39 protein-coding genes (2 of these 39 cut by a window edge) are annotated in these 57,671 nt (G+C 72.7%); 4 read left to right on the plus strand and 35 right to left on the minus strand.

What is annotated here, in order from left to right; all coding sequences use genetic code 11:
• Together ACFVGW_RS24880 and ACFVGW_RS24885 are read right to left on the minus strand one after the other, a co-directional pair.
• Nucleotides 1–1,602, minus strand: partial view of a bifunctional salicylyl-CoA 5-hydroxylase/oxidoreductase gene (locus ACFVGW_RS24880; protein WP_385853524.1) — the 5' portion only. It extends 804 nt beyond the left edge of the window; the window shows 1,602 of its 2,406 coding nt (coding positions 1–1,602); it begins with the start codon at nucleotides 1,600–1,602; its stop codon lies beyond the left edge, outside the window.
• Between the two features lie 2 nt (nucleotides 1,603–1,604).
• The gene (locus ACFVGW_RS24885; protein WP_383227675.1) at nucleotides 1,605–2,432 is read right to left on the minus strand and encodes an enoyl-CoA hydratase family protein; all 828 of its coding nucleotides are present in this window, start codon (nucleotides 2,430–2,432) and stop codon (nucleotides 1,605–1,607) included.
• A gap of 262 nt (nucleotides 2,433–2,694) precedes the next feature.
• On the opposite strand from ACFVGW_RS24885, the gene ACFVGW_RS24890 reads away from it, so the two are divergent.
• Complete coding sequence (locus ACFVGW_RS24890; RefSeq protein ID WP_385853525.1) at nucleotides 2,695–3,135, plus strand: ATP-binding protein; 441 nt, start codon at nucleotides 2,695–2,697, stop codon at nucleotides 3,133–3,135.
• Between the two features lie 54 nt (nucleotides 3,136–3,189).
• On the opposite strand, the gene ACFVGW_RS24895 is transcribed toward ACFVGW_RS24890, so the two are convergent.
• The 17 genes from ACFVGW_RS24895 to ACFVGW_RS24975 form a co-directional block, all read right to left on the minus strand.
• Nucleotides 3,190–4,671: an amino acid permease gene (locus tag ACFVGW_RS24895; RefSeq protein WP_385853526.1), complete on the minus strand. Its 1,482-nt coding sequence runs from the start codon at nucleotides 4,669–4,671 to the stop codon at nucleotides 3,190–3,192.
• Between the two features lie 138 nt (nucleotides 4,672–4,809).
• A complete protein-coding gene (gene argF, locus ACFVGW_RS24900) occupies nucleotides 4,810–5,817 on the minus strand; it encodes an ornithine carbamoyltransferase (protein WP_385853527.1) in 1,008 nt (335 codons plus the stop codon).
• 113 nt (nucleotides 5,818–5,930) lie between these two features.
• A complete protein-coding gene (locus tag ACFVGW_RS24905; RefSeq protein WP_383227684.1) occupies nucleotides 5,931–7,163 on the minus strand; it encodes an arginine deiminase in 1,233 nt (410 codons plus the stop codon).
• Nucleotides 7,164–7,223: 60 nt separating this feature from the next.
• Nucleotides 7,224–9,626, minus strand: coding sequence for a hypothetical protein (locus tag ACFVGW_RS24910; RefSeq protein WP_385853528.1), 2,403 nt, complete (start codon nucleotides 9,624–9,626; stop codon nucleotides 7,224–7,226).
• Nucleotides 9,626–11,827 (minus strand): hypothetical protein, encoded by a 2,202-nt coding sequence (locus tag ACFVGW_RS24915; protein ID WP_385853529.1) that lies wholly within the window; start codon nucleotides 11,825–11,827, stop codon nucleotides 9,626–9,628. Before ACFVGW_RS24915 ends, ACFVGW_RS24910 begins: the two co-directional genes overlap by 1 nt.
• A complete protein-coding gene (locus ACFVGW_RS24920) occupies nucleotides 11,824–14,289 on the minus strand; it encodes a hypothetical protein (protein ID WP_385853530.1) in 2,466 nt (821 codons plus the stop codon). Before ACFVGW_RS24920 ends, ACFVGW_RS24915 begins: the two co-directional genes overlap by 4 nt.
• A complete protein-coding gene (locus ACFVGW_RS24925; protein WP_385853531.1) occupies nucleotides 14,286–17,642 on the minus strand; it encodes a tubulin-like doman-containing protein in 3,357 nt (1,118 codons plus the stop codon). Before ACFVGW_RS24925 ends, ACFVGW_RS24920 begins: the two co-directional genes overlap by 4 nt.
• Before the next feature lie 37 nt (nucleotides 17,643–17,679).
• Complete coding sequence (locus ACFVGW_RS24930) at nucleotides 17,680–20,217, minus strand: VWA domain-containing protein (protein WP_385853532.1); 2,538 nt, start codon at nucleotides 20,215–20,217, stop codon at nucleotides 17,680–17,682.
• A gap of 6 nt (nucleotides 20,218–20,223) precedes the next feature.
• Nucleotides 20,224–20,799 (minus strand): Pycsar system effector family protein, encoded by a 576-nt coding sequence (locus ACFVGW_RS24935; protein ID WP_385853533.1) that lies wholly within the window; start codon nucleotides 20,797–20,799, stop codon nucleotides 20,224–20,226.
• Nucleotides 20,796–22,223: a hypothetical protein gene (locus tag ACFVGW_RS24940; protein ID WP_385853534.1), complete on the minus strand. Its 1,428-nt coding sequence runs from the start codon at nucleotides 22,221–22,223 to the stop codon at nucleotides 20,796–20,798. Before ACFVGW_RS24940 ends, ACFVGW_RS24935 begins: the two co-directional genes overlap by 4 nt.
• Nucleotides 22,220–24,613, minus strand: coding sequence for a hypothetical protein (locus tag ACFVGW_RS24945; RefSeq protein ID WP_385853535.1), 2,394 nt, complete (start codon nucleotides 24,611–24,613; stop codon nucleotides 22,220–22,222). The genes ACFVGW_RS24940 and ACFVGW_RS24945 overlap by 4 nt, the downstream gene beginning before the upstream one ends.
• On the minus strand, nucleotides 24,610–25,395 hold the full coding sequence (locus ACFVGW_RS24950; protein WP_385853536.1) for a hypothetical protein: 786 nt from the start codon (nucleotides 25,393–25,395) through the stop codon (nucleotides 24,610–24,612). Before ACFVGW_RS24950 ends, ACFVGW_RS24945 begins: the two co-directional genes overlap by 4 nt.
• 70 nt (nucleotides 25,396–25,465) lie before the next feature.
• Nucleotides 25,466–26,188, minus strand: coding sequence for a Crp/Fnr family transcriptional regulator (locus tag ACFVGW_RS24955; RefSeq protein ID WP_385853537.1), 723 nt, complete (start codon nucleotides 26,186–26,188; stop codon nucleotides 25,466–25,468).
• Between the two features lie 251 nt (nucleotides 26,189–26,439).
• Nucleotides 26,440–29,031, minus strand: a complete 2,592-nt coding sequence (locus ACFVGW_RS24960) for a polynucleotide kinase-phosphatase (protein ID WP_385853538.1) — start codon at nucleotides 29,029–29,031, stop codon at nucleotides 26,440–26,442.
• A complete protein-coding gene (locus ACFVGW_RS24965; protein ID WP_385853539.1) occupies nucleotides 29,028–30,551 on the minus strand; it encodes a 3' terminal RNA ribose 2'-O-methyltransferase Hen1 in 1,524 nt (507 codons plus the stop codon). The genes ACFVGW_RS24960 and ACFVGW_RS24965 overlap by 4 nt, the downstream gene beginning before the upstream one ends.
• A gap of 122 nt (nucleotides 30,552–30,673) precedes the next feature.
• A complete protein-coding gene (gene mmuM / locus ACFVGW_RS24970) occupies nucleotides 30,674–31,600 on the minus strand; it encodes a homocysteine S-methyltransferase (RefSeq protein WP_385853540.1) in 927 nt (308 codons plus the stop codon).
• Nucleotides 31,601–31,613: 13 nt separating this feature from the next.
• The gene (locus ACFVGW_RS24975; protein ID WP_383227716.1) at nucleotides 31,614–32,537 is read right to left on the minus strand and encodes an LLM class F420-dependent oxidoreductase; all 924 of its coding nucleotides are present in this window, start codon (nucleotides 32,535–32,537) and stop codon (nucleotides 31,614–31,616) included.
• A 247-nt stretch (nucleotides 32,538–32,784) separates the two neighbouring features.
• Here ACFVGW_RS24975 and ACFVGW_RS24980 point away from each other — a divergent pair, with 247 nt between their 5' ends.
• Entirely contained in the window at nucleotides 32,785–33,009 is a 225-nt protein-coding gene (locus ACFVGW_RS24980; protein ID WP_385853541.1) for a hypothetical protein, read from the plus strand.
• A 56-nt stretch (nucleotides 33,010–33,065) separates the two neighbouring features.
• Here the strand turns inward: ACFVGW_RS24980 and ACFVGW_RS24985 are convergent, their stop codons facing one another.
• The 5 genes from ACFVGW_RS24985 to ACFVGW_RS25005 form a co-directional block, all read right to left on the minus strand.
• Complete coding sequence (locus ACFVGW_RS24985; RefSeq protein WP_383227720.1) at nucleotides 33,066–33,560, minus strand: DUF6099 family protein; 495 nt, start codon at nucleotides 33,558–33,560, stop codon at nucleotides 33,066–33,068.
• 164 nt (nucleotides 33,561–33,724) lie between these two features.
• Nucleotides 33,725–34,066, minus strand: a complete 342-nt coding sequence (locus tag ACFVGW_RS24990) for a nucleotide pyrophosphohydrolase (protein ID WP_385853542.1) — start codon at nucleotides 34,064–34,066, stop codon at nucleotides 33,725–33,727.
• Complete coding sequence (locus tag ACFVGW_RS24995) at nucleotides 34,059–35,522, minus strand: ATP-binding protein (RefSeq protein WP_385853543.1); 1,464 nt, start codon at nucleotides 35,520–35,522, stop codon at nucleotides 34,059–34,061. Before ACFVGW_RS24995 ends, ACFVGW_RS24990 begins: the two co-directional genes overlap by 8 nt.
• A gap of 55 nt (nucleotides 35,523–35,577) precedes the next feature.
• Complete coding sequence (locus ACFVGW_RS25000; RefSeq protein WP_383227728.1) at nucleotides 35,578–36,003, minus strand: cell division protein SepF; 426 nt, start codon at nucleotides 36,001–36,003, stop codon at nucleotides 35,578–35,580.
• 65 nt (nucleotides 36,004–36,068) lie between these two features.
• Nucleotides 36,069–36,524, minus strand: a complete 456-nt coding sequence (locus ACFVGW_RS25005; RefSeq protein WP_352190708.1) for an Lrp/AsnC family transcriptional regulator — start codon at nucleotides 36,522–36,524, stop codon at nucleotides 36,069–36,071.
• Between the two features lie 116 nt (nucleotides 36,525–36,640).
• Here ACFVGW_RS25005 and ACFVGW_RS25010 point away from each other — a divergent pair, with 116 nt between their 5' ends.
• Both ACFVGW_RS25010 and aspA read left to right on the plus strand, forming a co-directional pair.
• Nucleotides 36,641–37,702, plus strand: coding sequence for an asparaginase (locus tag ACFVGW_RS25010; RefSeq protein WP_383227730.1), 1,062 nt, complete (start codon nucleotides 36,641–36,643; stop codon nucleotides 37,700–37,702).
• Between the two features lie 78 nt (nucleotides 37,703–37,780).
• The gene (gene aspA, locus ACFVGW_RS25015) at nucleotides 37,781–39,193 is read left to right on the plus strand and encodes an aspartate ammonia-lyase (RefSeq protein WP_383288677.1); all 1,413 of its coding nucleotides are present in this window, start codon (nucleotides 37,781–37,783) and stop codon (nucleotides 39,191–39,193) included.
• A gap of 47 nt (nucleotides 39,194–39,240) precedes the next feature.
• Here the strand turns inward: aspA and ACFVGW_RS25020 are convergent, their stop codons facing one another.
• From ACFVGW_RS25020 to ACFVGW_RS25070, 11 genes are all read right to left on the minus strand, one after another.
• Nucleotides 39,241–40,719, minus strand: coding sequence for a toll/interleukin-1 receptor domain-containing protein (locus ACFVGW_RS25020; protein ID WP_385853544.1), 1,479 nt, complete (start codon nucleotides 40,717–40,719; stop codon nucleotides 39,241–39,243).
• A gap of 147 nt (nucleotides 40,720–40,866) precedes the next feature.
• On the minus strand, nucleotides 40,867–42,471 hold the full coding sequence (locus tag ACFVGW_RS25025) for a glycoside hydrolase family 13 protein (RefSeq protein ID WP_385853545.1): 1,605 nt from the start codon (nucleotides 42,469–42,471) through the stop codon (nucleotides 40,867–40,869).
• 118 nt (nucleotides 42,472–42,589) lie between these two features.
• The gene (locus ACFVGW_RS25030; protein WP_385853546.1) at nucleotides 42,590–43,465 is read right to left on the minus strand and encodes a carbohydrate ABC transporter permease; all 876 of its coding nucleotides are present in this window, start codon (nucleotides 43,463–43,465) and stop codon (nucleotides 42,590–42,592) included.
• Nucleotides 43,466–43,482: 17 nt separating this feature from the next.
• Entirely contained in the window at nucleotides 43,483–44,442 is a 960-nt protein-coding gene (locus ACFVGW_RS25035) for a carbohydrate ABC transporter permease (RefSeq protein WP_385853547.1), read from the minus strand.
• A gap of 88 nt (nucleotides 44,443–44,530) precedes the next feature.
• Nucleotides 44,531–45,946: an extracellular solute-binding protein gene (locus tag ACFVGW_RS25040; protein ID WP_385853548.1), complete on the minus strand. Its 1,416-nt coding sequence runs from the start codon at nucleotides 45,944–45,946 to the stop codon at nucleotides 44,531–44,533.
• A gap of 312 nt (nucleotides 45,947–46,258) precedes the next feature.
• Entirely contained in the window at nucleotides 46,259–50,545 is a 4,287-nt protein-coding gene (locus ACFVGW_RS25045; RefSeq protein WP_385853549.1) for a discoidin domain-containing protein, read from the minus strand.
• Nucleotides 50,546–50,733: 188 nt separating this feature from the next.
• Entirely contained in the window at nucleotides 50,734–54,099 is a 3,366-nt protein-coding gene (locus ACFVGW_RS25050; RefSeq protein ID WP_385853550.1) for a CARDB domain-containing protein, read from the minus strand.
• A 297-nt stretch (nucleotides 54,100–54,396) separates the two neighbouring features.
• Nucleotides 54,397–55,407 (minus strand): LacI family DNA-binding transcriptional regulator, encoded by a 1,011-nt coding sequence (locus tag ACFVGW_RS25055; RefSeq protein ID WP_352192795.1) that lies wholly within the window; start codon nucleotides 55,405–55,407, stop codon nucleotides 54,397–54,399.
• Nucleotides 55,408–55,486: 79 nt separating this feature from the next.
• The gene (locus ACFVGW_RS25060; protein WP_383228809.1) at nucleotides 55,487–56,509 is read right to left on the minus strand and encodes a pyridoxal-phosphate dependent enzyme; all 1,023 of its coding nucleotides are present in this window, start codon (nucleotides 56,507–56,509) and stop codon (nucleotides 55,487–55,489) included.
• A complete protein-coding gene (locus tag ACFVGW_RS25065; RefSeq protein ID WP_385853551.1) occupies nucleotides 56,430–57,458 on the minus strand; it encodes a GHMP kinase in 1,029 nt (342 codons plus the stop codon). Before ACFVGW_RS25065 ends, ACFVGW_RS25060 begins: the two co-directional genes overlap by 80 nt.
• A protein-coding gene (locus ACFVGW_RS25070) for a Rossmann-like domain-containing protein (RefSeq protein ID WP_385853552.1) crosses the window boundary here: on the minus strand, nucleotides 57,455–57,671 show its 3' end. The gene runs 620 nt beyond the window's last position; only the last 217 of its 837 coding nucleotides appear in the window; its start codon lies beyond the right edge, outside the window — the gene reads right to left on this strand; its stop codon occupies nucleotides 57,455–57,457. Before ACFVGW_RS25070 ends, ACFVGW_RS25065 begins: the two co-directional genes overlap by 4 nt.

Below are 57,671 nucleotides of genomic sequence, written 5' to 3' on the forward strand. Positions count from 1 at the left end.
GCCCTTGCGGCCGGAGTGGCCGAGCTGGACGCCGATCGCCGTGCCGGGTGCCTGGGCGTGCGTGAAGGCGGTGATCCGGCTCCAGGCACCGGCCTGCTCGTCCGTCCAGAGGCCGGTGCAGCCGGGGGTGATCCGGCCCTCGGGGCTGACGCAGACCATCTCGGTCATGACGAGGCCGGCGCCGCCGAGCGCCCGCGCGCCGAGGTGGACGAGGTGGTAGTCGCCGGGGAGGCCGTCCTCGGCGACGTACAGGTCCATCGGCGAGACCACGACCCGGTTGCGCAGGGTGAGTCCGCGCAGCCGGAAGGGCGTGAACATCGGCGGGGTGTCGGGCGGGCAGCCGAAGTCCCGTTCCACGGCGTCGGTGAACCTCGGATCGCGCAGCCGGAGGTTGTCGTGGGTGACGCGGCGGCTGCGGGTGAGGAGGTTGAACGCGAACTGCCGGGGCGGCTGGTGCAGATAGCCGTCCAGCTCCTCGAACCAGCGCAGACTGGCCGCCGCCGCGCGCTGGGTGGACTCGACGACGGGCCTGCGCTCGGTCTCGTACGCGGCCAGCGCCTCCGCCAGCGTCGGCTGCTCCTCGACGCAGGCGGCGAGCGCGAGGGCGTCCTCGACGGCGAGCTTGGTGCCGGAGCCGATGGAGAAGTGCGCGGTGTGGGCGGCGTCGCCGAGGAGGACCGTGGCGCCGTGGGACCAGCGCTCGTTGACCACCGTACGGAAGGCCGTCCAGGTGGAGCGGTTGGAGCGCAGGGTCCGGCCGCCGAGCACCTCCGCGAAGATCTTGGCGCAGCGGGCGGTGGACTCGTCCTCGTCCATCTCGTCGAATCCGGCGGCCCGCCAGACCTCTTCGCGCATCTCGACGATGACGGTGGAGGCGTCGGCGGAGAAGGGGTAGCCGTGGAGCTGCATCACGCCGTGCTCGGTCTCGGCGACCTCGAAGCGGAAGGCGTCGAGGGCGAAGTCGGCGGCGAGCCAGATGTAGCGGCAGCGGTGGGTGGTGATCCGGGGGCGGAAGACGTCGGCGTGCGCCTCCCGGGTGGCGCTGTGGACGCCGTCGGCGGCGATGACGAGGTCGTGGGTGGCGGCCAGTTCTGCGGCGGGCGGTGCCTCGGTACGGAAGCGGAGCCGTACGCCGAGGTCCGCGCAGCGCGCGTGCAGGATCTCCAGGAGCCGGCGGCGGCCGAGCGCGGCGAAGCCGTGGCCGGAGGAGGTGAGGAGCCGGCCCCGGTGGCCGATGTGGATGTCGTCCCACCGGACGAACTCGTCCTGGAGGGCGCGGTACACGGCGGGGTCGGCGTGCTCGATGCCGCCGAGGGTCTCGTCGGAGAGGACGACGCCGAAGCCGAAGGTGTCGTCGGGGGCGTTGCGCTCCCAGACGGTGACCTCGCGGGCGGGGTCGAGCCGCTTGAGCAGGGCGGCGGCGTAGAGCCCGCCGGGCCCGCCGCCGACGACGGCGACCCGCAGGCTGCCCGCTGCACCGGCGCCCCGCCCCGGGCGGACCGGGGCCGGCACCCTGGAGGTCGCGGAGGCTTCGGACGCCCCGGAGGCCCCGGAGGCTTCGGAAGCCTCGGGTGCCTGCGGGGCCGGCCTCTGGTCGGACATGGTCAGTGCCCCGTCCACTTGGGAGCGCGCTTCTCCGTGAACGCGGCGTGGAACTCCGCGTAGTCCTCGCCGTTCATGAGCAGCGCCTGGGTGGCGGCGTCCAGCTCGACGGAGGCCGCGAGCGGCATGTCCAGCTCGGCGGTGAGCAGGGCCTTGGTCTGGGCGTGGGCGAGGGCCGGTCCGTCGGCCAGGCGGCGGGCGAGCTCGGCGGCGCGGGCGGGGGCGCCGCCCTCGTCGGTGAGCTCGCTGAGCAGGCCGATGCGTTCGGCCTCCGTGGCGCGTACCGGTTCGCCGAGCATGAGGAGCCGGGTCGCGTGGCCGAGGCCGACGACCCGGGGCAGCAGATAGGCCGCGCCCATGTCGCCGCCGGAGAGCCCGACGCGGGTGAAGAGGAAGGCGAACCGGGCGCTCGGATCGGCGATCCGGAAGTCGGCGGCGAGGGCCAGGACCGCGCCCGCACCGGCCGCGACGCCGTGGACGGCGGCGATCACGGGAAAGGGACACTCGCGGATCGCCCGGACGACCTGTCCGGTCATCCGGTTGAAGTCGAGCAGCTGGGCGGTGTCCATGGCGAGCGTCGCGCCGATGATCTCGTCGACGTCGCCGCCGGAGCAGAAGCCGCGCCCCTCGCCTCCGAGGACGAGGGCGCGGACGGCTCGCTCGCGGGAGAGTTCGGCGAGCAGGTCGCGCAGGTCGGCGTAGGCGCCGAAGGTGAGCGCGTTGAGTTTCTCGGGTCTGTCGAGGGTGACGGTGGCGACGCCGTCGTCGACGGTCAGTCGCAGATGCCGCCAGCGCTCGGTACGGGGTGCGGAGCCGGTAAAGGGGCTCATACGGGACGCCCTCCCTTCCTCCTCCTGGAGCGTATCACCGTGTTGTGACTGTCGTCACGAGTGCGCGATAGGACAGCGGCAGGGCAAGGGGCGGTGGTCCCGCCGCCGAAGGTCCCGGCGGGCTGGTGACCCTGGCCCTGCGGATGAGGGAGGGGGTGCCCATGGAGTCCGTGCGGGGGCTTCGTAAGGTGGAAAGCAGGATGTCTCGGGACGCGCACTCCCCCGCCCCTTCCCTCCAGCCCTCCGCGAACGGAACGCCGCCATGCTCGAAGCCACCGCCCTCACCTCGTGGCGCATCGAGCTTCCCCACACCACGGCCGCCGTGCCGATGGCCCGTGCGCTGGTCCGGACGGCGCTCACGGACGTCGAGGCGCCGGCCGACGGCGACACCGCAGAGCTGCTGACGGCGGAACTCGTCGCCAACGCGGTGGAGCACACGGCGGGCGAGGGTCCGATCGAGCTGGTCGTCGAGGTGCTGCCGGGCGGCTGTCAGGTCGAGGTGCACGACGGGCGGCCCGCCGGCCCCGGCGAGCTGATCGGCCCGGAGCGGGACGAGGCACCCGACCCCTGGCAGGAGCACGGCCGCGGTCTGTTCCTCATCCGCACGCTCAGCAGCGACTGCGGCCACCGCCCCACCGCGCAGGGCAAGGCGGTCTGGTTCACCCTCCCGGCGCTCCCGACCCAGCGACGACCGAGACCGTAGCGCCGAGCCGTGCCGGGACCGCTCCCTGATCCGGCCTGATCCGAAAGGCAGACCCTAGGCCCGGACGGTGTCGGGCGCGGGCGTGGCGGGCGTGGCCGTCGCGGTGTCGTCGGTCGCGGGCGGGGCGGTGGGGGTGGGCTGGGCCAGGCGGGAGTGGTGGCGGCCGTAGAGCGTGTAGACCAGCGCGCCGACGGCCAGGAAGGCCGCGAACTGGATCCATGTCGTCCAGCCCGTGCCCCAGATCAGGTACAGGCAGAAGCCGACGCCGAGCACCGGGCTGACGGGGTAGAGCGGCACCCGGAAGGAGCGGGACAGCTCCGGGTTCCGGCGGCGCAGCGCGATCACCGCGATGTTGACGACGGCCATGACCGCGAGCGTGCCGATGGTCGTCAGGCCGACCACCACGTCGAGCGAGGAGAACGCGGCCGGGACCGCGAAGACGGCGGCCACGATCCAGGTGTTGGCGACGGGGGTCGCGCTCTTCGGGGAGACCCGCTCGAAGACCCGGGGGACGAGTCCGTCACGGGACATGGACATCAGGACCCGGGTCTGCCCGTACATCACCGCGAGGACGACGGACGCGATCGCGACGACCGCGCCGAAGGCGATGATCCCGCCGCCGATCGCCGACCCGGTGACCTGGTCGACGACGAGCGAGAGCGCGGCCGGCCGGCCGGCGACGTCGTCGGCGCCCAGCGCGCCGATCGCCGAGAGCGCCACCGCACCGTAGAGCACCGTGACGACGCCGAGGCAGACGAGGATCGCGATCGGGATGTTGCGACGGGGGTTCTTGACCTCCTCGCCTGCGGTCGTGATCGCGTCGAAGCCGATGTACGAGAAGAACGCCAGCGACGCCCCCGCGGTGATCCCGGCGGCGCCGTGCGCCGCGAACGGCGCGAGGTTGCCGTCCTTGAAGGCGGTGAAGCCGACCGCGAGGAAGACGATCAGGATCCCGATCTTGAGAACGGCCATCGCGGCCGTCGCCCGGGCGCTCTCCCGGACACCGCGCACCAGCAGGACGGCGGCCAGCGCGATGACGACGACCGCGGGCAGGTTGATCACGCCGCCGTCGCCGGGTCCGGCGGAGACCACGTCCGGCAGCCGCAGGCCGACGAGGCTGTCGAGCAGCTCGTTCAGGTACTGGCTCCAGCCGACCGCGACCGCGGAGACCGAGACGCCGTACTCCAGGAGCAGGCACCAGCCCACCAGGAAGGCCACCCGCTCGCCGAGGCTCGCGTACGCGAAGGAGTAGGAGGAGCCGGAGACCGGGATCGCACCGCCCAGCTCGGCGAAGGAGAAGGCGGTGAACACGCAGGTGATCGCGGCCAGGACGAAGGAGACGACGACGGCCGGGCCCGCCTCCGCGACGCTGTCGGAGAGGCCGACGAAGATGCCGGTGCCGACGATGGCGCCGATGCCGAAGCACACGAGCTGGAAGAGGCCCATGGTGCGCTTGAGGCCGTGGCCTTCGAGGTCCGCGCCGGATTCGGCGATGAGCTGCTGGGGGGATTTGATCCGCGGCGCGGACGGGGACATGCGGAGGTTCTCATCTCTGGTCGAGCAGGGCGCACCGGGTGCGGACGCGCGAGTGGGGTCCGAGCGAGCGAGCTCGAACCCCACCATTCGATCCGATGGTAACCACGGGAGCGCATATACCCCCAATCGGACGTATCGCTATTCGACGCCGGCCATGGTGGCGACAAGGACCGCCTTGATGGTGTGCATGCGGTTCTCCGCCTCGTCGAAGACGACGGAGTGCTCGGACTCGAAGACCTCGTCGGAGACCTCCAGCTCGGTCAGACCGTGCCGGGCGTGGATGTCCCGGCCGACGGCCGTGCCGAGGTCGTGGAAGGCCGGCAGGCAGTGCAGGAACTTGACGCCCGCCTTGCCCGTCGCGCGCAGGACGTCCATGGTCACGGAGTACGGCGCGAGGTCGGCGATCCGTTCGTCCCAGACCTCCTTGGGCTCGCCCATGGAGACCCAGACGTCGGTGGCGACGAAGTCCGCGCCCCGGACGCCTTCGGCGACGTCCTCGGTGAGGGTGATCGTCGCGCCGCTCTTCTCCGCGAGCGCGCGGGCCGAGGCGACGATCCCCGCGCCCGGCCAGTACGCCTCGGGCGCCACGATCCGCACGTCCATGCCGAGGAGGGCGCCGGTGACCAGGTAGGAGTTGCCCATGTTGAAGCGGGCGTCGCCGAGGTAGGCGAACGTGACCGCGTCCAGGGGCTTGTCCGTGTGCTCGGTCATGGTGAGGACGTCGGCGAGCATCTGGGTGGGGTGCCAGTCGTCCGTCAGGCCGTTGAACACGGGCACGCCCGCGTGGGTGGCGAAGTCCTCGACCTTGGAGTGGCTGTCTCCCCGGTACTCGATGGCGTCGAACATCCGGCCGAGAACGCGGGCCGTGTCCTTGACCGACTCCTTGTGACCGATCTGCGAGCCGGCGGGGTCGAGGTAGGTGGTGGAGGCGCCCTGATCGGCCGCGGCGACCTCGAAGGCGCAGCGCGTCCGGGTCGACGTCTTCTCGAAGATCAGGGCGATGTTCCTGCCCCGGAGCCGCTGGACCTCGGCGCCCGCCTTCTTGGCCGCCTTCAGCTCGGCGGCCAGGTCGATCAGGCCGCGGAACTCGTCGGCGGTGAAGTCCAGCTCCTTGAGGAAGTGGCGGCCGATGAGATCGGTGGCCATGGGGCGCTCCTGGATACGGTCGGGGACGGCGAACATGTCAGCGACTGGAAGTGTATACGTATATCAGTATGGCTATACAGTGACGCCGCACACTCGTCTACCCGACCCGTTCCTCAGACGGCGTCGCGCTCCACCGGGCAGCTCATACAGCGCGGGCCGCCCCTCCCCCGCCCCAGCTCGCTGCCCGGGATCTCGATCACCTCGATGCCCTGCTTGCGCAGATGGGTGTTGGTGGTCGCGTTCCTCTCGTACGCCACGACCACACCGGGCTCGACGGCGAGGACGTTGCAGCCGTCGTCCCACTGCTCGCGCTCCGCCGCGTGGACGTCCTGCGTGGCGGTGAGGACGCGGATGTCCTGGAGGCCGAGCGCGGCGGCGATCGCGCTGTGCATGTGCTCGGGCGGATGGTCGGTGACCCGCAGCGACTGGCCCTCGTCGCCCGGTTCGATCGTGTACGAGCGGAGCATGCCGAGCCCCGCGTACTGGGTGAAGGTGTCGTGGTCGACCATCGTCATCACCGTGTCGAGGTGCATGAACGCGCGTCGCTTCGGCATGTCGAGGGCGATGATCGTCCGGGCCGAGCCGGCCGCGAACATCCCCCGGGCCAGCATCTCCACCGCCTGCGGGGTGGTCCGCTCGCTCATCCCGATCAGGACGGCCCCGTTGCCGATGACCAGGACGTCCCCGCCCTCGATGGTGGAGGGGTAGTCGGCCTGGCCCTCGGACCAGAGGTGGAACTCTCCCGCCTCGGAGCCGGTGAAGAGCGGGTGGTGCTTGTAGATCGCCTCGAAGTGGACCGTCTCGCGCTGGCGGGCGGGCCAGCGCATCGCGTTGATGGAGACGCCGTCGTAGATCCAGGCGGAGGTGTCCCGCGTGAAGATGTGGTTCGGCAGCGGCCTGAGGACGAAGTCGTCCAGGTCCATGACGTGGAACCGGACCGAGGTGGGCTCGCGGTGCGCCGCCAGGAACTCACGCTTCGTCATGCCGCCGACGAGCGCCTCGACGAGCGCGGTGGCGTCCAGGGAGTCGAAGGCGGCGCGCAGGTGGTCGGCGGCTAGGGGACCGTACTCCTTCTCGTCGAAGACCCGGTCGAGGACGAGCTTGCGGGCGGCGGGCAGTTCGAGGGTCTCGCGCAGGAGGTCCCCGAAGAGATGGACCTCGACGTCCCGGTCCCGCAGAACGTCCGCGAAGCCGTCGTGCTCCTGGCGGGCGCGGCGGACCCAGAGCACGTCGTCGAAGAGGAGAGCGTCCTTGTTGGAGGGTGTCAGCCGCTTCAGCTCCAGATCGGGCCGGTGCAGTATGACGCGGCGGAGCCGCCCGGTCTCGGAATCGACATGGAATCCCATGCGTCCATCCTGACGGAGCCGGGCGGCTCGTGCGTGGTTCTCCCCTCACGTCACGTCAGGTCACGTCACGGAGTACGCGACGATGACGGCGAGGAGGGTGACGATCACGGCGACGAGGGTCAGGGCGACGAGCCGGGCGTCACTGCCGGAGGCCTCGCGCGGGGGCGTCGGAGAGGGGTGCGCCGGGGCCGTGTGCGACGGAGCGGAGTACGGCGGAGCGGGGCGTACGGGAGCGGGGGGTACGGGAGCGGGGTGCGGCGGCGGGGGTACCGGAGCCGGGGCCGCGGGGGCCGCCGCGTGCGGCGGGGTCGTCGCCGGGGCCGCAAGGGGTGACGGTGGAGGGGGCGGCGGGAGCGGGGCCGTGTCGGCCTCGTGGAGGAGCGCCTGCCAGACCTCCTCGGGAAGCCCCGGGCGCTCGCCCTCCACGATCTGGCGGTACGCGCCGCGGGCGGCAGGCACGTCGCTCGTCCGCAGCCCCGAGAGCAGCGCCACGAGAACGCCGGCCGCGGGCCGGTCGCCCTCGTCGAGGAGGGGACGCACGGCCCAGCGGTGGAGGGCGGCCGCGTTGGCCGCGCGCTCGGCCTCGGTGGGTCCGCCGGGCTGGGCGGAGCCCGGGGCCGTCACGAACAGCTCGCCTGCGAGGACGAGATCGCGGAACTCGCGGCGCAGGGGCGGGGGCCAGGTGGGGAGACGACGCGCGACCTCGTGCATGAGGAGGGTGGTGACCGGGTACGGGGAGCGCCCCCGGAGCGCGGCGAGCAGCTCGGCGTCACCGGCGGCCCGTATGCGTACCGCGTCCACCGTCCCGTCGGTGACCCACCGGACGAGCCCGGTCTCGACGGGCCTGCCGCGCCGCCGCCACGACCTGACCGCCCGCCACCAGCCCTGCCCGCCCTTGGGCCCCCGCCACGCGGGCGGCACGACAGCCAGGGGCACGGCCACGGGCGTGGCCACGGGCGCGGGCCCCGGACCGACGGCGGGCCCGGGTGCCTCGCGGGGCGGGGTGGACGGCCTTTCGGGAACCTCTCGGGGCGAGGCGTGGGCGGGCGCGGGCGCGTCGCGGTAAAGGCTCGGAGCCTCGCGGGGCGGTTCGGGGGCGGGCGGCTCGCGGTACAGGCCGGGAGTGCCGGGAGTGCCGGGAGTGCCGGGAATCTCCCGGGGCGGATCCTCCGGAGGTACCGGCGGCCTTTCCTGGGTGTCGGTTTCGCGGTACAGGCTCCGGGCCTCCCGGGGCGGATCCTCGCGGGGCGTCGGGGTGTCGCGGTACAGGCTGCCGGTCCCCGTGGCCGGGTGGTACGGGTCGGCAGGGTCCTGGGGGGCCCGGTGGTCCCGGTGGTCCCGGTGGTCCCGGGCATCCCGAAGGTCCCGGGCATCCCGAAGGTCCCGGGCATCCCGGTGGTCCCGGGCATCCCGCTCCAGGGGCCCGACCGGCGTCTCGGGGGGTTCCCGGTACGCGTCGGGGGCGGGGCGGTCCTCAGGGGCGGCGGGGCGGGGGGTCCAGGTGTCGCCGTGGACGGGGGCCGCCGCGGCGGAAGCCGGCTCCCACGTGCCCGTGTCCGCGCGCCGGGCGCGGGTGGTCGCCGCCGCGCCGTCGAGGCGTTTCAGGGCCCGTTCGGCCCGCTCCATGAGCGGGAGGTCACCCGCGCCGGGGACCTCGCGGAGGGCCGTCGCCACCGGGTTCTCCGGGCCGCCGCGCACGTGATGGTGGACCAGCCGCGCCGCGAGCTCCTCCGCCCGGTCGCCGACCCGCTCCAGCGGGTCCACGCGGCGCCGTTCCGTGTTCCTGCTCGCCGCCCCCGACCACTGGCCGACGAACACGAAGCGCAGCGAGGTCAGTTCCGCCGTGTCGTGGCTCGCGAAGGTCCAGCGGCGCGGGCGCGGGACGGTGCCGAACATCCCGTGCAGCCCCCGCAGCACCGCGCAGGCCGTGTCGCCCCGCTCGTCCAGGAGCGTGAACCTCGCCTGCGGATGGCGCAGCAACTCCGCGACCGCTCCGGTGAGTTCCGGCTCCACCCTCGGCAGGGCCAGGTCGAGCGCCCGCTGCCCGGTCCCGGCCGAGGCGGCGAGCACCTCCCTCGGTACGACGGGCAGTGCGCCGCGCACCAGCCCCGACGGCAGCTCCGCCCCGTCCCACTCCCACGCGTGCAGCCCGAGGCAGAACGCCGGGTCGAGCAGCTCCGAAGACCCCACGAGCGCGTGGCACACGACCGACTCGCGCCTGCCGGCCTCCCGCAACGGCGCACGGCGGATCAGTACGACGCCCGCGAGCTGCTCCACGCGCAGGAGCGCGGGCCACGTCTCCTCACCGTTCGCCCGCAGCAGCGTCCCGTAGATCCGGAAGAGCGCCTCCACCTCGCCCCGCGGCCCCGACCACGCCACGGGGCCGAAGCCGGTGCTGCCCACCTCGTTCTCGCTGTCCCATCGGAAGACGATCTGGTCCGCCTCGTCCTTCGACCGTGCCATCAGCCTCTCCCCTCGCTCGGATCCGCCTCGGGAAGCAGCCCGCACATGGCGAAGACGGACAGCAGTGGTGCGAGAACCCGGCGGGACCGGGCCCCGTGCGGGAACCGGTCTCCCCTCGCCTGCCCGCCGGTCGCCGCGACGAAGTGCAGCGTGCAGCGGGCGCAGTCGTCGAAGGGCTTGAGCCAGGCGCGGCTCGCGTGGTGGGCCAGGAAGGCGTAGGCGTCCCGGCTCTCGGCCCGCAGGGCCTCCCGGTCGACCCTCGGGGGCATCGCGCGCCCCAGCCAGCGGTCGACGGCGGGTTCGAAGCGGACCAGGTCGGACTTGTTGACGGCGATCGCCGCGGGGGCGCCGACGAGTCCGCTGCCCAGCCGCTCCATCCGGTTGAGCACGGTCGTGAAGGCCTCGTCGCCCAGGTCGCGGCGGGGCAGGCCGTCCTGCTCGCGGACGGCGTCGAGCGACGGCATGCGCAGCGCCCGCAGCGGGTCGAGGACGAAGACGAAGGCGTCGACGCCGGTCAGGAAGCGTGTCACCTCCCCGTCCTGGGCGAGGTCCTCGCCCGCGAGGTCGAAGAAGACGACGGGCCGGGGTGTCGCACCCCGCACGGAGACCAGCAGCCCGTCGGCGAACCGGGCGAAGGTCTGCTGGACGGTGCGGCCCAGCTGCCGCCCCTGCTGCAGGCTCTGCACCCGTTCCCGCAGGTAGGTGCGGTGGGCGTCGGGGTTGAGCGGCAGGCACTTCAGGCCGTACGGCTCCAGGCCGCCGAGCTCGACCTCGCCGAGTATGGCCGCCAGCAGGTGGGTCTTGCCCACGGACGAGCTGCCGACGAAGGCGATGGAGAGCGGGTCGCCGTTGGTGAGGTAGGGGACGGGGAGTTCGTGCGCCTCGTCCCCCGGGCCGGCGTGCGGGCACAGGTGGTACGCCTTGCGCAGGATCTCCCGCACGTGTGCGGGCCGGTGTTCGGCGCCGAGGTCGAGCGGGATCCGGTTGCCCTTGGCGTCGATGGTGACGAGCAGACTCTCGTCGTACTCCACGGGCAGCAGGCAGTGCGGACACATCCGCGCGCGGGACGGCGGCGTCGCGGGAGGCGCGGCAGGGACGGGAGCCGGCGCCGGTGCGGGGGGCGGCGCGTTCCGGTCGGCCCCCTCCGCGACACCGAGGCCGGCGCGGATCCGTGCCCGCAGCGAGGGCTTCGGCGGCACCAGGTCGTAGGGGTTGCGCGGGCCCTCCCGTACGGGCGCATCCTGCGTCCCGGCGCCCGCCGCGTCCGGCGCCGTCGCCCCGGCGGCCGCCGACGCCTCCCGTTTGCGGGCCAGTTGGGCGTCGAACTCGGCGCGGCCCCGGCTGAGCGGATCGGCGGCTCCGACGGCGGTGGCGAGCGGATCGGGGACGTGCAGCAGCCGTAGCAGCTCGGCGGGCGACGGCCGGGAGGCCGCATCGGGCGCGAAGAGCCCGCTGTGTTCGAGCGCCGCGAGCCGGCGGTAGTCGCCGAGGTCCTCGGGCGGCCCGTCACCCCGGTCGGGCCGACCGGAGAGGAGGAAGTATCCGATGCGGCCCACCGACCAGAGGTCGTCACGGGTGTCGGCGGTTCCGCGGCCCGCGCGCTGTTCGGGCGAGGCCCACGGCGCGGTGCCGAAGACCGCGCGCGCCTCCCCGTCGCGCAGCGCCGCGTACGGCTCGCCCAGCCGCACATGGGTGCCGTCCCATCGCACGGTGTCGGGGGCGATCGCCCTGTGTACCAGTTCGAGTTCGCTCAGGAGGCGTACGGCGAGGGTGAGTTGGGCGACGACCCGTTGCTGTTCGTCGCCCCCGAGGCGTCCGGCGCACTCGGCGAGCGGGGCGCCGACGGGCAGCCGGTAGAGCACGAACGGCTCCGCGCACCCCAGGTCGAAGCCGACGACCCGGGTGAAGACCTCCCCGAACTTCTCGGAGCCGTAGCGCCGTTCGATCGCGACGGCGGCCGCGACCTCCCGTTCGAGCATGTCGTACGCGTGCGGGTCCGCCTGCGCCGAGGTAGGCAGGCGGAACTGCAGGACCGGCCATCCGGCGCTCAGGGTGACCTCGCGGGCGAGGACCCCGGGGCGCCCGGGCGGTCTGCGGTCCTCGCCGTAGCGGACGGCGAAGCGGATCGACTCCTCCAGATGGGTGGTGAACTCCAACTCCTCGTAGGGGCCGGGATGTCGTGTCGCCTGCGTGTCGGTCATGGCGCCCCCGCCTCCTCGGCCCTGACGATGCGCACCACGTCCGGGCGCAGCGGTACGAGCCGCAGCACACCGGCGTGGCGTCCCCCGCCCGTCCACTCCACGTCCTCGGCGGTGCCCCGCCAGATGTCGTCGCCCGTCGCGCCGCGGCGCATCGACTCGGGTACGAAGCGGACCTGGCGGACGGAGGAGGGGTCGTGCGAGAGCAGCCGCAGGTGCTCGGGTCCGCACATCGGCACCGCGAGGTCGGGGTCGTCGTCGGCGATCAGCCGGGCGACCGCGTCCGGCGCGACGCCCGTGAGCCGTGCCGCGTCGGGGCGCTCGCGCCGGGTCGCTCCGCCGGGTGGCGGGGAGGCCGCGACGTCCCGCTCCAGGCGGACGCGGGTCTCGTCGAGCAGCTCGGTCAGCCGCTCGTCGAGCGGCAGCCGGCCGGCGTTGGCCGGATCGCGTTCGATCCCCGCCCAACAGCCGTCGAGAATACGGACGGTGCCCTCGACGAGGTCGGCGACGAGGGTGTCCACGAGCGCGGGACCGCCGTCGCCGTGCCGGCGTTCCAGCCAGGCGGGCGACGACGACGCCAGGCCCGACCGTGGCGGAGGGACGGGGGCGGAGGAGGCGGGTTTCCGCGCCCAGGGGTCGGGATCGTCCGGTCCGCCGGAGAGACCGGGACCGTCGGAGACACCGGGACCGTCGGAGAGGGCCGGGCCGTCGGACCAGAGGTCGTCGCCCGCGCTGTCGTCCCAGTCCTGCCAGCTCCAGGCAGCTTCCCCGCTCGGCACGGGTCCCGTGCGTTCGGGTCCGGAGTCGTACGCGTGCTCCCGGGCCGTTCCGTACGCGTATGTGTCGGCCGTCGTGGCCAGGCTCCGCAGCAGCCGTGCGACGGCCCCGGCACCGTCCGAGCAGTGGTGGCGCACGTCGGCGAAGAGCCAGTCGTGCACGGCGGTCCGGATCACGAGCTGGTGGATCTCCCTCAGTACCGTTCCGGCGCGCTCCGGGTCCGCCCGGGCCCACCAGTCGTCCACGGCCCGCGTCCAGTCCCTCAGGGCGAGTGTGAGGACGACGGCCACGGCCACCGTCACGGCTGCCGCGCCCGCCCAGAGCGGGAGGCCCAGCGCCTGGCCCACGGCCGCTCCGGCCGCGCCGCCGACGAGGCCGCCGGCGAGCCGGGGCGCGGTGCCCGTGTTCCCGCCTCCGTCGAGCCGGCCGTCGGGCGAGCGGTTGGGCCTGCGCCGCTGCATGAGATGGGCGAGGACGGCGGCCAGCACACCGACGGCGGGACCGAGGGCCCAGCCGAGCAGCGGCCAGAGGCCGGCGAGGAAGGCGAGGGCCCCGGTCGTCGCGGCGGCCGCGGGACGCGAGCCGCCGGCCGTGAAGAAGTGCTGCGCGGCGAGGCGGTTCACCTCGTCCGTGGAGCAGATCTCGTCGAGCCGGACGAGCCGGGCGGCGCTGCCCGCCGGAGCGGTACGCGTCGAGAGCGCGGCCAGCCGCGCGGCGACCGAGCGGAGCGGAAGCCCTCGGCCGATCAGCTCGTAGGTGTGGTCGCGCAGGGCCGGGACGATCCCCGCGCGCGAGATCTCCCGTGGCATCTCGGGCAGTTCGACGCCCCGGTCGCGCAGATGGCCCCGGTGCTCGGCGGTGAGCCGGGAGCCGCCCGCTGCGGTGAACGCGTCGGCGACGGCGGTACGGAACCGGCGCAGGCAGTCGGCCAGCCGCTCGATGTCGCCCGGCAGGTCGGGCGACCGGCCGGAGGCCGCGAGGAACCCGGCCGGGCCGCGCACCCGGGTGTAGCCCTCGACGGCGTCGTCCAGCGCCTCCTCGCAGGTGAGCAGCAGGCCCCCGGCCCGTCCGTGGGCGGGGAGCCACACATGATCGGCGAGCGAGGGCGGGACGGACTCGTCCAGGAGCGCGGCGAGTTCGGCGGGCGCGCCCTTCGCGGCGGGCGCCTGGGCGGGGACGTCCGGTCCGGCCAGCCCCTCCACCGCCTGCCGCCAGGAGCGCGCGCGTGCCTCGTCGGTCAGGTCGTGCTCCAGGACCCGGGCGGCGGGGACGGCCACGCCGTGCACGACGCCCGCGAGCGCTTCGAGCACGGCCTTGAACACCTCGGGCCCGGAGAGGACGTCCACGAGCGGGCGCAGCGCGGCGTCGTCCGGGTCGTCGAGCACCCAGAGCACCCCGGCGTTGCGCGGGCGCAGGGTGAGCGAGCGGCGCAGGCTGCGCTGCCCCGGGGTGCCGACGGCCAGGCAGACGATCCGCGCAGGGCCGTGGGACGAGAGGCGTTCGTGGAGGAGCTGGTGGGCGACGAGCTGGTCGGCGTCGTCGACGACGAGGAAGCGGCGGTCGCCCATGGGCTGCGGAACGTCCAGGGCGGCGCGGACGACGCCGTCGGGGTCGTGCAGCGGTGCCCTCAGGTCGAGGCACACGGCGTTGCCGGGTACCGGATGCTCAGGGGTCGCGCGGGGGCTCACTCCTCCTCACCGTCCAGGTCCCAGGGGTAACGGACGTCCTCGGGCGCCTGCGCGGGCGCAGGCTTGTACGCCGTCCCGGCCCCGGGCTCGGGGTGGTGCACCGGCTCGGGCTCGGGGTGGTACGCCGGCTCGGGCTCGGGGTGGTACGCCGCCGGGAACACGGGCTCCGGCGGCTCCGCGTGCTGCGCCTGCGCCGGCCGCACCGCCTGCTCCGCCGCCTGCGCCCGGCCCTGGACGTACCGGTCGAAGAGGGCCTGCAGGCTGGGCCGTACGGGATGACCCGCCCCCGAGAACCGCCGCTTCATGGCGGCCGGGAACGTCTCCGTCCAGAAGTGCCGCAGCGGCATCAGCCACTCCGCGTCCCTCTCCTCGTACTCGTCGCCCAGCCGGTCGAGCAGCACCAGCTGGTGCGGGACGACCTTCTCGATGAGGTGGACGAAGAGCGGCGACGGTTCCGACGGGACGTGACCGAGCCCCCGGGGCAGGGACTTCATGAGCCGCTCGCAGAACACCTCGATGATCTCGCCCTCGTCGAGCAGCGCCCACTGCTCGTACGCGCGCAGCAGCCCGGCCCAGCTGGAGAGCGCTCCGTCGAAGCCCTCCAGGCGCAGGGACATGGTCGCGGACTCGCCCTCCTGGAGCCGGATCCGGACCAGCTCCGGGGAGTCGGCGGGTCCCTGGATCCTGATGTGGCCGTTCCACATCGCGTTCAGCAGCCGGTGCAGGATCCGCTGCCGGTCCTCCTCGGTGGAGACCAGCCAGTCGTCCCGGTAGCCGAGCCGCTGCCGCCAGTGCAGGAAGTCGTCCTCGCCCGCCGACTCCCGTGCCTCGGCCCAGAGCTTGAGGACACCGCGGACCTCGGAGATGTCGGTCAGGTTCATCCCGCTGCGGAAGAGGACGACGGTGATGGAGTCGGTGTCCACGGCCCGGTACTCCTGCGTCGCGCCCGGCGGCAGGTTGAGCGCCTCGGAGAGGTAGTCGGCCGCGCGGGAGTCGGACTCGCTCGCCGGATGGACGATGAGGATCTTCAGGGGGCCGCCGCCGTCCGGGCTGAAGCCCACGGGGAGCAGCCCGGCGAGCCCGGAGCGGAACTGCTCCAGCCAGCGGACGTCGATCTTCGACTCGGCCGCCTCGTCCCCGGAGGCGGCGCGCAGCAGCAGCTCCATCGAGGGCAGCAGCGGACGCGTGTACCGGTCCTCGTTGGCCTCGCCGAAGAGCCGCTTCACGCGCTGCTCGACGACCTGCTTGATCTCCTTGACCGGGGCGCCGGGCGAGCGGCGGACGGCGTCCAGGGCGGAGCGCCAGTCCTCGGGCCGGACCAGCCTGCCCAGGAGTGTGGCGGCGTCGACGTTCTCGGGCAGCCGCTCGCTCTGCGCGAGCCGGTCGAGGACGTCGTCGTAGAAGGCCCGCAGGCTGTTCTGCGGCGGCAGGAGGTAGGCGACGCCGGTGCGGTCGTCGCGGTAGAGCTCGCGCCTGCGGTCGGCGAAGAGCCGGCCCTCGTCCTGCTCGTGGGCGCGCAGCGCCTTGGTCAGTTCGCCGAGGTCGTGGACGATCCGGTGCAGCGGGTCCCGCCACTGCGGCTCGCCCTCCTGCCAGCCGTTGTGCCACAGCTTCCGGGACCGCCAGCGGTACCAGTCGTCCTGGTCGTGGAGCGCGTCCTGGACGTCGGGATCGCCCCACCGGGCCGGTACGAGCCCGGCGGCGCTGCGCTTGATGTGCGGAATGACGGGCGCCGTGGCCTGGATGTGGCCGGGCCGTTCGGGTTCGTCCCGCCGGTTGTCGAGCATGCCGGTGAACCCCTCCCTCGCCACCCGGTCGGGGTGGCCGGGCAGCCCGTTCAGGACGGCCTCCAGCTGGAAGGGGCCCACCTTGTCGAGCAGTTCACGTGCTCCGGCGCCGGGTTTGAACTCCTCCACCAGGCGCGGGACTTCGCGCTCCAGATTGCCCGCGAGCCGTTCGAGCGAGTCCTCCATGTCGCCGAGCCGGTCGTTGAGCGCCTTGGTGATGGCCCGGCCGCCCCGCGGGACCTCCTCCGGCACGGGCACGTCGAGGCCCTCGCGGGTCCACAGGCGGCCGACGCCGGAGCGGTTGAAGAGCTCCCGTACGAGATCGGGGGCTTCGGTGGCGGGCCTGCGGGCCTTCTCGGTCATGCCGCGGACGGCCTGCGCGAGGAGGCGGGCGGCGACGATCTCGGCGAGGTCGTCGATCGGCACGGTGAGGGACGCGGCGAGGCTGGTGGACATGCCGCGGTAGCCGATGCCGGTACGGGCCGGGGTGGAGCGTTCCACGCTCTTGTTGACGAAGCTCGCGGCGAAGGACTGGTAGTCGTCGTCGCCCCGGCTGTTCCCGCCGGTGTCCTCACCGAGTTCGGTGCCGATCAGGGACATCACCATGGCGGTGATGGAGCGGCGCAGGTCCTCGGGGCGGATGACGGCCGGCTTGGAGAAGAGGAACGCGGTCTGCACGGTGGAGGACCGCAGCGCGACGACTCCCTCGCCCGGGTAGTGGACGCTGATCCGGCCCCGCTGCTGCACGTCGCCGAGTTCGTCGAGGGCGTTGGGCACGTTCTGGTCGTCGACGAGCCGTGAGAGGTCCACCAGAGCGCGGGCCGCGTTCAGTTCGGCCTCGCGGCCGCCGCCCGCCTCGGGCGGGAACGCGGAGGGCATGACGACCAGCGGGTAGATCTTCACCCCGCGCACCTTGGCGTTGCGGAACTCGTGCCCGATGAGGTGGAGGAAGTCGTAGAAGATCCCCGCCCCGGTGCCGCCCGCGACCGAGAAGGCGACGAAGACGTCACAGCCCCGGATCCGGCCGCCGCCGACCCGCTGGAGGTCGCCCGCGGAGGTCCCGATCGCGCTGATGGCCTCCCGCAGTTGGCGCAGGACCGGTTCGAGGCCGGAGCGCATGGTCGCGAAGAGCGCGGCACGGCCGACCGTCGGCAGCTGGCCCGCTCCGTCGTGCAGCGGGGCGACCCGGGGCTGGCGGGCCTGGGGCGGCAGCCACGACCGGGTCTCCTCGTGCAGGGCGATCCGCAGCATGCGGGTCACGTCGGGCGAGGAGTCGAACTCGGCCGGCAGCAGGTCGCGGACCATCCTGGACGTACGGGCGAAGGCCTGGCTCTCGGCCCCCTTGGCGCGGAACTGCGGCTGGCGCAGCAGATCGCCTTCGCTGAAGTCGGCGTAGACGAACTGGAGGCACTCGGGGAGCTGGAACGGCAGCCTCTTGCCCCCGTCGACGAGGTCGGTGCCGTCCGGGCCGCACAGCTCTCTGCGCAGACTCCGCTCCAGTTCGCTGCCGATGCGTCCGCCGGTGCCGCCGAGGCCGACGAAGAGCATGGGCTGGTAGATCTTCATGTTCTCTCCCTTGGAGACCCGTCGTGCGTGGGCCGGTTCAGAAGTTCGGGTCCCATTGGCTGCTGGGTGCGGGCTGCTCGGCGCGGCCTTCGTCGGCGCCTGCGGTACGACTCCGGTCACGCGCCCGGTCCTGTTCGCGGGCTCGGTCCCGGTCCCGGTCTCCGGCTCGGTCCCGGTCTCCGTTCCGGTCCCGGTCCCGGCCGCGCTCGCCGGGGGCGGCGGAGCCGCGGCGGAAGCGGTCGCGCCATCCGCCACCGCCGTTACCGCCGCCACCGCGTGGGCGGCTCGGGCCCGCGGGCCGGCCCGTGCCGTCCGTCCGTCCGGTTCCGTCCGTCCGTCCCGTGCCGCGCCCCGTGCCGTCGGTACGGCCCGGGCGCCGCCCGCCGCCGCCGACGGCGACGAACTCGAAGGCGTCGAGCCCGGCCGGCACTCCCGGGCGCAGGCCGAACTCCCTTCCCCCGTGCGGACGCAGCAGCATCTCGCCGCTTCCCGTCCGGCGCAGGCGGTGGGCCGAGGTGGCGCTGCGGGCCCGGCGCAGCGCCGGGGCCGCCCCGCGCGCCTCCTCGATCGTGAAGAGGTACTCGCCACCCGGGCTCTGGCCCCTGCGGACGGTGACCGAGCTGAGGAGGGTGCCGTCACGGAGGAGTTCGAGCCGGACGCCGGTGAGGTCCTTGAGGCGCCCCGCCGCCGCGCGCCGGACGGCGATGACCGTCCCCGCCAGCAGGAGGAGGGCCGCTCCTGTCACGACCGCCCACCACCACAGGTCCCACCAGGTGGGCGGCGCCTCCACCCGTACGTCGAGGAAGGCGGTGTCGAGGGTGCGGTCGGCGTCCCCGGTGTCCAGGACCGCGAGGCGGCCGCCCAGTTCGCCGACGGGCGTGCCGGCTCCGACCGCGACCGTGAAGTCGAACCGGCTGCTCCGGCCGGCCTCGGCGGTGACAGCCGTCCGGGAGAGCGTGAGTTCCGATCCGGCCGCCTGGTCCGCCAGAGCGAGGCGCAGGCTGTGCGGGACGCTGTCGTTGTTGGTGACGTTCAGGGTGGCCCGCACGGTGTCTCCCGGGTGGACCGTCACCCGGTCGACGGTGATCCCGGCGGTGACCGCCGACGTGCCCTCGGCCGTACGGGCGTGCAGCGGGCGGCGGTCGGAGGTGACCCCGGGCGCCGCCATGTCCGTGACCAGCTCCAGGTCGCCGGTGGCGGTGGCGGGGACGGTCGCCCTGCCCGTGAACCGCACGTCGCCCGCGCGGGCGTCCGGCGCGCGCCCGTCGTCGGTGAGGGCGACGGTGACCGGGCTGAACCCGGCGCCGCTGAGCACGGCCGAGACCTTCACTCCCTCCAACTGCCCGGGGTCGGAGATGACGACCCCGCGCCGGGTCTGCATCCGCACGGCCACGACGACCTCCTCGCCGGCGCGCGGCGAGGCGGGGTCGAGGACGACCTCGGAGCGCAGCCGGCCCTGCCAGATCGCGCGGACGGCGACCTCGCGGTCCCGGTGGCCCTCCGGCGCCTCGATGTGGACGCGCCAGGGACCGGGCATCGGGTTCTTGACGCGCAGCGCCTCCACCGGGCCGTCCTGGCCGCTGACCTCGAAGGTGGAGCCGTCGAACTCGCCCTGTGTGGGGACCTTGCGGCCGCTCGGGTCGTAGTACGTCACCCGTACCTTCGGGTCGTGCTTGCCGACCGTGAGCGAGCCGTCGGTGGCGATCGGCGGGATGGTGACGGAGAGGTCGGCCGGCGGCTTGCCGACCGTGCCGTGGGCGATCCGGGCGCAGCGTGCGGCCGCGAACGTCTCCTGGAGCGCCTTGTCGATGCCGGCCGCGGTGTCGACCACCCGCATCCGGGGGACGGCGCCGGGCACGTCGGCGCAGCTGCCGCGGTAGCCGCCCTCGGCCATGGCCGTGAGCGCGTCCCGGTCGATCTCGCCGCCGAAGCCCAGGGGCCAGATCTGGACGGACGCGGCCCTGGCGCGCGCGAGTTCGTCGGCGAGCCGCTTCTCGCCGTTGCTCTGCCGGCTCGCCTTGTCGGAGCCGTACTCGGGGCTGTCGCCCACGTCGAGCTTTCCGTCGGTGAGGAGGAAGACGACCTTGGGCGTGTTCGTACGGCCGTCCTCCGTGAGCCGGGAGACGGCCTGGCGGATCGCCGCCGGGAAGTCGGTGCCGGGGCCCATGCGGGCGGGGTCCCGGCGGGTCAGCTGCGGGACGCAGTCGCTGAGGCGCTGGCGGCCCGCCGCGTCGGCGACGGTCAGCGGGCACACCTCGTGCACCGGGGACTGGCCCGCCTCCTCCGAGCTACCGAAACCGATCACGGCGGCCCGGGAGCGCTCGGATATCTCACCCTGGCTGAGCAGGGCGGCCGCCTCGGTCTCCAGGGCCAGGTCCTTGTCGGCCAGGCTCTTGGACTGGTCGACGACGACGGCGAAGTCGATGGGGTCGGGGCCGTCGGCCGGTGCGGCCGCCGAGGCCGTGGGGCTCCACGGCGCCGCCGCGTGGGGGCCGAGGGCGCCGCCGAGCGGGCCGGGGAGCGCGAGCAGCGCCCCGGCGAGGAGCAGAACGCCCCCGGTGTGTCTCCACTGCATTGTCTCTCACCACAGTCCGCTGAAGAGGGCCGGCAGGGCGCCGAGCGCGAGCGCGCAGACGCCGAGCCGCAGCCATCGGTATTTCGCGGCGAGCACGACACCGTGCACGCTCGCCTGTTCGAGGAGCCAGTCGGTGGCGTCACCGCGTGACGCCGTGAGCCGGTCGCGGAGCGCTTCGGGGCTCGTCCCCGCCGTCAGTTCGCGCAGCAGGGTGCGGTCGGCCCCGACGCGGGTGCGCGGGAGGACCACGGAGACGAGCATCAGGACCCCGGCCGTCCACAGCGTTCCGGCCACCAGCAGCAGGGCGAGACCCGCGCCGGAGGAGGGCAGCGGACCGCTGTCGCGGGAGAACACCACCGCCAGGAAGGCGAGGGCGCCGGAGAGCAGGATCGCCGCCTTGGTGTCGGCCCTGCCGATGTCCTCCCGGACGGTGGTCAGGAGCCGCTCGGCCATGAACCGGAGGTCGTCCGTGCCGGGGACGGGCGCGGCCTCGGGAGCGGAGGCCGGGGTCGGGGTCGGGGTCGGGGTGGGGGTGGGGACGGGGGTCGGGGTGGGGGTGGGGATCGGGGGCGGTGCGGTCATTCGGTGTCCCAGTCGTCGAAGTCGGAGCTGGGGCGGCGGGAGGATCCGCGATCAGGGCCGCCTCGGCCCCGGTCGTCGCGGTCGTCGAACCGCCGGTCGTCCGCGTCCCGGTCGTCGAAGTCCCGGTGGCGGCGGCGGGCGCGGTCGTCGCGGTCGCGTTCCGAGGACGACTGGACGCGGGTCGGTTCGTACACCGGCCGGTCCTCCTCCTCGCGGTCCTCGCGCTCCGAGTCCTCCCAGGGCGGTTCGCTCCGGGACTCCGGCGCGTCGTCGTGCCAGGGCGGCAGGACGGGCTCGGGGCGGGCACTGTCCAGGGCCGCCCTTCCGCGCGCGGGGCCGGGCGGGTTGAGGACGTGGCCGGCGACACCGTCGAGGACCGTCCCCGTGCTCTCCCGCAGGAACTCCAGTACCTGGTACATCGGTTCGCCGATGTCGTGCCGTTCCAGGACACCGGTGTCGAGGAGCCGGTTGAACACGGCGAGGAAGTCGGCCTGGCCCTCGCGCTTCTCCTGCTGCAGCTCGCGTCTGATGTCCCACTGCTTGTCGGGGTTCATCGCCATGTGGTGCGCGATCTGCGCCAGGTCGCCGCGCCGGAACAGCTCTTCGAGGTCGCGGGCCCGCTCGGCGACGAGCCGGCGCTCACCCAGCTCCTTGACGCGCCGCTGCTCGATCTCCCGCTCGTCGACCTGCATGGACACGCTGACCCTGTCCCGCTTGCCGATCTCCTCCTTGATGGTGTCGTCCAGGTCGATGAAGACGAGGACCCTGGTGCGCAGTCCGAGGTCCCCGCCGAGGCTGAAGCGCCCGGAGCTCAGCTCGTCGCGTACCGCCTCGTCGGCGCGCTGGGCGTCGGTGAGCCGGAACCGGCGGGACACCGCGCGCAGCCCGTCCAGAAGGTCGTCGCGGAGCAGCTCGGCGACGTCCCAGACCTGCTGGGACACGACGAGATGCGGGTCCGCGACCTCCCACAGGACCCGCGCGGCGGCCTTGAAGAAGACGCCGTCGCCGGAGGCGGGCAGGCTCAGCTCGAACTCGGTGACGTGACGGCCGGTCCTGACCTCGAAGACGGTGTACGGCGAGCCCAGCATGGGCTTGTCGGTGTCCTCGGTGCGGTCGGGCCACATGACGCGGTGACCGCCGTTGCGATAGAGCAGCACGGCCGCGACCCCGCCGCTGGTCCGCTTGTACGGGGGAGGGACCTCCCGGATCAGCGGGCCCGCGCTCTTCTCGCGCTCCCCCTGAACGCCCCTCGCCGTACCTCCGCTCGCCGGACCGCCCCTCGCCCGACCACCCTTCGCCGGATCGTCCTTTCCCCGGTCGGCCCTGTCCCGACCGCTCGTGCCGTCGTCGCGCTTCCCCGCGTCGCGCTTCCCCTGGTCACGCCCCGCGCCGAGGCCGCCGTTCTGGTTCCGGGGGTCGTTCATCGGTCCGCTCCTTCTGCCACGGCGTCCCACATCCGGCCCGCGGCGCGCCTGTCCATCGGCCGGTCACGGTCGCCGACCAGTTCCTTCAGCAGTCCGCGCAGCCGGTCGCGGTCCCTGCGGCCGACCCCGAGCAGCGGCAGCAGCCGGCACACGTGGTCGAGCGCCTCCTCGTCCTTCGCCGCTCGGCGCAGCAGGCTCCCCAGGCCTTCGAGGGCCGCCTCTCCCGAGCGCGCGGTGCTGAGCGTGTGGCGCAGCAGCGCGGCGAGGTGGGGCGCGAGGCCGGGCCGGGTGGCGAGGAGGGCGACGAGCAGCGGCCGGGCGGCGTGCGGTTCGAGCTCGGGCACCTCCCGCAGTCCCCAGAGGTGGGTGGTGCGGAACGTCAGGGTGTTGAGCATGGAGACGAGCACCAGGTTGGCCAGATTGATCCGGCCGTCCCGGAGCCACTCGGTCATCCGTCGGGTGACCGTCTCCGGCTCCCCCGAGGCGAGCAGCCGGACGACACTGAACGAGGCCGTGCCGATGACGTCCACGTCGGTGGCCTCGCGGCCGCGCACGACGCGGGCGAGGGCGTCGAGCGAGCCCTTGACGGTCCCGGCCGCCAGCACGTAGCCGTGGGTGAGCAGGACGGTGTCGCGCAGTTCTTCCGCGTCGTCGTTCGCCCAGTCCTTCAGCACGGCGACGACCGCCGGCTGCACCCGCGGGTTGCGGGCGGCCTCGGCGAGCGCGGTGGCGGCGGCCATCCGCGGTACGGGCGTGTCCATCGCCGCCAGCGGGGCGATCAGCTCGCCGAACCCGTAGATCCAGTCCCAGGAGCAGAGCACGCCCGCGGCGATGGAGGCCCGGACCCACACTTCGGGGCGGGGGTCGTGGCAGAGGGTGCGGAGCCAGCGGGAGACCGGGCCGCGCACGTTGTGGTAGCCGTGCCAGATCTCGGCGAGTACGGCCGTGGCCAGCGCGTCGCCCTGGAAGCGGATGGCCCGGACGGGGACCTTGGCGGGTCCGAGGTCGAGCTCGCCGTCCTCCAGGACGGAGCGGGCGAGGACCGGGCGGGCGTCGCCGTGGGTGCCGAACAGGCGGCGCCCTGCGGGCTGTTCGGGGTCGAGGGTGGTGCTGAGCTCCCAGGTGAGGAGTTCGGCGGCCTCGGCCGCGATGCTGTACGCCGAGCCGTCGAAGACGGCGACGGCGATCCGGAACGCCGTCGCGTTGAGCGCGGGCAGCGCCTCGGGCAGGGTGCCGGGGCGGTCCGCGCCGGCGAACCACGAGCGCGCCTGGGCGCGGACGAACGCCGAGCAGTCCTCCAGAAGTTCCTCGTCGGTGAGTTCCTCCTTCTGCCGCCGGGCCAGGTGGTCGGCGAGCCGGGCGGCCTCGCGGGGGCGCAGTGCGTCGAGGCCGAGGGCCTTGGTCACGTCGGCGCGGCGGGCGAGCGCCCGCGCCCCGTCGAGGGCTCCTTCGGGCTCGCCCCGCAGCAGGGTCCGCAGATGGCGGTGGAGGACCTCGTCGGAGGGCGGCGGCGGGCAGTACATCCCGTACCGTCCGCGCAGCAGCCGGTCGGCGAGGTCGCCGCTCTCGACGAGGACGACCCCGTACGCCTCCTGGCCGCGCAGCTGTTCGCTGAAGCGGTCGAGGTGCAGTTCGGAGAGGCGTACGCGGGTGCGGCCGGCTCGGCGGGCCCGGTCGCGGTTCTCGTCGTGGCCCCGGTGCGGCTCGTGCTCCGCCGGGCCGTCGTCGGGAGGCAGTTCCAGGAGGTGGCCGCAGCCCCGCTCCAGGGCGTCGGTGTCGATCTCGTCGACGCGGTGGCGGGGGTCGAGCCGGTTGACCCGGTGGCCGGTGAGTTCCGAGAGGAGGGCGAGGGCGGTGGCCTTGCGGCCGCTGCCGGGTTCGCCGCAGAGGACGAGGAGGCGGGTGCCGCGCAGGAGAGCCTTCATCCGCGCGTAGCCGGGGACTTCGCGGTACACCTCGTCCAGGTGCAGGAGGGTCTCCTGCGGTACCGCGCCCTGGACCAGGTCGGGACGGGTGCCCGCCCAGAACTGGGTGATCCACTGGTTGCCCTCGAAGATCTGGCCGTCGCCGCCGATCTCGTAGGTACGGCTCGCCGGCTGTCGGGCGAGGGTGCGCAGGGCGGCGCGGGCGGTGCCGGCCCCGCCGGTGCCGCCGGGACCGTCGACCGGGCTGCGTCCCGCCCGCTCGAAGGGGTTGGCCTCGGGCTGCTGTTCGCCCGCCCCGTCGCCCCGGTCGGATCCCGGCCTGTCCGAACCGGCCCGGTCGGAACCGGCCCGGTCGGATCCCGCCCTGTCGGAGCCGGCCCGGTCCCCGTCCGGCCTGTCGCCGGCACCGCCGGCCGACGGTCCTTCGTCCCGTGCGTCCTCGTGCGCCGCGTCGTCGTCGCTCATGCCTCCCCCTCGTCGCGGGAGGCGGAGCGGTCGTTGCGGATGCCGGTGAAACCACCGTGGATCGTGTTGCCCTCGAAGACGTTGACGTCACGGCCCGCGTGGTAGCGCCGGCTCTCGATGGGCGGTGGGCCGTCCCCCCGCGCCGGCCCACCGCCCGTCCGTGGATCCCCCGCGCCGGGGCCGGACAGCGGCGGCTCCGGCCTGCGGGGGATGTGGAACCAGGCCGTCTCGTCGGTCTCCTTGGAGCGCACCCGGGCCTGCCGGTAGTGCGCCGGTTCGACGTAACGGCCGCCCTCGACGACCACGTTGGCGTAGAGCCAGTCCGAGACGACGACGAGCAGGTCGGCGTCGGGCGCGTCGGTCATGATCTGCTTGGCCGTGGGGCTGTCGCAGAGCCGGCAGGCGAGGTCGACCGCCCGTCCGACCAGTCCGTGGCCGTCCTCCAGGACCAGGCCCGCGTTGATGCCGACCCGCATCCGCAGCCGGTCGCGGCGCCCGGCGTTGTGCTCGCGCAGACTCTCGTACAGGGTGTCGATCCAGCGTCCGACGACGAACGTCGGCGGTACGTCGGGGCGGAGCGCCCCGAGGATGCCGTCGCCCCGGTCCTCCTGGTGGACGGCGCCGGGCTCGACGCCGATGGCGGCGTACGCCTCGCCGAACGCCCCGTACATGGCGGAGCGCATCAGCTTCTTCGCGTCCATGCCCAAGGTGCCGGATCCGACGGCGTCGCCGAAGACGACCAGCCGGTGGATCGCACCCGCGCTCGCTCCCGCACTGCTCACTGGGACTCCCTGTGTGTGCCGTGGTGACGGGTCAAGCCTGGCCGCGCGCGGCGGCCGGCGATGTAGTCGTTTACACACCCGGCGGAGGTTTCTCCGCCGATTTCGTGTGGGGTGACCGGCCCTGCGCCAGGAGGAGCAGGACGGGCATGTCGATGACGACGACCCGGCGGTTCGCGGTACGGACGACGTCCTGTTCGCGCAGCAGCCGGAGCGCCTTGGCGACCGCCTCCCGGGTGGCTCCTATGGCCGCCGCAAGGTCGTGCTGCGGCAGCGGGAGTTCGAGTACGGTCCCGGCGTCGGCGCGCCGGCCCGCCCGCTCGGCCAGTTCGACGAGGCGGGCGGCGAGTCGTTGGAGCACCGTCTCGGAGGCGAGGGAGCGGCGCTCGACGTCGGAGCTGCGCAGCCGGGCCGAGAGCTGGCGCATGATCAGGGCGGTGGCGTGCGGGTGGGTGGCGAGGAAGTGCCGGAAGCGGTCGCCGGAGACGGCCACGGCCTCGACGCGGCCCAGCGCCGTGACGGTGGCGCTGCGGGGCCGCATGTCGACGGCGGCGAGATCGCCGACGACCTCGCCGGCGCCGCGCAGGGCGAGGATGAGGCGGGTGCCGCGCTCGGTCTCCACGGATACGACGGACCAGCCCGCCGTCAGCGCGAGGACGTACGCGGAGGTGTCCCGCTCCCGGATCATCACGTCGCCGGGTTCGTAGGCGCGGGGTGTCCCCTCGGCGAGGAGCGTCCGGCGGTCCCGGTCGGGCAGGGCGTGGAGGAACGAGCGGTCCTGGCCGAAAAGGCCCATCGTCGCTCACCCCCGCCCTTCGCCCGCGCGGCCGCCCTCGCGGCCGTGCAGGCCACGGGGCGAACCGAGCCCGCCCGCGCTCTCGCGTGTGTTTGGCCCCACCTCAAGTGACGTACGCAGTAACTGTGTTGACGCTGCGTCACGTCGTGGGGTGAAGAACGCTAGGGGCTGACGAAGAGGCCCGTCAACGAGCATGAGGGGCGCAGGGGAGCGTAACAATCCAGCCCCCTGCGCCCCCCGTGGTGCCACGGTCAGAGGCGTGGATCCACCGGCTCGGACTCCAGTGCGAGCACGGCGAACACGGCTTCGTGCACCCGCCAGAGCGGCTCGCCGTCGGCCAGCCGGTCCAGCGCTTCCAGGCCGAGCGCGTACTCGCGGAGAGCGAGCGAACGCTTGTGCCCGAGGAAGCGGTTCCGCAGACGCTCCAGGTTCTCCGGACGGGTGTACTCGGGTCCGTAGATGATCCGCAGGTACTCACGTCCGCGGACCTTCACGCCCGGCTGGACGAGCCGGCCGGCCGCACCGCGTACGAGCGCGGAGAGCGGCTTGACCACCATGCCCTCGCCACCCGCCTCCGTCATCTCCAGCCACCAGTCGACACCGGCCCGTACCGAGGTCTCGTCTCCCGTGTCCACCACGAGCCGTCGGGTGCGCTGCAGCAGACCGGTCGGGTCGGCATCGGTCATCCGGTCGAGCCAGCCGAGCTGCTCGTCGTGCGGCACGGCCGCGAGCGAGCGCCCCCGTACGGCGAGGATCTGGAACGGTGCGAAGCGCACGCCCTCAAGACCCTGCGTCGGCCAGCAGTACCGGCGGTACGCCTCGGTGAACGCCTCGGCGTCGGCGGCCCGTTCGCGCTGACCGGCGAGGAGCGCGTCCACGCCGCTCACGCCCCGCGCCGCCGCCTGCTCCAGTGCGCCGAGCGCGCCGGGGAAGACGGCGCGGGAGGCCGCCCCGACCGCCGCGTACTGCGAGCGCAGCAGCCCGGCCGACTTCAGCGACCACGGCATCAGCTCGCCGTCGAGCAGCAGCCAGTCCCCCGCGCCGGATCCGCCGTTCGCGGCGGCGAGCTCGTCCCAGAGCCCGGCGGCGGTGATCGCCGTACGGAGCCGCTCCAGGACCTGCTCGGTGACCTCGGGGTCGTCGAAGAAGGGCCGTCCGGTGCGGGTGTGCAGGGCGCCGGTCACTCCGGTGACCCCGAACCGCTCGCGCGCCGTCTCCTCGTCCCGGCAGACCAGGGCGACGGCCCGCGAGCCCATGTGCTTCTCCTCGCACACGACGCGCTCGACACCGTCCGCCCGGTACTGGGCGAAGGCCTCCGCCGGGTGCTCCAGGTAGCCGTCCTCCTTCGAGGTCGCGGTCGGCGCCATGGTCGGCGGCAGGTAGGCGAGCAGCCGCGGGTCGACCGCGAAACGGCTCATGACCTCCAGGGCCGCCGCCGCGTTCTCCTCCCGTACGGAGACGTTGCCCATCTGCCGGGTCTCCACGATCCGGCGTCCGTGCACGTCGGCGAGGTCGAGCGGGCGCCCCTCGTGCCCGCCGGGCGCCTCCGTGACGAGCGGCCTCGCCGGCTCGTACCAGACCTTCTCCGCCGGTACGTCGACGAGTTCCCGCTCCGGCCAGCGCAGCGCGGTCATCTTCCCGCCGAAGACGGCGCCGGTGTCCAGGCAGATCGTGTTGTTGACCCACGAGGTGTTCGGGACGGGCGTGTGACCGTAGACGACGGCGGCCCGGCCGCGGTAGTCCTCCGCCCACGGGTAGCGCACCGGGAGGCCGAACTCGTCGGTCTCTCCGGTCGTGTCCCCGTACAGGGCGTGCGAGCGCACCCGGCCGGAGGTCCGGCCGTGGTACTTCTCCGGCAGACCGGCGTGACAGACGACGAGCCTGCCCTCGTCGAGGACGTAGTGGCTGACGAGCCCGTCGATGAACGCGCCGACCTCGGCCCTGAACTCCTCGCTCTCCCGTCCCAGCTGCTCGATGGTCTCGGCGAGGCCGTGGGTCTCCTGGACCTTGCGGCCCTTGAGCCAGCGGCCCAGCTTGTTCTCGTGGTTCCCGGGCACGCAGAGCGCGTCCCCGGCCGCGACCATCCCCATCACCCGGCGCAGGACGCCGGGGCTGTCGGGCCCGCGGTCGACGAGGTCACCGACGAAGACGGCCGTACGCCCCTCGGGGTGGTGGCCGTCGACGTATCCGAGCCTGCCGAGCAGGGTCTCCAGCTCGGAGTGGCAGCCGTGGATGTCGCCGATGATGTCGAAGGGGCCGGTGAGGTGACGCAGGTCGTTGAACCGCTTCTCCAGGGCGACCTCGGCCGCCTCCACCTCCTCGACGCTGCGCAGGACGTGCACCTTGCGGAAGCCCTCACGCTCCAGTCCGCGCAGCGAGCGCCGCAGCTCACGGCGGTGGCGCTGGACGACGTGGCGCGGCATGTCCGCACGGTCGGGGCGGGCCGCGTTCCGTGCCTGGCAGACCTCCTCGGGGAGATCGAGGACGATCGCGATCGGCAGGACGTCGTACTGCCGGGCCAGCTGCACCAGCTGACGCCGGGCCTCCTGCTGGACGTTGGTGGCGTCGACGACGGTCAGCCGGCCCGCCTCCAGACGCTTGCCCGCGATGTAGTGCAGGACGTCGAAGGCGTCCCGGCTGGCGCTCTGGTCGTTCTCGTCGTCGGCGACCAGACCGCGGCAGAAGTCGGAGGAGATGACCTCGGTGGGCTTGAAGTGGCGGTGCGCGAAGGTGGACTTGCCGGACCCGCTCGCACCGATCAGGACCACGAGGGACAGGTCGGTGACGGGCAGCCTGCGTCCGCCCGCCGTGGCGGTCCCGGTGACGGTGGTCTCGGTGGTCATGCCTGCTCCTCCTTCGGGGTCGCGGTCTGCTGGGTGAAGACGGCCATCTGCGTGGGCGGGCCGACCTCCGGGTCGTCCGGGCCGACGGGCGTGAACCCGACGCCGTATCCGTACTGTTCGGCGACGCGCGCGGCCCACGCGCGGAACTCCTCGCGGGTCCACTCGAAGCGGTGGTCGCCGTGCCGGACGTGCCCGGCCGGGAGGGACTCCCAGCGGACGTTGTACTCGACGTTCGGGGTGGTCACGAGGACCGTCCGGGGGCGCGCCGAGCCGAACACGGCGTATTCGAGCGCGGGCAGCCGCGGGAGGTCGACGTGCTCGATGACCTCGCTCAGGACCGCCGCGTCGTACCCGGTCAGGCGCTTGTCGGTGTAGGCGAGCGAGCCCTGGATCAGCTTCACCCGGCCGGCCTGGCGCTCGCCGAGCCGCTCCAGGCGCAGCCGCCGCCCGGCGATGGTCAGGGCCCGTACGGAGACGTCGACGCCCACGATGTCGGTGAAGCGCACGTCCTTGAGCAGCGCCTGCACCAACTGGCCCTGCCCGCAGCCGAGGTCGAGCACACGGCTCGCGTCGGCGGCCCGCAGGGCGTCGAGGATCGCCTCGCGGCGCTGCTCGGCGAGCGGCACCGGCTTCTCCGGGGTGCCCGTCGCCTCGTCCGTCGTCCCGTGGGTCGCCCCGTCCGTCGCCTCGTCCGTCGCCTCATCCCCCGCGTCGACCGCGTTGTCGAGGTCCTCGACGTCCATCCCGTCGGACTCGGCGAGCCGCGCCAGTTCCAGGCGCTCCATGGCATCGCGGGTCAGGCCCCAGCGGCGGGAGAGGTAGCGGCTGGTGATGAGCTTCTGCTCGGGGTGCTCGGCGAGCCAGCCGTCACCGGCGCGCAGCAGCTTGTCGACCTCGTCGGGCGCGACCCAGTAGTGCTTGGCGTCGTCGAGGACGGGCAGCAGGACGTACAGCTGGTTGAGCGCGTCGGCGAGCCGCAGCTCCCCTTCGAGGACGAGCCGTACGTAGCGCGAATCGCCCCACTCCGGGAACGAGGTGTCCAGGACCACCGGCTCGGCGTCGACCGTGTCCCAGCCCAGCGGCCCGAACAGCTTGCGGACCAGCTCGGCACCACCGCGCGCCGGGAGCGCCGGGACCTCGATGCGCAGCGGCAGGGGCGCGCCGGCACGCTCGGGCATCGCCTTGCAGGCACCGCGCAGGGCGCTCTTGAAGACGGTGGCGAGCGCGACGGCGAGCAGCGAGGACGCGGCGTACGGCCGGTCGTTCACATACTGCGCGAGAGCCGAGTCGGGGGCGCCGCCCCTGCCCTTGCCCTTGCCGCGGCGCACCAGGGCGATGGGGTCCACTTCGAGCAGGAGCGCGGCCGTGCACCGCTCGGCGGTCGCCTCGGGGTAGAGGACGTGCGCCGTGCCGTGCGAGGTCGAGAACGTCTGCGCGTTGTCGGGATGCTTGTGCAGCAGAAAGCCCAGGTCGGTCGCGGGACGTTCGGGGGTGCCGGTGGTACTGATCGTCAGGAACACACGTCCGAGTATGGTCCGGGATCCCCACTCCGACCAGGCATTTTCGGGGTGTGGCCGCCACCGCGCACCGCGGTACCCCCGTCCCGTCGGCCGACGGCGGCCCTCCTTCGATCCACGGATGGTCACCCGGGCGAGCTGCGCCGGGGCTCCGACGTCATGGCGGCGGCCAGCGCGGCGATCCGGTCCGGGCCCACGCGGCAGCAGCCGCCGATCAGCCGGGCCCCGGCCGCGGGCCAGTCCCGCATCCGCTCCGGGTCGAAGGACCCGCCGCCACGCCAGGCCCGGGCGTCCGCGTCCCACTCCTCTCCGCTGTTGGGGTAGACGACGACCGGCTTACCGGTGGCCGCGGCCGCGGTCCGCACGGCCCGCCCGGCGTCCTCCGGCGCACAGCAGTTGACCCCGACCGCGACCACCTGGTCGTTCCCCTCCGCGAGCCCGAACGCCTCCGTCAGCCCCTGCCCGGCGCGCGTCCGCCCCCCTTCGACCGTGTACGAGAGCCAGACCGGTACTCCGCACCCTTCGGCCGCGCGCAGAAGCGCCTCGGCCTCGACGACGTCCGGCACCGTCTCCAGCGCCAGCACGTCCGGTCCGCCCGCCGCGAGCGCCTCGATCCGGGGCCGGTGGAACCGCTCCAGCTCGCGCACCCCCAGCCCGTACCGTCCCCGGTACTCGCTCCCGTCCGCGAGCATCGCCCCGTACGGTCCCACCGATCCGGCCACCCAGACCGGCTGCCCGGCCCCCTCCCCCGCCTCCCGGGCAAGTTCCACGCTCCGTGCGAGCAGCCGCGCCGCCTCGGCCCGACCGACACCCCGCCGGGCGAAGCCCTCGAACGTGGCCTGGTAGCTCCCGGTGATCAGCACCCGGGCACCCGCCCGTACGTACGCCGTGTGCGCCGCCCCGATCTGCCCGGGCCCGTCGACGAGCAGCCGCGCCGACCACAGCTCGTCACGGAGATCGCACCCCTGCGCCTCCAACTGGTGGGCGAGTCCACCGTCGAGGACGAGCACCTCGTCGGCGAGCGCCTCGGCGAGCGTACGGACGGGCCTCATCGCGCGCCTCCGCTCAGCCGAGCTGGGACTGGACCTGGGCGGAGATCAGCTCCAGATGGTCCAGGTCGTCCAGGTCGAGCACCTGGAGATAGATCCTGGACGCCCCGATCGCTCCGTACCGGCCGATCTTGTCCACGACCTCGGCGGGCGAGCCGGCCAGGCCGTTCGCCTTCAGCTCCTCCACCTCGCGCCCGATGGCCGCCGCCCGGCGGGCCACCTCGGCGTCGTCCTTGCCGACGCAGACCACCAGGGCGTTGGAGTACACCAGCGCGTCGGCCCCGCGGCCCGCGGCCTCCGCGGCGGCCCGGACGCGCCCGAACTGCCGCTCGCTGTCGTCCAGGGAGGCGAAGGGGATGTTGAACTCGTCGGCGTACCGCGCGGCCAGGCGCGGCGTGCGGCTCGCACCGTGTCCGCCGATGAGCACCGGGACCCTGTCCTGGGCGGGCTTCGGCAGCGCGGGCGAGTCGGTGAGCTGGTAGTACTCGCCGTCGTAGGAGAACGTCTTGCCGAGCTCCGTGCCCCACAGCCCGGTGACGATCGCCAGCTGCTCCTCGAGCCGGCCGAACTTCTCCTTGGGGAACGGGATCCCGTACGCCCGGTGCTCCTCCTCGAACCAGCCCGCGCCCAGGCCCAGTTCGACCCGGCCGCCGGACATCTGGTCGACCTGGGCGACCTGGATGGCGAGGACGCCGGGAAGGCGGAAGGTACCGGCGGTCATCAGCGTGCCGAGGCGGATCCGCCGGGTCTCCCGGGCCAGGCCGGCCAGGGTGATCCAGGCGTCGGTCGGCCCGGGCAGCCCGTCGGCGGAGCCCATGCTGACGTAGTGATCGGACCGGAAGAAGGCGTCGAAGCCGAGGTCCTCGGTGGCTTTGGCGACCGTGAGAAGCGTGTCGTAGCTGGCCCCTTGCTGGGGCTCGGTGAAGATTCGAAGATCCATGCCTCCATCCTGCACCTCGGGGCGGCCGTCAACCTCTCGGTCAGCCCCGCAGGCGCCGCGGCTCGGTCGGGTGAACATCCGGCGCTCCGGCGGGGCGCCGCCCGGCGGGCCAGTGACCGGGGCCGGGCACCGTCGTTGGCTCGGGCGGAGCCGGACCGCCCGGCCCGCGTGCCGGCGGCCGCTGCCGGTGCGTCGTTCTCACGTGTGGCCCTCCCTCGCGGGAAGGGCCTGGGCCGAGGAGGCCGCCATGTCCCAGGAAGCCGCGCCCGGAAGGGCGCTGCCCGAGCAGCCGGTACAGCAGTCGCAGTCCGTGCCCGAGCAGAAGGGCTCCGGCGCCCCCAAGGGCCTGCTGCAGCAGATGGAGGAGCTGATGGCGGCGCTCGACGCCGACCTGTCCCAGCTCGACGCCGACCTTCAGTCCTCGGCGGACCGCCAGGAGCCCCGCGCCGGGGACGGACCCCGCGCGGACTGACAGCGCCCCGGCCGCCCTCCCGCCGTCTTCCCCACGCCCGCTCCCGCGGTCGCCGTTCATCGCGGCGCCGCCGGGCCCGCCCGGCCCCGGGCGGCATCGGGCGGCCGGTCCCGCTCCCGGATCGCGAGCCGGCGCAGCATCCCGCGCACCCGGTCGTTCGACTCGTCGGCGGCGTCGATCGCCTCGATGCACTGCCAGTACAACCCCTCCTCGTCGGTCGCGCAGGCCACGCCGACCAGGGCGATGCCCACTTCTCCCAGGAGCGCGCCGAGCGCGGTCAACGCCACGCGCGCATGGGTCACTTCGGTCAGCTGGGCGGCTCTCGGTCCACCCGTCCGCAGCACGGGGTGGTCGGCCACCCCGCGCCCGCCGCCGATCTCACTGAGCCCCCGCGCCTCGCTCCGCAGCTCCTGCGGTCCGCAGAGCGCGAGATGACTCCCTATCGCCTGCGCGAGGGCCTGGGCCTGCCAGGCCTCCGCCACGATGTCCAGTGCCGTCCGGCTCTCCGCCAGCGCGTGCCGGCCCGCCGCGATCAGTCGCTCCGCTTCCATGGACGCCGCCCCCGTTCGTACGACTTACTGCCCACTGAATCCATTACCCAGAGTGAAGGCGCCTGAGCCCAAACGCCAGAGGAATTCGGAAATCTGTGGACAGGAAGCTCGATGGGGAGAAGTCGATCACTCCGAAGAGTGACGATCACCGTTTTCAGTGGCGTTTACGTCCCCTCCGGAGGCCGTACGGCCGGGAAGCGGAGTTCGTTCCTGTCGATCTTCGCCGACAGCGCGGCCAGCGGGTCGACGCCGAGCACCGCGCAGAACTGCAGCAGATAGGCCAGCACGTCGGCGACCTCGTCCTCCACCCGGTGCGCCTTGCCCGGGTCGTCCATCACCCGCTCCGCCTGCTCCGGCGTCAACCACTGGAAGATCTCCAGGAGTTCGGCGGCCTCGACGCTGAGCGCCGCCGCCAGGTTCTTGGGCGTGTGGCACGGCTGCCACGCCCGCGCCGCCGCGAACTCGGTCAGCCTGCGCTGCAGTCCCGCTACATCCAGTTCACTCACGTCCCAGGTCTACCACCGACACCCCCGGTGTCTCGCGTGCGTATTCCGCCGCCGCCTCTCCGACCGCGCCCACGAGCCGGATGTGCCCGTCTGCGCAGATGTCGGCGGCCAGGCCCAGGAGCGCGCGGAGCTGGGACGCGTCCAGGCATCCGTCGAGGCCGTCGGCGAGGACGGTCAGCGTCCGCATGGCGGAGGGCACTTCGGCGAGCTGGTCCATGGCCAGCACGCCGGGCCCGGTGAGCAGGACGAGGGCGAGGGCGAGGTAGCGCAGTTCACCGTCGCCGAGCCGGCCCAGCGGCGTCACGACCGGAGCGCTGCGCGGCGCCGGAATCGCAAAGCCGCCCGGCGCGCCTGCCGGCACGCCACCCGGCGCTCCGCCCCGCATGCCGCTCGCCGCCCCGCCCGCCGGACTGCCCGCCGGCCCGCCACCGTGCCCGCCCGCCGCACCCCTCGGGCCGCGCTCCAGGAACGCCCGTACCGTCGCGTCCGGCAGTTCCTCCACGCGCAGGCCGGTGACGACACCCGCGCAGCCGGCGCCCGCCACCGCCGCGAGCCGGGCATGGCGCCGCGCGCACTCGGTCGCGGTGCGGTGCAGCACCTCCGCCAGGTTGTCGCAGCCGCGCCGCAGCCGCCCCTCGCCCTTCGGCACGGGGGCCCGCATCCGCGACGGCAGGGGGTCGCACGGGAAGACCGAGCGCAGGGCGACGACCACCTGCTCGGCGGCGGCCAGGACCTCCAGCTGCCCCTTCGTCTTCCCGGCCACGCGCAGCGGCAACAGCGCGGTGCCGAGCAGACCGTCGGGGAACGGCGCGCGGGTGACGGGGGTGGTGCCCGCGGTGTGCCATTCGGCCTGGACGGTGCTGCGGCCGGGGTCGCGGAGGGCGGTGGTGAGCAGCGTACGGCCGCGGCAGGTGAGGCGTTCGCCGACGATCCGGAGGGAGGGTTCGACCTGGACGGCGAGGTCGAGGCGGACCGGCCCGGCCGGGCCGTCGACGGTGCAGCCGATCCGGAAGCCCCGCCTCCCCTGGGCGTCGGGCCGGGCGCGCTCGGGCACGCAGGCGACGGCGTCGGGGAAGGCGGCGGCCAGGTCCTCACCCGCGCCGAGCCGGGCCAGCGCCTCGTACGCCCGCAGGGCGGTGGACTTTCCACTGCCGCTGGCCCCGGTGAAGAGCGTCACGGGGCCGAGCGGGTGGACGGCGGCGCGGTGCGCGGCGAAGGCGGAGAGCCGGAGTTCGGTGACGGCGGGCCGTGCGGTGCGGGCGGGCCGGACGGCGCCGCCTGCCGGGCCGGCCGCCACTGCGCCACCGCGTAAGGGGGCATGGACCGGGCTCCGTGCCTGCATGCTCCGTGCCTGCGTGCTCCGCGCCTGGGTCGTCCGGGCGAGGGAGGTGGAGGCGCGGGGGGAGGGGACGGAATCATGCGTGCGGTCGGGCGTCGGGCCGCCGGTGGAGTCCATGATCGGACCGTACGCAGAGCCGCGGATGACGAACCGTTACGCCCTGGCCATCTTCCTACGATCGGGGGACGGCGACTCCCGTCACGTCCTCGTCCGCCTCCGCGTCGGACACGCCCTCGACCTCCGTGCCGGCGGGTGCGAGCAGGAAGACGTTGCGGTCGACCCGGTGCATGACGCTGCCGAGCCCGAACACGACGCCGCTGCTGAAGTCCAGGATGCGCTTGGCGACATCGGTGTCGGCGCTCGTCAGGTCGAGGAGCACCGGGATCTGCGCGATGAGGTAGTCGGCGACCTCGCGCGCGTCCGCGAAGACCTGCACGCGCAGGACGATCATGCGGCGCTGCTCGACCGCTTCGTACGGCTCGGGCATCGTGCGGTGGTCGACCCTGGACGGCCATTCGTCGCGGCCGCGCAGGGGCAAGACCTGGGCGAGGCCCTCCCACTGTTCGTCGGTGACGTCGTACCTCTCGTACCTACTCATGCACCCATCCTCCCGTTACTCACCCGTTCGGCCCAACAGCGACACGAGCCGACTCGGGTGTGCGGTCAGTGTTCGACCGGCAGTCCGCGCGGTTCCTTGATCCGTTTCATGATGATCTGCGAGTTGACCTCGGTGACCCCGGTCAGCGAGGTCAGCCGTTCGATCCACAGCCGTTCGTACGCGGCGAGGTCCGCGACCGCGATCCGCAGCAGACAGCCGGGGCTGCCGAACAGCCGGTGCGCCTCGATGACGTCGGGGATGTCCCGCAGCGCCTCCTCGAAGGCCTCGACGGTCTCCCGGTCGCGCCGTACCTCGATCGAGACGAGGACCTCGAATCCCCGCCCGACGGCCGCAGGATCGATGACCGCGCGGTAGCCCTGGATCACACCGTCCTCCTCCAGCTGCCGCACCCGCCGCAGACAGGCCGAGGCACTGAGGCCGATGCGCTGGGCGAGCTCCAGGTTGGTCAGCCGACCGTCCTCCTGGAGCTCACGCAAGATACTGCGATCGATCCTGTCCATGACGCAATTATGCACAACGGAATTCACGATTCCGGAGCCGGATTCGCAATCACATTCGACACAAGCTGACCTATCGTTGCGAAGGCGACACCCTTCGATCTCCGGGACAGACAGACATGCAGTGGACACGCGACGACCGGCCGCGCCGGATCACCCTCATCAGCACGGGCGGCACCATAGCCAGCCGCTGGCAGGGAGCCGGGTACGCCGCGGACGCCTCCGGTGACGACGTCCTGGCCACCTCGGCGCTGCCCGAGGGCGTGACGGTCGAGGTCGTCGACCTGTTCAACGTCAACAGCTCCCGGATGACCTCCGCCCGTCAGCTCACCCTGCTGCGCGCGGTCCACACGGCGCTCGCCGACCCCGGCGTGGACGGCGTCGTGGTCACCCACGGCACGGACACCCTGGAGGAGTCCGCCTTCTTCCTGGACCTCCACCACACGGACCCGCGACCGGTCGTCTTCACCGGCGCCCAGCGTCCGCTCGGTACGGGGGACGGCGACGGCCCCGGCAACGTGTACGACGCCCTGCAGGTCGCCGCCTCGGTCCGCGACCTGGGCGTGCTCGTGGTCTTCGACGGCCGGGTGCACGCGGCGCGCGGCACCGTGAAGACGCAGACCCTGGCGGCGGACGCGTTCGCCGACCCGTCGGAGTCCAGCCTCGGGAAGGTCGGTTTCGGCAGCGTGGACATCCGCCGCAGCCCCGACCGGCCCGCCCCGCTCCCCCTGCCCACGGCCGCCGTCGAGGACCTGCCCCGGGTCGACGTGGTGATGCACCACAGCGACGGCGACCCGCTCTTCCTGAACACCTCCGTCGCGGCCGGCGCGCGGGGCGTCGTGCTCGTCGGTACGGGCGCGGGCAACGCGACCCCGGAGATCGTCGAGGCCGTCGGCGCGGCGGTCGCCCAGGGCACCCTGGTGGCGCTGAGCACGCGGGTGCCGGCCGGCCCGGTCGCGGAGCTCTACACCGGCGGCGGGGCCGTGGACCTGGTGGCCGCCGGAGCCGTACCGGCCGGATCGCTGCGCGCGGGGCAGGCCCGGATGGCCGTCCTGGCGACCCTCCTGTCCGACGTCGCTCCGGAGCGGCGGCCGGCGCTGCTGCACCTGCTGCTGAACGGCCCCACGCGCCCGGAGCCCGCCCTGACGGCGTCCGGCTCCCGCTTCAACGGCACCTCCTGACGCGCAGCCGCCCCCCCTTCTCTCCTTCCCCACCCTCCCCTCCCCTCCCGCCCCTCCCTCCCCCTCGAAGGCACCTCGATGACGACTGTGTCCCGCCGTGAGCACGACCTCCTCGGAGAGCGGGACGTGCCCGCCGACGCGTACTGGGGCATCCACTCCCTGCGCGCCATGGAGAACTTCCCGATCACGGGAACACCGATCTCCGTCTACCCGCAGCTGATCGACGCGCTGGCCGCCGTCAAGGAGGCGGCCGCGCTCGCCAACGAGGAACTCGGCCTGCTCTCCCCGGCGAAGACGGCCGCGATCGTCGCCGCCTGCCGGGAGATCCGCGGCGGGAAGCTGCACGAGCAGTTCGTCGTGGACGTCGTCCAGGGCGGCGCCGGAACCTCGACGAACATGAACGCCAACGAGGTCGTCGCCAACCGCGCCCTCGAACTCCTCGGCCACGCCAAGGGCGAGTACCAGCACCTCCACCCCAACGAGGACGTCAACCTCAGCCAGTCCACCAACGACGTCTACCCGACCGCCGTCCGGATCGCGGCGATCACGGCCGTCCACGGTCTGCTCCAGGCGACGTCGGTGCTCCAGGACGCGTTCGCCGCGAAGGCCCTCGAGTTCCGCGACGTCCTCAAGATGGGGCGCACCCAGCTCCAGGACGCGGTGCCGATGACCCTGGGCCAGGAGTTCTCCACGTACGCGGTGATGCTGGACGAGGACCGCAACCGGCTCGCCGAGGCCGTGGAGCTCATCCACGAGATCAACCTGGGTGCCACGGCGATCGGTACGGGTCTCAACGCCCCCGCCGCGTACGCCGAGACGGCCCGCCGTCACCTCGCCGAGATCACCGGGATGCCGCTGGTGACCTCGGTCAACCTGGTGGAGGCGACCCAGGACTGCGGCGCCTTCGTCCAGCTCTCGGGCGTCCTCAAGCGTCTGGCGGTCAAGCTCTCCAAGACCTGCAACGACCTGCGCCTGCTCTCCTCGGGCCCGCGCGCCGGCCTGAACGAGATCAACCTCCCCGCCGTACAGGCCGGTTCGAGCATCATGCCGGGCAAGGTCAACCCGGTGATCCCGGAGGTCGTCAACCAGGTCGCCTTCGAGGTGATCGGCAACGACATGACGATCACGATGGCGGCGGAGGGCGGCCAGCTCCAGCTGAACGCCTTCGAGCCGATCATCCTGCACTCCCTGGCGAAGAGCATCACCTCACTGCGCGCGGCCTGCCTCACCCTCGCCGAACGCTGCGTGGCGGGCATCACGGCCAACGTGGACGAGCTGCGGGCGGCGGTCGAAAACTCCATCGGCCTGGCCACGGCGCTCAACCCGTACATCGGCTACACCGCCGCCACCGCGATCGCCAAGGAAGCCCTCCTGACGGGCCGGGGCGTCGCCGAACTCACCCTGGAGAAGGGCCTCCTGCCCGCGGAGCGCATCGCGGAACTCCTCACCCCGGAACGCCTGACCGGCATCGAGCCCCGCCCGGTCGCCTGACCCGCAGGCCAGCCGAGCAGCCGACGTGACGGGCCCGGCGGGTCCGGTCACGTCGGCTCCCTGAGCTCCTCGGGACGCGGCGCCGGCACGGAGGGCTTCACGCGCGCCGGGGAGCTGAGGGCGGCCACACGCTTTGCGAGCATCTGCCGCTGTTCTGCGGCCTCAGCCAGCATCGACCCGCACTGCCAGAGGTGTCGGCGGTGACCGAGTTCCATGGTGCACCCGGCAAGGGCGAAGCTGAGCAGCGCCACGACCGCGGGAAGCGCGCAAGCGTGCCAGTTCACCGCACCGGACATCACACCGGAAGACAGCGCGGGCGCCGTGGTCAGCGCGACGTTCAGCGTCACCCACAGGACGTACAGGCTGAAGAGCCAGGGGTGGTCCTCCGTGAGCCAGGTCAGGCGGGGCCGCTCCGCCTGCTCCGCCAGCCCGGCCAGGGCGCGGTCAATGTCGTCGAGCACCCAGTGCGCCTTCTCGCGCTGTTCGCGCGTCAGAGGGGACGACCAGAGGCGCGTCCGTGCGTCCAACCGCGCGATCGCGCGCCGGAGGACCTGCCTGGACACGGGTGTCGGCAGCGCCTGCGGCCACCGAACCCACTGGTCCCCGTCCCTCTTCGTGGCCTGGATGGATGCCGCGGCCGTACGGACGACCGCGAGCACGACGACGACCGAGAGCACCCCGGAGAGCAGGATGCCGTGCTCGCTCACTCGGAACGCGCCGAGGAGAGCGACGAGGACCAGCACGACGGCGGCCGGGTACGTCCGCCGGACGAGCGTCTCGTGGCTGACCGAGTGCAGCTCACGCTCCCAGGCCTGTATGGAGCGGCGGAACAGCCCGTGGACGACGAGACCCGCTGCCAGGAGCCCGCACATCACCAGGACGGACCATCCGACGGCCGCGAAGCCGATCGGCATCACTCCGGGGCGACGCCCGGTGTCATCCACCGCGAAGCCGAGCTTCGTGAGGACGAGAGCCAAGGCAGGCAGAGCAGTGACGAACCCCAGCCACCGGCCGGGCCGGAAGCAGGCGCGGTCCCCGCGTCCTGACGGAATCGGATGCCAGGTCCGCGTCACCCTGCGTTCCAGCATGGCTGTCAACTGCTGCATGTCGGCGCTCCAAGAGCTGGCCCGCAGCGGCTGGGCCTGCCGGTGCGCGAGGTCGCGCATGCCCTCCGGCAGATCGTCGGGCCGCGGGGCAGTGGCACCGTCCAGCAGTATCGGAACCACGGTCGTGCCGAAACCCAGTGCGAGCTCGATCTCGCGGCGGACCCAGTCCCCTTCGAGGTCCAGCCGCCTGACCCCCGTCTCGCTGCGTTCATCGGCCCACCCCGCGTGGATCACGACCAGCAGCACCTCACAGTCCGTCAGGCGGTCGAGCAGAGCGTCCGGGTAGCGGTCCCCGGGCGTGATCGACGCGGCGTCGAGGAACACCTGCTCCTCCCCGAAATGCCGTGCGAGCCTGTCGCGTAACTCCCCCACCCTCTCGCTGTGGTGCCCCCGGCGGTAGTTGACGAAAATGCCGCCCACCTTGCCCCCTTCCCCGTCAGCACCTCGCCCCCGAAGCGAGGTGACCAGTCGAACAGTGTGTCCGAACGGGGAGCACGGGGCCCTGACGTCGGGGCGAGGGGCCGGTACGACCGCGGAGGCGTCGCCGGTCGCACCCCGCCCGAGTCGTCAGGTCCGCAGCCAGACCGCCGTGTCCGTCGCGAGGCGGCCCTGTGGGTCGAGGGGGGTGCTGGTGAGGAGGACGTGGTCGTGCGGGGGGAGGGGGGTGGGGGTCGGTGAGAGGTTGACCATGCAGAGCAGGCCCCCCGGGCGGGTGAAGGTGAGGACTCCCTCGGGGGCCGGGTGCCAGGTCAGGGGGCCGTCGCCGAAGCCCTCCTCCGTGCGGCGCAGGGTCAGGGCCGTCCGGTAGAGCGTGAGCATCGACCCGGGGTCCGTGTGCTGGCGGTCCACCGCGTAGCGGGCCCAGTCCCGGGGCTGGGGGAGCCATGGCTCGGAGGACGGGCCGAAGCCGTACCAGGGTGCGTCGGCGTTCCAGGGCAGGGGGACGCGGCAGCCGTCGCGGCCCGGGTCGGTGCCCTGGGACCGGGCGTGCATGGGGTCCTGGATGCGCTCACGCGGGATGTCGGCCTCGGGGAGGCCGAGTTCCTCGCCCTGGTAGACGTAGACCGAGCCCGGCAGGGCGAGCGTCAGGAGCGCGGCGGCGCGGGCGCGGCGGGTGCCGAGGTCCAGGTCGGTGGGGGTGCCGAAGGCCTTCGTCGCGAAGTCGAAGCCGGTGTCCGCGCGCCCGTAGCGGGTGGCGGTCCGGGTGACGTCGTGGTTGCAGAGGACCCAGGTGGCGGGGGCGCCGACCGGCGCGTGTTCGGCCAGGGTGTCGTCGATGGTACGGCGCAGCCGGTCCGTCTCCCAGGGGCAGGAGAGGAAGGTGAAGTTGAAGGCCGTGTGCAGCTCGTCGGGGCGCAGGTAGCGGGCGAACCGCTCGGAGTCGGGCAGCCACACCTCGCCGACGAAGACGCCCTGGTAGGTGTCGGCGATCGCACGCCAGGACCGGTAGATGTCGTGGAGTTCGTCCTGGTCGATGTACGGGTGGGGGTCGACGCCCTCGACGAAGTCGGCGAGGGCGGGGTCCTTGGCGAGCAGCGCGGCGGAGTCGATGCGTACGCCGGCGACACCGCGCTCGAACCAGAAGCGCAGCACGTCCTCGTGTTCCCGGCGGACCGCCGGGTGGGCCCAGTTGAGGTCGGGCTGCTCCGGGGTGAAGAGATGGAGGTACCACTCGCCGTCCTCGACCCGGGTCCAGGTCCGCCCGGAGAACTGTGACGGCCAGTTGTTGGGCGGGAGTTCGCCGTTCTCTCCGCGGCCGGGCCGGAAGTGGAACAGCTCGCGTTCGGGGCTGCCGGGTCCGGCCGCGAGCGCCGCGCGGAACCAGGCGTGCTGGTCGGAGACGTGGTTGGGGACGATGTCGACGATCACGCGGATGCCGAGTCCGCGGGCCTCGGCGATGAGCTTCTCGGCTTCGGCGAGGGTGCCGAAGGCGGGGTCGATGGTGCGGTAGTCGGCGACGTCGTATCCGCCGTCGACCAGCGGGGAGAGGTACCACGGGGTGAACCAGACGGCGTCGACGCCGAGTTCGGCGAGGTAGGGCAGTCTCGCCCGGACGCCCGCGAGGTCCCCGGTGCCGTCGCCGTCTCCGTCGGCGAAGCTGCGTGGGTACACCTGGTAGATGACGGCGTCGCGCCACCAGTCGTCGGTGCGGTGCGCGTGAGGGGCTGCCACGTGACGGTCCTTTCGGGCAGGTCGGAGTTCTTCGCCGCCGGCCCGGCGTGCTGCGGGGCGTGTGGACGGGCCGGCGACGAAGGTCTGGGGGTGCGGGAGGCGGCGGGGACGGGCGTGGTCAGCCCTTGAGTCCACCCGCCGTGAGACCGCTCATGATGTTGCGCTGGAAGACCAGGAAGAGGATCAGTGTCGGCACCGAGGCGATCGTGAGCGCCGCGATCAGCACGTTCACGGGCACGCCGTTGGAGAGCGAGTAGATGCCGACGTTGAGTGTCTGCATCGCGGGGTCGGGGAGGGTGAGCATCGGCCAGAGGAAGTCCTTCCAGACCCCCACGACGGCGAAGATCGACACCACGCCCAGGATGGGGCGCGAGATGGGCAGCACGATCGACCGGAGGATGCGCGTCGGCGAGGCCCCGTCCATCGACGCGGCGTCGAGCAGCTCTCTCGGGATCGAGTCGAAGAACCGCTTGAGCAGGAAGATGTTGAAGGCGTTGGTGACGGACGGGAGCCAGATCGCCCAGGGCGTGTTGAGGAGGTTGCGCTCCACGATCGGCACGTCCAGGACCGTGAGGTACTGCGGGACGACGAGGACGGTCGCCGGGATCATCAGCGTCGCCAGCATCAGGCCGAGGATCGCCTTGCCCAGGACGGGCCGCAGCTTGGAGAGCGAGTAGGCAGCCGCCACGTCGAGGACGAGCTGGAAGGCGAGCGCGCCGAACGCGTAGTAGAGGGTGTTGAAGAGCAGGGTGGCGAGGTCCATGACCTCCCAGGCACGGGTGTGGTTCGCCGGCTCGAAGGTCCCGGGCACCAGGGTCGGCGGCGTCCGGACGACCTCCTGGGCGTCCTTGAAGCCGCTCGTCACCAGCCAGTACAGCGGGCCGAGGAAGGCGAGGGTGAAGCCGCCGACGACCACGGCGAAGACCGTCCAGTAGAGGACCCTGCCACGGGGGCGGGCGAGCTGCGCCGGCGAGATGAGTGTGCGTGTGGACATGCTGGTCTCCCCCGGTCCTACTCGTCCTCGGCGCGGCTGAGCCTCACGTACGCGGCCGAGAATCCGGCCAGCAGTACGAGCAGGAGCAGGCCGAGCGCCGCCGCGGCACCGTAGTTGTTGAAGTTGAAGGCGTACTGGTAGATCAGGTACACGACGGTCGTGGTGGAGCCCTCGGGGCCGGCGCCGCCGGTGAGCAGGAACGGTTCGACGAAGACCTGCATGGTGGCGATGATCTGCATGAGCAGCATCAGCGAGAGGATGAGGCGGGTCTGCGGGATGGTGACGTGCCAGATCTTGCGGAACAGACCGGCGCCGTCCAGCTCGGCCGCCTCGTACAGCTCGCCGGGGATGGACTGGAGCGCGGCGAGGTAGATGAGGGCCGCGCCGCCCATGTTCATCCAGGTGGAGGCGATGACCACCGAGAGCATCGAGAGGCCGGGGTCCTGGAGCCACTGCTGTTCGGGCAGTCCGACCGCGGTGAGCATCTCGTTGAGCAGGCCGTAGCCGGGGTCGTACAGGTACTTGAAGAGGAGGACCGAGGCGACCGGCGGCAGCATCACGGGCAGGTAGACGAGCAGCCGGAGGTATCCCTGCCCGTGGTGGAACTCGTTGATGACGAGGGCGACGACGAAGGGGACGGCGAAGCCGAAGACCAGGGCGAGGACGGTGAACAGGAGCGTGTTGCGCCAGGCCTGCCAGAAGGCCGGGTCGTTGAAGACGGTGACGAGGTTGTCGAGACCGACCCACCTGGTCTCGCCGTTCTCGGTCTTCTGGAAGGCGAGGAAGAACTCCCTGACCATCGGGTACCAGGAGAACACCGCGAAGCAGACGACCGCGCCGATCAGGAATCCGTGGGCGGTGAGGTTGCGCTTCAGGTTCCGGACGAAGCGCCCGGTGGGCGGCGCGGGGTCCGTCTCGTGCAGCGGTGAGGGGCGGCGGGAGGCCGCTGTGCTCGGGGTCAGGCTGGGGGCCGACATCGCGTCGCTCCTTGGTGCTGGTCTGCCGGGTTGACGTCCGCGGGCGGGGCGGGGGCGGCCGGACGGTCCGCCCCCGCCACCGGTCCCGTCACCGGTTGGCGAGGACCTGGTTCACCTGCGTCTCGGCGGTGGCGAGCAGCTTGTCGATGTCGGCGTCCTTGTTGGTGAGGATGCCGGACATCACGTTGTCCAGGACCTTGTAGACCTCCTGCGCCTTCGGCGGCTCCGCCTTGCCCGCGACGGGGTTGTCCATGAAGGACTTGAAGTTGGCGACCGGCATGGTGGCGTGCTCCGTGCGGGCGGCGTCGTCCTGGGCCTTGGAGTCGTTCAGCCAGAAGTTGGGCTGCGGGACGCCGACGGGCAGGCCGTCCTGCTTGCTGCGCGCCCAGTCGAACTGGCCCTTGCCGACGGTGAGGTTCTTGAAGTTCAGCCAGGCGACCGCGGCCTTGATCTTGTCGCCGGATATGCCCTGCTTGACCATGTAGTTGTTGCCACCGGCCAGGGTGGCCTTCTCGCCGGGGATCGGCCCCATGCCGAAGTTCTCGTACTTCGCGCCGAGTTGCTGGACCATGTACGCGATGTCGTCGGGCGCCGCGAGGAACATGCCGAGCTTGTCGGTCGCGATCTGCTTCTGCAGGTCGCCCCACTTGAGCAGCTGGGTCTTGCCCATGCTGTCGTCCTCCCAGCGCATGGCGTGGAGGTTCTTCGCGACCTGCTTGCCGAGCTCGTTGTTGAAGGCGGCCTTGGTGCCGCTCGCGTCGACGACGTCGCCGCCGAGGCTGTACATCTGCGCGGTGAAGTGCCAGCCGCCCGTGTTGCCCGCGCTGTACTCGCCGAACCCGGCGATGCCCTGCCCGAGGCCCGCGATCTTCTTGGCGGCGGCGCGCACCTCGTCCCAGGTGCGCGGCGGGGCGTCGGGGTCGAGGCCGGCCTGCTGGAAGAGCTTGCGGTTGATGAGCAGGCCCATCGTGTAGTTGCTGGTGGGCAGGCCGTAGAGCTTGCCGTCCTTCTTGAGCGAGCCGAGGACGTTCGGGTCGATGTTCTTGAGGAGGGGGACGGTCTTGTCGTTGACGTAGGCGCTGATGTCGGCGGCGCCGTCGTTGTCCAGGACCTGGGGCAGGTCGGTGAAGTACGTGTAGAAGACGTCCGGCTGCGACTTGGCCTTGAGCATCGCGGTGAAGCGGGGCGGTTCGAGGCACTGGCCGGCGGTGGAGCGGCCCTCGATCGTGACGTTGGGGTACGTCTTGTTGAAGGCGGCGACGTCCGCCTTCCACTCCTTGAGCTCGGCCGCCTTCGCCGCCGGGGGCATGCAGTCGATGGTGATCGTCACCTTGGTCTTCGGGTCCAGCGGAGCGGAGGGATCGGAGGACCCACCGCCCTCGGAACCACCGCTGCCGTTGCTGCTGCTGCTCGTGCCGCAGGCGGCGAGCGCGGTCAGCGTGAGCGCGGAGACGAGGGTGACCGCGCTGGCGCGGCGCGTACGGCGGAACCGGGCACTTCTCATGGGTGGTCCCCTTCGGGCATGAACGTGGAGGTCGCGTCACCCCACCGCCGGTGCGTTTGTGGGGCGCGCCACACTCAACCACCATCAACAAGTGAACGCAAGATATCGCGCTGATTTCGTAATTGCCTGACAGAGAACGGGAAGGATGGCGGGAACCCAGGCCCGGGAAGCGCCTGATCCGGGGGCCTCCCCGACCCTCCGAGGGTTCTCCGGGGCCGTGGAGCGACACAACGCACGCAAGGCCGGTGCAAGCGGCCGCAAGCCGCCTGCACCGACCTCACCCACCCCTCACCGGGTCTGTCGTGCGAGTCCCTACGGGTTGATGTCGATCGCGAAGGTGGAGGTGGTGTTACGGACGTCCACCGCGTTGCCGCTCAGCTCCAGGCCGTTGAACGTCACCTCCCCCACGGCCGGCCCCTGCCCCGACTCCGGCATCTCGTTGGCCCAGAGACCGAAGCCCGACTTGGCGTCGAACGCGTCCCCGCTCCTACGCGCACCCGTGATCGAGATGTCCGTGAACACGGTGTCCTTGATCGGGAACTGCGGCTGCCCGCCGACGTAGTTGGTCTGGAACATCACTCCGCTGTACGTCGGGTCGACGATGTCGACGTGGTTGACCCTGATCCCCTGGAAGACCTTGGAGGCGGAGAACACCCAGATGCCCGGGAAGGTCTGGGAGCCCCAGAAGTGCCCGCCGGCCCGGACGACCGAGATGTTCTCGAAGATCGTGGGTTCGGTGCCGAAGCCGTTCATCGGATAGCCGAAGTCCAGCGAGGAGATCGTGATCCCGGAGTAGACCAGCGTGTCCGCGATGCGGATGTTGCGGAAGGTGTTGGCGTAGCCGCCGTAGACGGCGACTCCCGCGGCCCGCCAGGTGAGCGTCGACGTCAGGTTCTCGTAGACGTTGTTCTTCATGTCGGCGCCGCCCGCGTCGATCGCGGAGAAGAGCGCGAAGCTGTCGTCGCCGGTGGCCCGGGCGTCGTTGTTGGTCACCAGGTTGTCCGTGGACCCGTTGGTCATGTTGATGCCGTCCGCGAACATGTTGCGGATCCGGGAGTTCCTGATGGTGATCCGGTCGGTGTTGGCGCCCCAGTACAGGCACACCATGTGCTCGTTCCAGATGTCGTCGATCACGATGTCGGTGACGTTCGCGAAGTCGAACACCTTGCCCGGTCCGTCGATGCGCGAGGTGTAGTTGCCGAAGTAGGCGAAGCCCTTGAAGAGCGACCCCTTCGCCGCCGCCTCGGCCCGGAAGCCGACGTCGGTGTTGTCCTGCGTGGAGGGCGCGTGGAACGTCGTGTACCAGGGGCCGGCGCCGACGACCTTCACGGCCTTGCCGTACACCTGGAACTTGCTCGACGTCTGGTAGTCGCCCGGCGGCAGGTAGACCCCGACGAGGGTGCCCGTGGTGTCCATCCGTACCTTGTCGAGCGCGTTCTGCACGTCCTGGTGCGTGAATCCGGCGGGGACGGTGTACGTCGCCGGGTCGGGGTTGCCGACCGGGGCGACCTGCTCCAGGTCGACGAAGTCGATCGCGTACGGCCGGGTGTTCGCCGCGTCCTTCTGCAGCCGGATCCTGCTCCCCGCCCGTACGGTCTCGCCGAGCATCATGTGCGCCTCGTCGTAGATGTGACGCGGGGCGCCCGCGCCCGGAGAGTTCCCTGGCGCGGTCTCGGCGCCGTACAGCCACGCGTACTTCGACGTCACCGGGAGCGCCTTCCTGAACACCCCGTCGACGTAGACGTTGATCGTGGAGTCGATGCCGCCACCGCCGGGCGCGTCGGGCAGCGAGACCCGGGCGACCAGGGTGTTCGTGTCGGCGCGGGTGGTCAACTCGACGTACTCCCCCGTGGCGTCGAGGTTCACGGCCTTGCGGCCGGAGGCCTCCCCCGCGATGTCGCCGACGGTCCGGTTGGGGCCGACGACCTGGGCGCCTCCGCCCGCGGTGCCGTCCTCCGCCTCGTACATGTCGTACGGCATGTTCGCGCCGCGGCCGACGAAGAGCGGCTGGGTGGAGGTGTTGTTGGCACGCTTGACCGGCAGTTCGTCGGCGTCGTCGGCGAGGACGACCTTGACGGTGTACGAGCCGTTGGCGGCGGTCCACGGACCGAGGCCCACCTCGGCCGTGGCCCCGGGCGCGACGGCTCCGCTGTGCGCGCCGGTCAGCGTTCTGACGGTGACGCCCCTGGAGTCGACCAGGGTGAGCGTGACGCCGTGGCTGCCGGAGGCGCTCGCGACGGTGCCCTGGTTCTTCACGGCCACCTTGAACGTGACGGCGTCACCGGCCGCGGGGCTGGACGGCGAGGTCGTCACGGCGGCGGCGACCAGGTCGGAGCTGGCGACCGGCCCGACCACCAGGGCTGTGGGGCTGGTGAAGGTGTTGTCGGTCTCGTTCTGCTCGACGACCGCGTTCGCCTCGTCGGCGACCGCGCTCAGCTGGTACGAACCGGCGTCCCGCGCGCCGATGGAGGCGGTGACCGTGGTCCGGGCGCCGGCGGCCAGGGCCCCGACCTGTGCGGTGGCGACCTTGGTGCCGCCCAGGCGCAGCGCGACGGCGCTCGCCGGTGCCGGGGCCGGACCGCTGTTGCGGACGGTCGCGCTCACCGTGATCGGGTCGGACTCGACCGGCGCGGCGGGCGAGACGGTGAGGGCGGTCACCTCCAGGTCCGGGTTGGGCGCCGGAACGCCGATGACCTGGAACTCTGCCAACTGGCCAGCCGGGGCGCCGGAGTTGGCGGTGAACTTCAGCTGGACGTCCGCGACCCGGGCGGAGAGCGGGATCGTGGCGGTGTTGCCGCTCGCCGGGTCGAACGTGTAGCTCTTCGCGGCGACCAGGCCGCCGAAGCCGGACGCGTTCTGTTCGCGCCCGAGGACCTCGACGGTCTGGCTCCGGGTGGCCCAGGCCGTGTCGGGGTTGAGCTTGAGGACGAGCCGGCCGACGTCGGCGTTGGAGCCGAGCTTCACGGTGAGGGTCTGGGGGTAGCTGCCGCCCGCGCCCTCCCAGTACGTCGCGGCGCTGTTGTCGTTGGCGTTGGCCGCGACGAAGGTGTGCACCGTGGAGGAGGCGGCGATCTCCTTGCCGACCGCGAGGTTGGAGCCCGTACCGCCGGTGCCGTCGCGGGTCACGGCGTTGCTGTTCGCCGACCGGTTGCCCGCCGCGTCCTTGGCACGGACGTGGTAGGTGACGGTGGCGGAGGCCGGCTGGGTGTCGGTGTACGTGGTGGCGTCGCCCGCCACGCTGCCCCGCAGGGTGTTGTCGGCGTAGACCTCGTAGCCGGTGACGCCCACGTTGTCCGAGGAGGCGTTCCAGGTCAGTCGGATCTGACCGGCGCCGGGTTCGGTGAGCGCGAGGTTCGCGGGCGCGGTCGGCGCCTGGGTGTCCCCTGTCTCGCCGGTACGGGTCACGGTGTTGCTGTCGGCCGACTGGTTGCCCGCCGCGTCCTTGGCGCGGACGAGGTAGGTGACGGTCTGGTTCGCCGGCCGGGTGTCGGTGAAGGTGGTGGTTCCCGCGCCGACGGTGGTCAGCAGGGTGCCGTTGGCGTAGATGTCGTACCCCGTGACGCCGACGTCGTCGGTGGCCGCGTTCCAGGTGAGCCTGATCTGATCGGTGGCGGGCTGGGTGAGGGCGAGGTTCGCGGGCGCGGACGGGGCCTGCGTGTCGCCGCTCCGGGGACCGTAGACCTCCAGTTCGGCGAGTTGTCCGGCGGGCCGGACGCTGTTCGCCGTGACGAGGACGCGAAGGTACCGGGTGGTGGCCGCGTCGAAGGTGATCGTCGCGGAGTGTCCGCCGGCCGCGTCGAAGGTGTACGCCCGGGAGGCGGTCAGGTCGGTGAAGGCGGCGCCGTCCGTACTGCCCTGGATCTTCAGGGTCTGGGTGCGTGTCTCCCAGCCGGAGGGAAGCCGCAGGACGACCCGGTCGACGCGGACGGCGGCGCCGAGGTCGGCCTGGATCCACTGGGGGAGGGCGCTGTCGGCGCTCTCCCAGTAGGTGGCCCGGTTTCCGTCGTTGGCATTGCCCGCGGCGTACACCTGGGTGTGGCTGCTCGCGGTCAGGGTGCGGCCGCTCGCGAGGTTCGCGGAGGAGCCGTCGGCGGCGTGCACCTCCAGTTCGGAGAGCTGGGCGGCCTGCCAGCCGGTGTTGGCGGTGACGGTGATCCGGACGAACCGGGTCTGGGTGGCGGGGAAGGTCACCGTGACGGTGTTGGCGGCGCCGGGACTGAAGGTGTAGGTGGCGGAGTTCTTCAGGGTGGCGAAGCTGGTGCCGTCGGCGCTTCCCTGGACGGAGAGCGTCTGGTCACGGCTCTCCCATCCGGCGGGCAGTCTCAGGACCACCTCGTCCACGCGTTCCGTGGTGCCGAGGTCGGTCTGGACCCATTGCGGCAGGCTGCTGCCCGCGCTCTGCCAGTACGAGTTCTGGTTGCCGTCGGTGATGTTGCGGGCGCCGTACTCGGCGAGGGCGCTGCCGGCCGCCGCCGCGTCGCCCAGGGCGATGTTGGGGCCGCCCGCGGCCTCGGCGGTCGTCAGCGGACCGCCCAGTGCCAGGAGGCTGGTCGCGACCACGGCGCTCAGGAACCGTGATCTCCAGGTGGGGATGCTCATCTGTCCTCTCAGTCCTCGATCTCGGCCTCGCGCCCGACCGGCGGCGAGGCACGGCTGAGTGGCGGCGGCCCCCGGCGAGGGGGGCCGCCGCACGGGGTGTGCGGATGTGCGGGTGTGGGGTGTGCGGGTGTGGCCGGCGCCGGCGCGGCGTGTGCCGGCGCGGTGTGGGCCAGTGCGGCGTGTGAGCGTCAGTTCCTGTTGACGACGAACTGCGAGCCCGGCTCGACGAGGACGTCGCCCTCGGCCGAGTCGGTGATGGTCACGCCCGTCAGCGTCGCGCTGCCGCGCGCCCCGCTCATCGCGAGGATCCCGGAGCCGTTGTTCGACTTGTCGATGCGGACATTCGTGATCTTCACGTCCGGCATCTCGCCGCCACCGGTCTTGAACTGGATGCCGTCATAGGTCGAGTCGAGGATGTCGGTGTCCCGGATGGTGACGCCCGGGATGGGCTGGCCCTGCGCGAAGAGCGTGATCGCGCCGAACTCCTGGTCCTCGTTCCAGAACGCGCCGCCGGTGCGGTGCAGGGCGTTGTTGGCGATCAGCGTCTGCCCGGAGAAGGGCAGCGGGTCGTGGTCGGTCGCCAACATGATGCCCGGGTAGTTCATGGTGTCCGAGATGATGTTGTTCTCGATGGTGTTGCCGAAGCCGCCGTAGACCGCGATGCCGTTGGCGCGCCAGGGCAGCTGGATGGTGTTGTTGCGGAAGTGGTTGTCGGATCCGATGTCCACCGAGGTGTCCTTGACGTACTTGCTGGCCCAGACGGCCAGCGCGTCGTCGCCGGTGTTGCGGAAGGACGAGTCGAAGACGGTGGAGTTGCGGGTGCCGTTGGCGAAGTTGATGCCGTCGGCGTAGGTGTTGCGGATCCGCATCCCGGTGAACTCCAGGCCGTCTCCGGGGCCCCAGAGCTCGGGGATGTTGGAGTAGTCGCGGCCGGCCCAGACACCGACGTTCGCGTGCTCGATCCAGACGTTGCTGATCTTGGTGCCCTTGCCGAAGCGGCCGTTGAGGCCGACGCCGCCCTCGGCGTTGCCGTCGCCGCCGCGGATCTGGCCCGACCCGAAGATGGCGATGTCGGAGATCTGCGTGTTGTGGTCGATGTCGAAGCCGAAGTTGCCCTCGTGCGGGTGGTTGATGCCACCCGCCTGGTGCGGCGGGGTCAGCGTGTACAGCTGGGAGTGCCACATGCCCGCGCCGCGGATCGTCACGTCCCGGATGCCGACCTGGTTGAACTGGCCCCGGTTCAGCGGGTCGTCGGTCAGGATCTTCTGCTCCTGGCGCCACTGGCCTGCGGGGATCCAGACGCAGGGGATCTGGCCGTTCTGGTCGGCGGTCACCGCACGCTGGAGGGCGTCGGTGTCGTCGATGCCGTCGTTGGGGACGGCGCCGTATTCGGTGATGGAGACGCATCCGGCCGGCTTGGCGGCCGGGGGCGCCACCTGCTCCAGGTCGATCAGGTCGATGACGTGGAAGGCGGCCGAGTCGCCCGCGTCGCGTTGGAGCCGGAATTTCGTGCCCACCGGGTAGGTCTGCGTCAGCAGGGCGTGGGACTCGTCGAAGAGCCTCCGCGCGTCACCGCCGGGCCGGTTGGTGAGGCCCTCGGGATCGTCGGTGGTGCCGTAGAGCCAGCTGTGCTTGGAGGACAGGGTCAGTTTGCGGACGAAGACGCCGTCCGCGTACAGGCTGATCGTGGCCTCCGCCCCGCCGCCGGCCGCCGCGTCGGGGACCGAGTTGCGTACGACGATCGAGTTCGCGGGGTTGGTCGAGGTGAACTCGACGTACTGGCCCTGTGAGGTGAGCCGCACCGACTTCCGGCCGGAGGACTCGGAGGCGAAGTTGGTGTGGCCGAAGGTCCGCTTCTGGTCGGCGGTGAGCAGCGTGCCCTCGTACCGGGCGTCCTCCGCCTCGTACTCGGTGTACGGCACGGCCGCACCGCGCCCCACGACGAGGGAGCGGGTGAAGACGTTGTTGTTCTCGTCCGTCTCGGTGAGGGTCCCGGTGGCGTCGGCGGTCGCCGTGAGGGTGGCTCCGCCGCTGGTGGCCGTCCAGGTGCCGGAGATCGGGACGGTGGCCGTCCCGCCCGCGGCGATCGCGCCGGTGGTGCCGTTCAGGGTGGTGGTCCCGGCCGTCAGCCGGGTGACCGTGCCGGCCGGAGCTCCGGTGGTGCCGCGGTTGTGGACCGCGACGGTGAAGGTGACGGGGGAACCGACCGCGGGAGCCGCCGGGTTGGTCGTGATCCCAGTGATCCGCAGGTCGGGACCGGGGCTCTGGCCGACGACGAGCTTCGCCGACGCCGTCCGGCTGTTGTTGCCGTTGTCCTGCTCCGCGACAGTGTCGGTCGGGTCGACCACGGCCGACACGGTGTACGAGCCCATCGGACGCCTGCCCACCGTGACCGGGACGGTCGCCGAGGCGCCGGCGGCGAGCGCGGCGACCGGGGCGGAGCCGGCGACGACGCCCTCCAGGCTGACCTGGACGGTGGTGGCGGGCGCGGCGGCCGAACCGGCGTTGCGCACCGTGGCGGCGACCGTCACGGCGTCCGTCTCGGAGGGGGAGGACGGAGTCCACGTCAGGTCGGTGACGGTGAGGTCGGGGTTGGGGGCGGCCGCGCCGACGACCTGGAACTCCGCGACCTGGGCGCCCGGGGCGCCGGTGTTGGAGAAGAAGGTCAGGCGCAGGTCCGCGTACCGTCCGGTCACCGGGATGGTGACGGAGTTCTGGCCGGCGGGGCTGAACGCGTGGTCGGCGCGTGCCTTGAGCGAGGTGAAGCCGGAGGCCGACTGCTCACGCCCGAGGACCTCGATCGACTGCGTCCTGGGCCCCCACACCTGGTCGGGGTTGAGTTTGACCACCACGGCGCGTACGTCGGCGTCGGCGCCGAGCTTCACCGTCAGGCTGGACGGGAACCCTGCGGACTCCCAGTAGGTGCCGGTGTTGTCGTCGTTGGCGTGGGCGGCGACGTAGGTCTGGGTCGACGAGGTCGCCTCGATCGGCTTGTTGCGCGCGAGGTTGGTCCCCTCGACCGGAGGGTCGACCGGGCCGCCGGCGCCGTAGACCTCGACCTCGGACAGCTGGGCGGCGTTCCAGCCGGAGTTGGCCGTCACCTGGATCCGTACGAACCGGGCGTCGGCGGAGGTGAGGGCGATGCTCACGGTGTTCGCCCCGGCAGGGCCGAACGCGCGCGGCTGGGCGGCGGCGAGGGTGGTGAAGGTGCTGCCGTCGGTGCTGCCGAGGACGCCGACGGTCTGCGAACGGGCCTCCCAGGTGGTGGGGAGTTTCAGGACGACGTCGTCGACACGGGTGCTCGCGCCGAGGTCGATCTGCACCCACTGGGGGAACGATCCCGCCGGACCCTCCCAGTAGGACTGCTGGCTTCCGTCGGTGACGTTGCCCGCCGGGTACGCCCCGTGGGCTCCGCCGGCTGTGACCGTTCTGCCGAGCGCGAGGTTGGGCCCGGCCGCCGCGGCGTACGCGTGGACGGGCAGGAGCCCCACGGCGACCAGTCCGGCTATCAGCATGCCGACCGTCAACCGCCAGCTCAGGATGTTGCCTCTCATATGGGCCTCTCCGTCTGCCGGGCCGCGGCCATGCGTCGACACAGGGACACTCGCCAGGAACCCAGCGGAGCTCTGACAATGAATGACGGCGAGATACAAACTTATTGAGCATTTTCGTTAATCTTTTGCGCCGCCGGGGTGACAGGTTTCTATCAGGTCACCGCTTTGTCAACAGCCGTGGCAGAACCGGCAGTTGGGGTGCCGCATCCCCGCAGGTCAACGCAGAACGGCTCCGGCGCCGGGGAGGCGGTGAGGCCTCCCCGGCGCCGGAGCCGGGAACGAGCGGAGGGTGAGGGGTCAGCCGAGGGGCGGCGGCGCGGTCGATCCGCGCACGACGAGTTCGGGCTCGAAGAGGAGCTCGCCGGGGTCGGTCTGGGTCCCCTGGATCTGGGCGCAGAGCAGCTCGACCGCCGCGCGCCCCATCGCCTCGATGGGCTGGCGGACCGTGGAGAGCGGCGGCTCGGTGCAGTTCATGAAGGCGGAGTCGTCGAAACCGACGACCGACACCTGCCCGGGAACGGAGAGCCCGCGCCGCCGCGCGGCCCTGATCGCCCCCAGGGCGAGCGGGTCGCTGGCGCACACGATGCCGGTGACGCCCCGCTCCAGGAGGCGGGTGGCGGCGGCCTGGCCTCCTTCGAGCGAGAAGATCGACCGCACGACGTGCTCGTCCGGCAGCGCGGCGCCCGCCGCCGCGGCGGCGGCCCGGGCCGCTTCGAGCTTGCGTCGCGAGGGGACGTGGTCGCTCGGGCCGAGGACGAGACCGATCCGCTCGTGCCCGAGCGAGGCGAGGTGGCGCCAGGCCTGCTCGACGGCGACGGCGTCGTCGCAGGACACGCAGGGGAAGTTGAGCCCGGCGATGGACGCGTTGATGAGGACGACCGGGATGTTGCGCTCCGCCAGCTGGTGGTAGTGGTCGTGCGGCGCGTCCGCCTGCGCGAACAGACCGCCGGCGAAGACGACGCCGGACACCTGCTGCTGGAGGAGGAGCTCCACGTAGTCGGCCTCGGAGACGCCCCCCTTGGTCTGGGTGCAGAGCACGGGGGTCAGCCCCTGCTGCGCGAGCGCGCCGCCGATGACCTCGGCGAACGCGGGGAAGATCGGGTTCTGCAGCTCCGGCAGGACCAGACCGACGAGCCGCGCGCGCTCACCGCGCAGCTGGGTGGGCCGCTCGTATCCGAGCACGTCGAGCGCGGTGAGGACGGACTGCCGGGTGGCCTCGGAGACACCGGGCTTGCCGTTGAGCACACGGCTGACCGTGGCCTCGCTGACTCCCACCTTCTTGGCCACTTGAGCAAGTCGTCGCGTCATGAACGCAAGACTAGCGCAAGCCTCGCAAGTTTGTTGCGTCGTTCTCGGCCGTCGAGCGCAAGGCACCTGCCGCCGGGGGCTACCCGCCCACGGCCGGCGCCGGGGTCCGGTTCCACCGCATACGGGACCAGGGGAGGGCCAGTTCGCTCTGGTCCCGCACCTCCCGGGGGGCGAGGGCCGAGAGCGGGGCGGCTCCGGCATGGCGGGCGAAGACCGTGTCGACGTACCGGTGGCCGGTGTCGGCGGCGACGAAGAGGACCGTGCGCCCGGGGGCGCGTTCGCGTTCGTGGCGGGCGGCGAGATAGGCGGCTCCGGTCGAGAGTCCGGCGAAGACCGCGTGGCGGCGCAGGAGGTCGACGCTGCCGGCCAGGGCCGCGTCGAAGGAGATCCAGTGCAGGGTGTCGTACAGCTCGTGCGCGACGTTGCCGAAGGGGATGGAGCTGCCGATCCCGGCGATGATGATCTCGGGGTCGGCGACGTGCTCCGCGCCGAAGGTGACGCTGCCGTACGGCTGGACCCCGACGAGCTCGACGTCGGGCGCCGCGCGCCCGTCCGGATCCTCCCGCAGGTAGCGGGCGAGGGCGCCGGTGGAGGCGCCCGAGCCGACCCCGCCGACGACGGTCAGGCCGTCCGCGCCGGTCGCCTCTCGGACGCGGTCGGCGATCGCGCGGTAGCCCAGGTAGTGGACGGAGTCGTGGTACTGCCGCATCCAGTGGTACTCGGGGTGCGCGGCGAGGATCTCGTGGATCCGCTCCACCCGCCGCTTCTGATCGAGCTTGAGGTCGCTGCACGGTTCCATCCGCTCCAGCGTCGCTCCGAGGACGGCGAGTTGGGTGCGCAGGGTGTGGTCGACCGTCGTCGAGCCGACGATGTGGCAGCGCATGCCGTGCCGGTGACAGGCCAGGGCGAGGGCGTACGCGTAGATGCCGCTGGAGCTGTCGAGGAGCGTGTCCCCGCGCCGTACGGCTCCGGTGTCGAGCAGATGGCGTACGGCGGCGAGGGCGGAGACCACCTTCATCGTCTCAAAGCGCAGGCAGACGAGCCGGTCGTCGAGGCGTATCAGGTCCGGCCGGCCGACGGCCTCCGCGATGTGCTGGTCCATGCGGGATCTCCTTGCGGGTGGGAACGGTCGTGAAGGTCCGGGTGGCGGGGATGCCGTGGGCGTCCAGGGCGCGCAGACAGCGGCGCACGCGGTGCCGCAGGCCCGGAGCGGCGGGGTCGAGGAGGACGCCCGCCACCGCGCCGCTGTGCGCGATCTGGACACCCACCGCCCCGACGTGCCGGGAGACGGCGGTCAGCGCCTCGAACTCCGGGTGTCCGAGCAGTCGTTGGCCCCTCCGTGCGCTGGCGGTGGCGACCTCCCCGAGAAGCCGGGCGTCGCCGGTGGCCACCGCCCGGCGCAGCAGCGCGCGCAGCCGCTCGTACTCCCGGACGTCGGCGTCGGTCGCCTCCCCCACGGGCAGGGCGAGGGTGTCGACGGGCGCTCCCCCGCCGAGGGCGCAGCCGACGACGACCAGGGGCGGGAGGGCCGGGCCGAGGTCCTCCAGGACCCGGCCCTCCCGTTGGGCGAAGAGCACCGCGCGGCCGTCCCACATCAGCGGGTCGCAGGCGAGTTCGGCGCGCACCGCGAGCCGGGCGACCGTCCCGGCGGCGAGGGGCAGCCCGTAGGCGTCGGCGACCGCGCGTACCGTGGCGATGACGTCGCTGGTGGAGCTGCCCATGCCGAGACCCACCGGGATGTCACCGCTGAGCCTCAACTCGCCGCCGCTGGGCGGCAGTCCGGACCGCTCCGCGCACTCCGCGACCGCGAGGACCGCGGCCTGCGCGGCCTTCGTGCGGTCGGCGGGCACGACGGTGAGCGCGTCGGGCGCGGCACCGGGACGGAGGACGAACGCGGCATGGCTGCCGGGGCCGGCCAGGGGCAGGGTGACCAGTCCGGCGCACCGGCGTCCCTCGCCGTCGAGGAACACTCCCTGGAGGATCTCGCCGTGGTGGCAGGGCGCGTACCCGGTGCCGGTACGGCGCAGCGCGCGGCGCGCGGTGGGGGTCACGCGCCGCCCACCGCCCGGTAGCGGTACAGGTCCGTGCGCTCGGCGCTGAACTGCGAGAACGGGAAGGGTTCCGCGGAGAGCGCGGTGACGCCCGAGCCGAGGAAGGCACGGGCGACGGCGCTGCCGGTCTGCGCGTAGACGATCAGCGGGACGCCACGGGCCCGGCAGCGCCCCAGGACGGTGTCGAACGAGCCGTTGCTCAGGGTCATTCCG

The organism is Streptomyces sp. NPDC127129, from assembly GCF_042671585.1.
Classification (GTDB): Bacteria; Actinomycetota; Actinomycetes; order Streptomycetales; family Streptomycetaceae; genus Streptomyces.

Excerpts from the sequence above, each read along its gene's own strand:
- ACFVGW_RS24885 (WP_383227675.1), bottom strand. The coding sequence starts at position 2,432 with ATGAGCCCCTTTACCGGCTCCGCACCCCGTACCGAGCGCTGGCGGCAT.
- ACFVGW_RS24890 (WP_385853525.1), top strand. The coding sequence starts at position 2,695 with ATGCTCGAAGCCACCGCCCTCACCTCGTGGCGCATCGAGCTTCCCCAC.
- ACFVGW_RS24895 (WP_385853526.1), bottom strand. The coding sequence starts at position 4,671 with ATGTCCCCGTCCGCGCCGCGGATCAAATCCCCCCAGCAGCTCATCGCC.
- argF (WP_385853527.1), bottom strand. The coding sequence starts at position 5,817 with ATGGCCACCGATCTCATCGGCCGCCACTTCCTCAAGGAGCTGGACTTC.
- ACFVGW_RS24905 (WP_383227684.1), bottom strand. The coding sequence starts at position 7,163 with ATGGGATTCCATGTCGATTCCGAGACCGGGCGGCTCCGCCGCGTCATA.
- ACFVGW_RS24910 (WP_385853528.1), bottom strand. The coding sequence starts at position 9,626 with ATGGCACGGTCGAAGGACGAGGCGGACCAGATCGTCTTCCGATGGGAC.
- ACFVGW_RS24915 (WP_385853529.1), bottom strand. The coding sequence starts at position 11,827 with ATGACCGACACGCAGGCGACACGACATCCCGGCCCCTACGAGGAGTTG.
- ACFVGW_RS24925 (WP_385853531.1), bottom strand. The coding sequence starts at position 17,642 with ATGAAGATCTACCAGCCCATGCTCTTCGTCGGCCTCGGCGGCACCGGC.
- ACFVGW_RS24930 (WP_385853532.1), bottom strand. The coding sequence starts at position 20,217 with ATGCAGTGGAGACACACCGGGGGCGTTCTGCTCCTCGCCGGGGCGCTG.
- ACFVGW_RS24935 (WP_385853533.1), bottom strand. The coding sequence starts at position 20,799 with ATGACCGCACCGCCCCCGATCCCCACCCCCACCCCGACCCCCGTCCCC.
- ACFVGW_RS24940 (WP_385853534.1), bottom strand. The coding sequence starts at position 22,223 with ATGAACGACCCCCGGAACCAGAACGGCGGCCTCGGCGCGGGGCGTGAC.
- ACFVGW_RS24945 (WP_385853535.1), bottom strand. The coding sequence starts at position 24,613 with ATGAGCGACGACGACGCGGCGCACGAGGACGCACGGGACGAAGGACCG.
- ACFVGW_RS24955 (WP_385853537.1), bottom strand. The coding sequence starts at position 26,188 with ATGGGCCTTTTCGGCCAGGACCGCTCGTTCCTCCACGCCCTGCCCGAC.
- ACFVGW_RS24960 (WP_385853538.1), bottom strand. The coding sequence starts at position 29,031 with ATGACCACCGAGACCACCGTCACCGGGACCGCCACGGCGGGCGGACGC.
- mmuM (WP_385853540.1), bottom strand. The coding sequence starts at position 31,600 with ATGAGGCCCGTCCGTACGCTCGCCGAGGCGCTCGCCGACGAGGTGCTC.
- ACFVGW_RS24975 (WP_383227716.1), bottom strand. The coding sequence starts at position 32,537 with ATGGATCTTCGAATCTTCACCGAGCCCCAGCAAGGGGCCAGCTACGAC.
- ACFVGW_RS24980 (WP_385853541.1), top strand. The coding sequence starts at position 32,785 with ATGTCCCAGGAAGCCGCGCCCGGAAGGGCGCTGCCCGAGCAGCCGGTA.
- ACFVGW_RS24985 (WP_383227720.1), bottom strand. The coding sequence starts at position 33,560 with ATGGAAGCGGAGCGACTGATCGCGGCGGGCCGGCACGCGCTGGCGGAG.
- ACFVGW_RS24995 (WP_385853543.1), bottom strand. The coding sequence starts at position 35,522 with ATGGACTCCACCGGCGGCCCGACGCCCGACCGCACGCATGATTCCGTC.
- ACFVGW_RS25000 (WP_383227728.1), bottom strand. The coding sequence starts at position 36,003 with ATGAGTAGGTACGAGAGGTACGACGTCACCGACGAACAGTGGGAGGGC.
- ACFVGW_RS25005 (WP_352190708.1), bottom strand. The coding sequence starts at position 36,524 with ATGGACAGGATCGATCGCAGTATCTTGCGTGAGCTCCAGGAGGACGGT.
- ACFVGW_RS25010 (WP_383227730.1), top strand. The coding sequence starts at position 36,641 with ATGCAGTGGACACGCGACGACCGGCCGCGCCGGATCACCCTCATCAGC.
- aspA (WP_383288677.1), top strand. The coding sequence starts at position 37,781 with ATGACGACTGTGTCCCGCCGTGAGCACGACCTCCTCGGAGAGCGGGAC.
- ACFVGW_RS25030 (WP_385853546.1), bottom strand. The coding sequence starts at position 43,465 with ATGTCCACACGCACACTCATCTCGCCGGCGCAGCTCGCCCGCCCCCGT.
- ACFVGW_RS25035 (WP_385853547.1), bottom strand. The coding sequence starts at position 44,442 with ATGTCGGCCCCCAGCCTGACCCCGAGCACAGCGGCCTCCCGCCGCCCC.
- ACFVGW_RS25040 (WP_385853548.1), bottom strand. The coding sequence starts at position 45,946 with ATGAGAAGTGCCCGGTTCCGCCGTACGCGCCGCGCCAGCGCGGTCACC.
- ACFVGW_RS25045 (WP_385853549.1), bottom strand. The coding sequence starts at position 50,545 with ATGAGCATCCCCACCTGGAGATCACGGTTCCTGAGCGCCGTGGTCGCG.
- ACFVGW_RS25050 (WP_385853550.1), bottom strand. The coding sequence starts at position 54,099 with ATGAGAGGCAACATCCTGAGCTGGCGGTTGACGGTCGGCATGCTGATA.
- ACFVGW_RS25055 (WP_352192795.1), bottom strand. The coding sequence starts at position 55,407 with ATGACGCGACGACTTGCTCAAGTGGCCAAGAAGGTGGGAGTCAGCGAG.
- ACFVGW_RS25060 (WP_383228809.1), bottom strand. The coding sequence starts at position 56,509 with ATGGACCAGCACATCGCGGAGGCCGTCGGCCGGCCGGACCTGATACGC.